The organism is Kocuria sp. CPCC 205235 (assembly GCF_040980905.1).
In the GTDB taxonomy this organism is placed as follows: domain Bacteria; phylum Actinomycetota; class Actinomycetes; order Actinomycetales; family Micrococcaceae; genus Kocuria; species Kocuria carniphila.
In genome coordinates this window covers 1-57,671 of sequence record NZ_JAVKPR010000018.1, presented here as the reverse complement: position 1 = coordinate 57,671, position 57,671 = coordinate 1, and the positions used below count along the sequence as shown (strand labels likewise).

Sequence of the window (57,671 nt, the reverse complement as noted above, 5' to 3'; positions counted from 1 at the left end):
CAGCATGAAACTTATACGTCAGCGCGAGTCCCTTGGTGCCGAGCAGGACTATCGCCGTTCCCTGTCGATTCTCGACGCCGCTCGGTCGTCGAACACCGGACCCGTCCTGCGGATCTACCAACCCCGCCCCACGGTCGCCTTCGGTCGCCGCGACGAGCTCAACCCGGGCTTCACACGCGCTCGAAAGGCCGCGCTCGACGCCGGGTTCGCACCTTTGGTGCGCCGGGTCGGTGGGCGCGCGGCCGCCTATCACGGCGGGTGCCTGATCGTGGATCACGTCGAATCCGATCCTGACCCCAAGACGGGCATCCAGGACCGATACCGCCTGTTCGGCGACATGATCGTGGCCGCACTCGAGCACCTGGACATCCCCGCGGACGTGCGGGAGATCCCCGGCGAATACTGCGCGGGGGAGTACAGCGTGCACGCGCCTCGCACCGCGCAGGATCCCAACCGGCCGGTCAAACTGGCGGGCACCGCCCAACGAGTCGTGGCGGGCGCCTGGTACTTCTCCAGCGTGATCGTGGTGGAGCACTCCGACCCGATCCGTTCGGTCTTGACCGAAGTCTATTCGGCATTGGGCGTGGAGTGGGACCCCGGTACGGCAGGCGCGGTGGACGACGTGCGTCCCGGAACCACGGTGTCTCAGGTTGAAGACGCCTTGATGCAGGTGTACGCCATGTACTCCCAGTACATGGGCTACGGATCCATCCAGAACAGTTAGGGGCACTCCATGTGCGGCCGTTACGTCATTGCCAAGACCCCGGGACAACTCGCGTTGGAATTCGACGCGAACGTGGACGAAACCCTGGCCGGGGACGACGTGCGTGCCAACTGGAACACGGCACCCACCCAGACCGTGCCCATCCTCCTGGAACGCCTGGATGATCAAGGAACCCTGCATCGTGAGCTCCACGCGGCACGCTGGGGCCTGGTGCCCTCATGGGCCAAGGACATCACCGTGGGGTCCAAGATGTTCAACGCGCGGTCGGAAACCGTTCTTGAAAAGCCCTCGTTTCGGTCGGCCATCAAATCCCGGCGCTGCGCGATTCCGGCGGACGGTTACTACGAGTGGCTGGCTCCGGCCGATGGCAGCAAAGGCAAAGGGAAGAAGCAGCCGTACTTCGTGCACCCGCCCGAGGGCCGGATGATCTGGTTCGCGGGCATCTACGAGTGGTGGAAGGTTCCGGAGGGTCAGCTGGAGGGTGCCCGCGAGGGCCAGACTCGCTCCGGCAAAGAGGGCGAAAGCCAGTGGTTGCTGTCGTGCTCGATCCTGACATGCGAGGCACCGGACGCGGACTCCGGCAATGAGCACTTGGCTGCCCTGGGAAACCTCCACAATCGACTGCCCATGGGCATGACCAGTGACTTGGTTCCGGAGTGGATTTCCCCGGACAAGGACCGCACTCGTGACCTGGTGGCTCGGGCGATCTCGGAGGCCTACGACGTGGCCGCCCAATGGCGGATGCATCCGGTCACCAAGGACGTCGGTTCGGTGGCCGTGCAAGGCCCCCATTTGGTGGAACCGCTTAACACTCTGCTCTAAAGGCTCTCGCTGGAGCGCCACCCCGGGTCCCAACGCGCCCGAAGCCTACAGTGGACAGTGTCAGGTACAGGCACAATCCGGTAGGAGACGTCATGGTGGAACTGGGCAAGAACATCTCGGAAGACAGCCGCTGGCTGGTCGACTTCGTACGCCGCGCGGGAGCTGCCGTGATCGCGAGTAACAGCGGGACCGGTTACCCCGAGTCCGCATACGTTCACGTGGCCGCCAGTGACGCCGGCCGCATTATCTTCGGCACGAACGCGCTGTCCCGCAAGTTCACGAACATCACCTCTGATCCCCGCGTGTCGCTGGTGATCGTCAATGACGGCGCCGAGGAAGTGCAGCTCGAGGGCGAGGCAGCAGTCCTCGACGAGACTCAGGTTGCCGCCGCTGCAGAGGTGCTCTCCGCCCAGCACCCGGACTCCGCAGAGACCAGTGACCCCGAGAACATGCGTCTGCTCGAGGTCACCGTTCGTTGGGCCAGCCACACGGATGCGCGAGAAGTTCCTCCCGCGCAGCGTGAGCTGCAGCTCTAACCCGCCGGCTCAGACATCGTCGTTGTACGGAACCCAACGGTTGAAGTCCAACGTGAGGTAGAGCGCCAGGGCTGCGGAGTTGTCTTCTGCAATGCGCAGACTGACTTCTTCGTAGCCCTGGTTGTACAGCTTGGTCATGGCCTCGCGGACCAGCTGTTCCGCCAAACCGCGGCGGCGGTGCGACGACGCCGTGAACAACTCGAACAGGTACGGGGCCTTGGGTAAATCGTCGCCCTTGCGCTGCTCCAACACGATGGCCGCAGCGATAACCTTGCCGTCCTCGTCTTCGATCACGGGGGAGGCATCGGGCAGGAAAGGGCCGAACTCGCCGTCGAACACGCCCTCGATGATTTTCTGAGCGTCATCCTTGGACGTGGCGGCGGACGATGCATCGTAGGCCTGGAAGAATAGTTCCGACAGCGCCGGAATATCCTCGGCGGTCACCTGTCGACTGGGCACCGGGTTAGTGCTGCTGGTCTCCGACGTTTGTGCGATCAGGGTGATGGTTCCACTCATCTTGGCCTCCATATGGGTCAAGGGCCGGTGCGGCCTGTCATTCGTCACACCAGAGTATCGGAGAACCGGGTAGCGGGGATCACTGCCGCAAGGTCGTCACTGAATTGTTGAAGAATCTTTATCTACGTCCGCGTGATTGAGCTGAAGCGGCGGGGCATCGTTAAGGAGTTCGCTGATCCCGTAGTGCTTGGCCCAGTAGGCCAGGGACCACGTTTTGGCCAACTGTAACGCGGCGTCGAACGTGCGGGCATGACCTTCACGGGCGCATGGAGAATTTGGCTCGACGAAGGAGACGAGCCATTTGAGCGTGCGCCAGCGATGAAACGCCACGGCGCGAATATCGACTTGGGGCAGCTCGTCGTGAGGGAAATTGGGGGTGCAATCAGGGGGCAGGGATTTCATGAGGCATGAGACCTTGGGGGATTTGGGGGGAATCTCAAACAACCGTGGCTTGATAGTACTGCCAAGTAGGAAGCAATCGAAATAAGTCTTCCTCATGTCAAATCGTGTCCAGGATATGAACCGCCCCGGCACAGCCTGGCCATGGTTATGGGTCACGGGCTGATGCGGGGACTACCGTTGACGGCAAGCGCACGACATCCGGGGTCCAGCTCCCGGAGGACACCCAGGAGAAGGAGACCTCATGTCGACACCGGAATCCACAGTTGCGGGACAGTCAGCACCGGAACTCGAGACCGCCGACATTTGTCAGAAGTTGATTCGATTCGACACCACCAATTACTCCAGGGGTAACGCCAAGGGCGAGCGAGCCGCCGGTGAGTACGTGGCAGAACTGATCAGTGACGTCGGCCTGGAACCGCAGTACTTCGAATCCGCCCCCGGCCGCGCCAATGTGTTCACCAGGATCGAGGGCACCGACCCCTCTGCGGATGCGCTTCTGGTCCACGGGCATCTGGACGTGGTACCGGCGCTTGCAGAGGACTGGTCCGTTGATCCCTTTGCGGGAGAGGTCAAGGACGGCATGATCTGGGGCCGCGGTGCCGTGGATATGAAGGACATGGACGCCATGATGCTCTCTGTCATGCGCCACATGGCCCGCACCGGAGACCGACCCAAGCGCGACATCGTGTTCGGATTCTTCGCGGATGAGGAAGCTGGCATGAGCTACGGCTCCAAATGGGTCACGCGGAATCACCCGGAACTCTTCGACGGCGTGACCGACGCGCTCAGTGAAGTGGGCGGCTATTCCGCCAATATCGGAGGCCAGCGTGCCTATCTGCTGCAGACCGCCGAGAAGGGCCTGATGTGGCTCAACCTGATTGCCAAGGGCGAGGCCGGCCACGGGTCCGGTCTGCACGAGAACAACGCGGTCACCCGACTGTCACGGGCCATGGCCAATATTGGTGAGTACACGTGGCCGATCGAGTTGACCAAGACCACCCGGGCGTTCCTGGACGAGGTGACCGAACTGACCGGGGTGGAATTCGACCCGGAGAATCCCAAGCGGCTGCTTGACGAACTCGGCCACGTGGCGCGGTTCGTGGGCTCAACGCTGCAGACCACCGCCAATCCCACCATGTTGGACGCCGGTTACAAGACCAACGTGATTCCCGGTTCGGCCCAGGGCACCATTGACGTGCGTTACCTGCCCGAGCAGCGCGATATCGTCATGGAGAAGCTCAAAGAGCTGGCCGGCGAGGGCATCACGTTCGAGGCCGAGTTCGAGGACATCGGCCTGGAAGTACCGTTCTCTGGCAACGTGGTGGACGCCATGGTGGACTCCCTCAAGGCCGAGGATCCGGACGCCGTGGTGCTGCCCTATATGCTCGGCGGCGGAACGGACAACAAGTCGCTGTCGCAGCTCGGTATCACCGGCTACGGCTTTGTGCCGTTGCAGCTGCCGGACGAATTGGATTTCACCGGTATGTTCCACGGCGTGGACGAGCGCGTGCCGGTCGCATCATTGGAGTTCGGCTCGCGTGTCTTGCACCGCTTGCTGACCAATTACTAGGAGCACTTCGTGGGGGAGAATTCCGGAAGCACCAACCCGACAACGGGTGAGGACCGGCGCGGTGGCCTGACCCGGCGCCGGGCAATTATCACGGCCGCCGGCGTGGTGGCCGCGGCCACGGCCGTGGGAGTCGCGACCCAGATTCCCGCATGGCTCGAGGAGGAACCCACGGACGAGGGCCTCGCCGCGGACCGGATTTTCGACGCCAACATCAATGAGCGCGGGCTCGGCGGCTACGCCAAGTTGATTCCGGACGAGAATCGGCAGGGCCTGGGCTACCACTTGGTTCCGGACCCAGTGGGTGGCGGGCGACAGGTGGCGCGTTTCACGTCCGTTCCCGGGCTGACGCTGGGCAATGAATTTCCGCGCTCCATGGTGGAAACCGAGCCGATCATCAAGGCTGACGCGCACGGCAACGACAACGACGTGTACTTCAACGGGTTCTCGGTCTACGTCCTGGACGGCGACTTCGATCAGGACACGTGGATCACGCTGTTCACCGGCGGTTACGGTCCGCCGGCCAACGGTGCGTCCCTGCTCGGTCTCATGTTGGTGCGACACCCCGAGGGCGGGCTCATGTTCCGAATGGGCGATGATCCCGAACTACTCGGCGATCACGTGCGGGTGCCCACCGGACGCTGGGTGGGCGTGATTCAGGCCTATAAATACGCGTACGCGAGCAACGGCGGTTGGGTCGAAATGTGGATCAACACCGGCGGGCAGTGGCAGCAGGTGCAGATCAACGGTGAGAACCAACCCACGCTGGACGTCATGCGCCCCAACGTCACGGACGGCTGGTACCGGGACGCCTCCGTACCGGCCTCGTTCTCGCGCATCGGCGTGTACGGCAACAGGCCCTACGAGGCCTTCTTCGCAACCCACCGCATTGCGCGCAGCTTTGACGCCGCCGATCCACTGCGCTGATCACGACCACTCAATTTTCGACTTGGAGGAGACCAGGTGACCACGATCCAGGACATGCTTCCCGAGGACATGCTCGCAACCTTCCGTGACCGCGCGGCCGGCTACGACGAGCGCAACGAATTCTTCACCGAGGATTTCGAGGATCTTCGCGCCGCTGGTTACTTGCGTCTGCTCGTTCCCGAAGAATTCGGCGGCTTGGGCTTTTCCCTTGCCGACGCCGCTCAGGCCCAGCGCCGCTTGGCCGCCGCGGCGCCGTCGACGGCCTTGGGCGTCAACATGCACCACGTGATCGTGGGCATCGCCCGCACGCTGTGGCAGCGCGGGGACGATCGTGCCCGCGCGATCTTCGACCAGGTCGTGGCGGGCGAGGTGTTCGCGTTCGGGATCTCGGAGGCCGGCAACGATTCCGTCCTGTTCGACGCGACCACGACCGCCGATCCGGTGGCCGACGGGTTGAGCCTGCGCGGCACCAAAATTTTCACGTCGCTCTCGCCCGCGTGGACGCGGCTCCTCGTCCATGCCCGCCGCACCGATCGCGACGACGACGCCCCTGACGCCCTCGTGTTCGGCATCCTCGAGCGCGGCGCCGAGGGCATTGGGATCAAACAGGATTGGGACGCGCTGGGCATGCGCGCCTCGCAATCGTGCACCACGGTGCTCGACGGCGCTGTGCTGGCACCCGGGCGAGTGCTCACCGAAATTCCCGTGGGGCCTTCGCCCGATCCGGTGGTGTGGGGAATTTTCGGGTGCTTCGAACTGCTGCTGGCCTCCGTGTACACGGGGATTGAGGATCGGGCCATCGAGGTGGCCGTGGAGATCGTGAACAAGCGCAGGTCGCACGCGCGCGGGGCCAGTTACGCCACGGACCCGGATATTCGCTGGCACATTGCCGAGGCAGGGATCCTGCGCGACGGTGTGGAACTCCAACTGCGCCAGCTCAGCTCCGACATGGACTCGGTGGGCACCGACCACGAGGTTCAGCACGGTGCCCGCTGGTTCATCCTGTTCTCCGGCCTCAAACACCGGTCCACCGAAACCGCACGGCAGGTCGTCGATCTGGCGCTGCGTTCCAGCGGTGGTTCGCAGTTCCGCCGGGGGAGCGAACTGGAACGGCTCTACCGTGACGTGCTCGCCGGGATGTATCACCCTTCGGACAACGAATCCGTGCACGCAGCCACGGCCAAGTCGCTACTCGGGCCGGTTCAGACCGATTGAGCGCGTGCCTCTTGGGTGAGGTTGCGCGTGGACTGTACCGAGCGGCGTCGTCGAGCAGGATCAGAACGTGCGTTCGACGCGAATGATCCGGCGGCGCATCACGTAACGGCGAGCACCGCCGTAAAGTACAGCCGAACGCGTGAGTTCCCACTTGCCGTACTCGGCGTGCTCCCGGACTCGTGCCCGCGCATCGGCAACGTGTTCCCGCGGGGCCACCGTGAGGGTGAGGTATTCGTACCTGTCGTCCCTGCTGGCCACGGGGTGCGAGCGCGCGGACGTGATCTCGGACAATCGTTGTTCTTTCATTGCTCCCATTCTGCCTCGATAACGACTAACGTCTACCCCATGAGCAATGATCCTCGCGCCGCCCTGCAAACACTGGTCAACGCGTTCGAAGAACACTTGGCCGCCGCCGCAAATCGACGTTCGGACAACGACCCCTCCGTGGACGGGGCGTACCTGTCGATTGCCGATGCCTTCGACGCTTACGAAGAGGCCCTCTACGAGGCCTACGACGAAGTCACCCCCCTCACCGTGTTCGCTGAGGACGAGGACGACTCGGACGATGATGATGATGATGACGACGACGATTACGACGAGGACCTCCTCGAAGACAACGAGATGATGGACGAAGATCTCGTGGACGAGGACGACTACGACGATGATGACGACAATGGTTCGTCGAATTCATCTCGCCGCTAGGACATAGCCGGCGGTTATACCCCACCCTGTGGGCGGAAGAGGGCTCACGTGTTGTAGAACACGTGAGCCCTTTCCTCACCCATTTTTCAGCTCCGGGTGCCGTACAGTTGTCGCGTGAACTGGATCGAAGCAATCATTCTGGGAATTGTCCAGGGCCTGACTGAATTCTTGCCCGTATCCTCATCGGCGCATCTGCGCATCGTGGGCGAGTTCTTGCCCAATAGTGCGGATCCGGGTGCCGCCTTCACGGCGATCACCCAGCTGGGTACGGAAACGGCCGTGGTGATCTTCTTCTGGCGAGACATCGTGCGGATCATCAAGCACTGGTCGTTGTCACTGGTCGGCAAGGTCTCCCGCAAGGACCCCGATGCCCGTATGGGCTGGTTCATCATTCTGGGTTCGTTTCCGATTGCGATCCTCGGTCTCCTGCTCGAGGACTACATCGACAGCCAGTTCCGATCACTGTGGATCACCGCGTCCATGCTCGTGATCTTCGGTTTGTTCCTGGCCATCGCGGATCACGTGGGTAAGCAGGAACGCGTCCTGCAGGACCTCACCGTCAAGCACGCCATCGGCTTCGGTCTGGCGCAGGCGCTGGCCTTGATCCCCGGGGTGTCCCGCTCTGGCGGCACCATCACGGCCGGTCTGCTCATGGGGTACACCCGCGCGGCCGCCGCCCGTTACGCCTTCCTGCTGGCCATTCCCGCGGTCTTCGCCTCCGGTCTGTACAAGCTGTACAAGGCGATGACGGGGCAGGAACCAGAGGGCATCTACACCATGGGCCAGACGCTCGTGGCCACCGGCATCGCCTTTGTGATTGCCTACGTGATCATCGGCTGGTTCATGCGCTACATCTCTGAGCGCAGCTACAACCTGTTCGTCTGGTATCGCATCCTGCTCGGCGCCGGAATCTTCGTGCTGCTGGGCACGGGTGTGATCAGCGCCTGATCGCCGCTTCCACCCCACCGGGGGAATAGGGCGCCGGAGGCGCCCGTTGAACTCTTGAGTGACCGATGTCCGTGAACAAAAGGTGAGTATGAAGTCCTGGTCTGCCCGTCCCGTTCCCGAATTGCCCGGAACAGCCCCCACACCCTCGGTCTACGACTCTCGGCAGCAACGGATGGTCCAGCTGCCCGCTGGATCCGAAGTGGGACTGTACGTCTGCGGCATCACGCCCTACGACGCGACCCACATGGGCCACGCCGCCACTTACGTGTCCTTCGACCTGCTGCACCGCGCCTGGGACGACGCCGCTCAGCACGTCACGTACGTCCAGAACGTCACCGACGTGGACGACCCCCTGCTGGAACGTGCCGAGGCCACGGGTGTCGACTGGCGGGACCTCGCCGAAGAACAGACCGAATTGTTCCGTACGGACATGAGCGCCCTGAACGTCATTCCGCCGGCGCATTATGTGGGCGCCACCGAATCCGTCGAATGGATCGTTCCTGCTGTGGAGGGACTCATCGAGCGTGGCTTGGCCTACCGGGTACCCGGGGGCGTGGACGAGGACGGCGCGGCTCAACCGGCTGGCGACGTGTACTTCGACGTCAACGCCGCCGCGGAGCTGAAAGAAACCGACCCGGATGCCTGGGTGGTCGGTGATGTGTGCGGTCTGACCCGCGAAGAAATGCTGCCGCTGTTCGCCGAACGCGGGGGAGACCCCGAACGCGAAGGTAAGCACGATGTGCTCGACCCCCTGTTGTGGCGCGTCAACCGCCCCGGTGAACCCGCATGGGACGGTGCCTCGCTGGGCGCCGGTCGCCCCGGGTGGCACATCGAATGTTCCCTGATCTCCCTCAAGTACCTGCCCACTCCGTTCACGGTGCAGGGCGGCGGTTCGGACCTTGCCTTCCCGCACCACGACATGGGTGCAGGCCACTCCTACGCGCTGTCGGGCAAGCCCATGGCCGAGCACTTCGTGCACACGTCCATGGTGGGACTCGAGGGCGAGAAGATGTCCAAGTCCAAGGGCAACCTGGTGCTGGTCTCCAAACTGCGCGAACAAGGCGTGGACCCGGCGGCGATCCGCCTGGCAATCCTGGCGAATCATTACCGCACGGACTGGTTCTGGACCGATGACCTGCTCGCGGACGCCAAGCGCCGTCTGGCCTCGTGGCGCGAGGCCGCGGCCAAGCCGGAGACCGCCGGTGCGGAGGACCTGCTCAAGGCCGTCCGCGCCGCCCTCGCCTATGACCTCAATGCGCCGGCCGCGCTGATTGGCGTGGACGCCTGGGCCGCTCGGAACAAGGGCGGTGCTGCCGCCCGCGGCGCCAACGCGTCCGCGGAGGATCGTCAGCTGGCCGTGGATCTCATCGAATCCCGCTTGGGAGTCGTGCTCTAGGCCCCCGATCCACTCGTTCGTCGACACAACACAACGGCGGCGGTTCCCCGGACAGGGAACCGCCGCCGTTGTGTCGTGTCCGGGACGTGACCCGAAGCGCGGGTGACCGTTGCTACCCGCGGTCGTCGCGGCGTCGTAAATAGCGCTCGAACTCGCGGGCAATCGCGTCACCGGTGGCCTCGGGGAGGTCCACGGTGTCCTTGGCCTCTTCCAACTGGCGCACGTAGGCGGCCACCTCCGGGTCCTCTTCGGAAAGTTCATTGACGCCGCGTTCCCAGGCCTCCGAATCCTCCACGATCGGTTCCACGGGCAGTGAAATGCCCAGCAGTTCCTCCAGCTGCCGCAACAGCGCAAGTTCGGCCTTGGGCGACGGGGACTGTGCGACGTAGTGCGGGACGGCAGCCCACATGCTGATCGTGGGGAAGCCGGCGCGCGCAGCCATGTGCGAGAGAACGCCCACGATGCCGGTGGGGCCTTCGTACTGGGGTGCCTCGATATTGAGTTCATCGCGCAGCTCTTCGGTGTCCGAAGTCAGCGTCACCGGAATGGGACGCGTGTGGGGGACATCGGCGAGTAGCGCGCCGATCATGACCACGAAGTCCACGTCCAGAGTGGTCGCCTGTTCGATCAGCTCAGCGGTGAAGGTGCGCCATTTATAGGACGGTTCCCAGCCGTGCAGGAACACCAACTCCAGATTGGTCCCGGGAACCGGTGCCTTGAACAGTTTGGTGGTGGGCCACTGCAGCTTGGGCTCACCGCTCAGACCACGGCGCACAACGGGCCGGGAGTACTGGTAGTCGTAGAAATCGTCCGGGGACACCTCGAAGACTTCGCGCGCACCGTAGTGCTCGCTCATCAACTTGAGGGCGTCGGTCGCGGCATCACCGGCATCGTTCCAGCCCTCGAAGGCCGCGATCATCACGGTGACCTTCTCGGTTTCGTCGCCGTCGCGGACCACGCCGAAGGGGCCGACCTGCGGTTGCGAATTCTTCTCGTCAAACGTACTCACCGTTCCACTGTACGGCGAGCGGGGATGCAGTACCACGAGCGGTGATTCAGCGGCCTCACCGGCTGCCCGCTTAGCATGGGCGCATGCACTTCGAACGCGCCACACACCATGCCCGCCCGACCGAGCGGGCGTTCGGATGAGCGGGGGTACCGCTGCCCGCCGAGGACTCCGTCTGGGCCGCATCGGTGGGGTGGACGTTCACCTGGATCGCTCGTGGTTCGTGATCGCCGTCCTGACCGTGGTGCTCTACGGGCCCATCCTGTGGCGGATCTACCCAGAGCTGGGCTGGATCAATCTGGTCATCGCCTTCGGGTTCGCCGTGGGACTGGCCTTCAGCGTGCTGGTCCACGAGGTAGCCCACGCGCTCGTGGGGCGAGCCGCCGGCTGGCCGGTCGGGCGCATCGTGCTGACGCTGATGGGTGGCCACACCACGTTCGGCGCCGTGCGTGCCTCACCGGGATCCACCGCGTTGGTGTCCTTGGTGGGACCGATGGCCAACATCATCCTGGCGGGCATCGGCACCGCCGTCATGCTCCTGGCCCCCGCCCAGAACGCTGGACCCGGATGGGCGCTGCTGCAACTACTGGTGTTCGCCAACTGGATCCTGGGACTCTTCAACCTGCTGCCCGGGCTGCCACTGGACGGTGGGCGCGTAGTTGAGGCGCTCATCTGGCGGCTCACCGGGTCGGAGAGCAAGGGAACCGCCGTGGCGGCGTGGAGCGGCCGCGGCCTGGCCGCCCTGATCGTGGTGTGGATTGTGTGGCAGCGACTCTGGACTTCGCCCATCACCCTGCTCATCATGCTCATGATCGCGGCGTTCATCTTCATGGGAGCTTCCCAAGCCCTCAAACAGGCCAAGGTGCTGGGGCGGGTCCACCCCTTGCGCGCAGCATCGATTGCGCGACCCGCATTCGAATTCTCACCGGACCTGCCGCTGTCAATGGTGGACACCTCCGTCTTGGCCGCCACGAGCCAGGGCTACAGCGGGTGGACTCCCGACGTCGTGGCGCGCGACGCGGCCTCGGGTCACCTGGGGGTGCTCAGCCCGCAACGAGCCGCCACGGTTCCGGCTGATCTACGCGGTAGTACTCCGGTGGGAAACGTCATGGAATGGGCCCCCGCGGAGGCTTCCGCGCCAGCCGACGAGCGCGGTGACGATCTGTTGCGACACCTGGAGATCAACGGGTTCCCGTGGGTGATCGTGCTCGATCCAGAGCGATCCGTGGTGGGCGTGGTGCACCATCAAGATCTTGCCCGCCACATCATGGGGCGATGAGGGCTCTCACGGTTCACGGTGAGACAATGACAGATAGTGACCGGAGCGCCACGCGCGCCAGCCCCTGATGAACACCACATCGCACCTTTCGTGAAAGCGAGCACATGACCGAGCAGTCGCACGAACGCCCCGAAACCACCCAGAGCGCAGTACCCGTCCGCGGTGCCGCCAACCGGAGGGGTCCCTTGCGCGTGGGCGAACGCGTGCAGCTGACCGATGACAGCGGCCGCATCACCACCATCACGCTGGCCGAGGGCGGCGAGTACCACACCCACCGTGGCGTGCTGGCCCACCAGGAACTGATCGGCGCCCCGGAAGGCACCGTGGTGACCAACTCGGGCGGCATCCAGTTCCAGGCACTGCGCCCGCTGCTCAAGGACTTCGTGCTGTCCATGCCCCGCGGTGCGGCCGTGGTGTATCCCAAGGATGCCGGTCAGATCGTGACCATGGCCGACATCTTCCCCGGAGCCCGCGTGGTCGAGGCCGGCGTGGGTTCCGGTGCACTCTCCATCTCGCTGCTGCGTGCGGTGGGTGATGAAGGCACGGTGCACTCCTTCGAACGACGCGAAGAGTTCGCGGACATCGCTCGCGGCAATATCGAGACCATGTTCGGCGGCCCGCACCCGGCGTGGCAGTTGACGTTGGGCGATCTCGCGGAAGAACTGACCCGGGTCGAAGAAGCCGGTTCCGTGGACCGCGTGGTGCTCGACATGCTGGCCCCGTGGGAATGCCTGGACGCCGTGGCCCACGTACTGGCCCCGGGCGGCGTCGTCATCTGCTATGTCGCGACCGTGACCCAGCTGTCGCGCGTGGCGGAGGCGATGCGCGCGGACGGCCGCTACACCGAACCCGAAGCCTCCGAGACCATGGTGCGCGGCTGGCACGTGGAGGGACTGGCGGTCCGCCCCGACCACCGCATGGTCGCGCACACCGGATTCCTGATCCAGTCCCGCAAGCTCGCCGAAGGTGCCGTGCGCCTGGCACCCAAGCGTCGTGCGTCCAAGAGCGATTACACGGAAGAGGATCTGCAGGCGTGGACGCCCGTGGCCCTGGGCGAGCGGATCGTCTCCGACCGCAAGCTGCGCCGCGCCGGCCGCGACGCCACCAACCTGGCCGAACAGGCCGCCAAGGCCACGGCCCAGATCGATCCCGACTCGCGACGGGAGAACACCCCGCAGAGCACGGAGGACACCAGTCATGAGTGATTCCACCCCCGAGAACCGCGCCACCGACAATTCGCAGCGGCAGATCAACATGCTGCGCGACCAGAAGCGCAACCTGGACAAGCAACTCGCGAGCGTGGGTTCGCAGAACCAGAAACTCGTGCGCCTGCTGGACGCCTCCCGGCAGGAGATCGTCAAGCTCAAGCAGACGCTCGCCGCTGAGGCTGTTCCGCCCATGAGTTTCGGTGTGGTGCAGCAAGTTAATCCCGGCCACCAACCCGTGGGTACGGCCACGGGAGACGGCCCGGTGATCACCGTGGCCAGCCTGGACGTGCTGGTGTCCGGGCGAAAAATGCGCGTGGCCGTGGGCCCGCTCGTGTCGTTGAGCTCTTGCGAACCAGGGATCGGGGTGCTCCTCAACGAGAACTACGTGGTCGCAGCGGTCCTCGACTACGACCGCGTGGGCGAAGTGGCCACCATCAAGGAAATCATCGACCACGACCGCGTACTGACCGTGGGCCGCTCCGATGAGGAACGCGTCATGCTGCTCTCCGGGGCCCTGCGCCGTAATCGCCCCAAACCCGGTGACGCCGTGACCGTGGACCACCGCACCGGCTTCGCCCTGGAGCACGTGGAACGCACGGACGTGGAACAGCTGGTCCTGGAGGAGGTACCGGAGGTCAGCTACGCGGACATCGGTGGTCTGGGCGCCCAGATCGAAGCCATCCGCGACGCCGTGGAACTGCCCTACGTGCACCCGGACATGTACCGCGAACACGGACTGCGCCCGCCCAAGGGCATCCTGCTCTACGGGCCTCCCGGCAACGGCAAGACGCTGATCGCCAAGGCCGTCGCGCGCTCGCTGGCCGAACGCAGCGCCGCCAAGGCCGGACGCGAACGCGCCCTCGGTTACTTCTTGAACATCAAGGGCCCCGAGCTGCTCGACAAGTACGTGGGTGAGACCGAGCGCCAGATCCGCTCGATCTTCGCCAACGCCCGCGAACAAGCCGCCCGCGGCGTGCCCGTGGTCGTGTTCTTCGACGAAATGGACTCGCTGTTCCGCGTGCGCGGTTCGGGCCTGTCCTCGGACGTGGAAACCACCATCGTGCCGCAGCTGCTCACCGAGATCGACGGCGTCGAGAAACTCGACAACGTGATCGTGATCGGCGCGACCAACCGCGAGGACATGATCGACCCCGCCGTGCTGCGCCCCGGCCGCCTGGACGTCAAGATCCGCATCGACCGCCCGGATCGCGACGGCGCTCGCGAAATCTTCAAGCTCTACATCACCCCGGACTTGCCGTTGCGCGAGGCCGACGTCGCCGCGGCGGGTTCCCGGGAGGCCGCCGCCGATCAGCTGATCGACGCCGCGATCGCGCACCTGTACGACCGCACCCCCGCCACGGAATTCCTGACCATCAGCTACCGCGACGGCGGCCAGGAAACCCTGTATTTCGCCGACTACGCCTCGGGCGCGGTGATCCGCAACGTGGTGGACCGCGCCAAGAAGCAGGCCATCAAGACCCTGCTCACCACGGGCGAACGCGGGCTGACCCGCGAACACCTGGTGGATGCCGTGGACGAAGAATTCTACGAACAGCAGGACCTGCCCAACACCGCGGACCCCGAGGACTGGGCGCGCCTGACCGGTCGCCGGGCCAACACGATCCAGGACGTCCGGATGGCGATGCACCGCGGTACCGGATCACTCCCCGAAAGAGAGCGGTCATGAGCGTTCGCAGGGTCATGGGCAGTGAGACCGAATTCGGGGTGTTGGCCGTGGGGGAGCCCCACGCGAATGCCACCGTGCTCTCCACCCGGGTGGTGACCAGTTATGCGCTGCGGGTAGCGCGGGAACTGTCCCGGGAATCTTCTGGAAGGAACGGTTCGGACGGGCAAACGAGCGTGGGCACCGGCTGGGACTACGGTTCCGAGGCCCCACTGTCCGATGCTCGCGGGTACACGATGAGCCGAGAACAGGCCCACCCCTCGCAGTTGACCGATCAGGCCCCGGTGCTCACCGCCGAAGAAATCGCGGCGGAAGCCATCACCGAGTCCGCGATGTACACGGAGGACATGGACTGGCGAAAGGTCATCATGAACACCGTGATCCCCAACGGGGCGCGCGTGTACGTGGACCACTCGCACCCGGAATATTCCTCCCCGGAGGTCACCACCCCGCTGGACGCCCTGACCTGGGATGCCGCGGGGGACGTGGTGGCCGCGCGCGCCGTTGCGGAACTGGCGCGGGGCGCGGAGAAGACCGGGACTCCGGCCGTGAACCTGTACAAGAACAACACGGATAACAAATCAGTGTCTTACGGTGCCCACGAGAACTACATGGTGGACCGCGCGGTGCCGTTCGATCGGATCACCTCAGCACTGCTGCCGTTCTTCGCTACCCGCCAGATCATGTGCGGTGCCGGCCGCGTGGGCCTGGGAGTGGACGGTTCCGAACCGGGCTTCCAACTGAGCCAGCGCGCGGACTTCTTCGAGCGCACCGTGGGCCTGGAAACCACCATCCACCGCCCCATCGTCAACACGCGCGACGAACCCCACGCGGACGACACCAAATACCGCCGGCTGCACGTGATCATCGGTGACGCCAACCTGTCCCACACCGCCACGGTGTTGAAGTTCGGCACCACCTCGCTCGTACTCAACCTGATCGAACATGACCGGGTGCCGGCCCTGGACCTTGCCGATCCCGTGGCCGCCCTGCAGACGGTCAGCCACGACCCGTCCGTGACCGCGACCGTGCCCTTGCGCGACGGACGCGAGCTGAGCGCCGTCGACATCCAGCGCGAGTATTACCGCGCCGCGCTGGAGCTGGAACGCGAACTGGCGCCGGACGGGCTGGACCAGGACACCCGACAGGTACTGGACCTCTGGGACGAAGTCCTGACCGACCTGGCGGACGACCCCTCCCGCTTGGCCGACCGACTCGACTGGGCTGCCAAGTACGCCCTGCTCAACGCGTACCGGCAGCGAGATGGCATGGCGTGGAACGACCCCCGACTGATCGCGATCGACCTGCAGTACGCGGACATTCGCCCCGAAAAGGGGCTCTACCACCGGTTGGCCTCGGCCGGGCGGATCCGCACGCTGGTCGACTCCGAAACCATCGAACGCGCTGCGGACCAGCCCCCCGAGGACACCCGTGCGTGGTTCCGCGGCACCGCCGTGCGCCGCTACCCGTCCGCGATGGTGAGCGTGGGCTGGGACAGCGTGAACGTGGAATTCCCCGGGATCCGAAGGGGCGCGCGCATCGGCATGCCGGAACCGCTGGATCTCAACCGCGAGACAACGCGGGAATGGTTCGACGCCCCGGACGTTGAACAGTGGGTACACCGGGTAGCGGAACAGCGCCCCGGCACGGTCACCGGAACCGGCCTGAACTGAGTACCCGAGACTTGAACCACTGAGAGGTCAGGAGAGACACATGGCACAGGAACGCATTTTCGGCCAGGGCTCGCGTCGCGAGGAAGAAACCGACCTGCCCGACAACGGCACCCCGGCGCCGTCGCAGGGCGCGGGTCAGGCCCAGCGCGACACCCAGGGCACCGATGACCTGCTCGCCGAGATCGACGGCGTACTTGAAACCAACGCTGAGGCCTTCGTGAAGGGCTTCGTCCAGAAGGGCGGCCAGTAAGCTCGTGGACCGCAGAATCTACGGCATCGAAACCGAGTTCGGCATTACCCACAGCGTGTCCCAGGGACACAGCCTGGGTGCCGACGAGACGGCGCGGCGCCTGTTCGCGCCCGTGCTCGCGTGGGGGAGAGCATCCAACGTGTTCCTCCCCAACGGCGGCCGGCTCTACCTCGACGTGGGTTCGCACCCCGAATACGCCAGCGCGGAGACCGCCTCACTCGAGGATGTCGTGGCGCAGGACGTAGCCGGTGAGCTGATCGTGGACGATCTGCGACAGCAGCTCCAACAAGAACTGGACCAGGACGGAACCGGCGGCACGGTGCACTTGTTCAAGAACAACGTGGACTCCGCCGGGAACTCCTACGGCTCCCACGAGAACTACATGATCTCCCGCCGCACCGAGTACGCGCGCCTGGTACAGGTGCTGATCCCGTTCCTGGTCACCCGCCAGATCCTGGTCGGCGCCGGTCGGGTGCACCCCAACGGCCCCGCAGAATTCGGCGGCCTCACCCTGGGCGACGGCAGCCACGGTCCCAGCTATTCCTTCTCGCAGCGCGCGGACCACATTTGGGAAGGTTTCTCCTCGGCCACCACGCGCTCGCGGCCCATGATCAACACGCGCGACGAGCCCCACGCAGATGCCGAGCACTACCGCCGGCTGCACGTGATCAACGGCGACTCGTCCATGTCCCAGACCACCACGGCGCTCAAGATGGGCACCACGGATCTCATGCTGAGGATGATCGAGGCGGGCAAGATCCTGCCGGACCGCACGCTCGCGGATCCCGCGGCCGCGCTGCGCATCATTTCGCACGACCTCACCGGCCGGGCGCAGGTGGAGCTGGCCTCGGGCGAAAAGATGTCCGCCGTGGACCTGCAGCACGAGTACCTTCAGGCCGTCACACACTTCGTGGATCGCCACGGTGCGCACCACGATCGCGTGGACTGGGTACTGGAACTGTGGGAGCGCGGCTTGCGCGCCGTGGCCGAGCAGCGCTTCGACCTGGTGGACACCGAGCTCGACTGGGCCATCAAGAAGAAGCTACTGGACTCCTACGCCGCCGCCCACGGCATGGATTACGCCAACCCGCGGTTGCTGCAGTTGGATTTCGCCTACCACGACACCTCACCCACGCACGGGCTGTTCCGCATGCTCAGTCGCCGCGGCTCGGTTGCCACTTTCATTTCCGACGACGCCGCTCAGGCCGCCGTCACGCAGCCCCCGGCCACGCGGGCGAGCCTGCGCGGCAAGTTCATCCAGGCCGTCCTGGACGCGGGAGAGAACTACACCGTGGACTGGGTGCACCTCAAACTCAACGGTTCGCAGAACCAGCGCACCGTGATGTGCAAGGACCCGTTCGCCACGTCCCAGCCGGATGCGGACGAACTGATTGCCGAGGTCCAGGCCATGTCCAAGAGCTGAAAGTTCACGGGGAACCCCCACGGGCGTGGCACGAGAAGTATCAGCTGATGCTCAACCGTGTCCCATAGATTGGTGGGCGACTTCCCTCAGTGCCCATTCGTGTTGAAAGGTGAATCCTCCTTTGCGAAAGATTGTTCCGGCCGCGGGCACCGCCCTGGCCTTGTCCCTGATGTTGACCGCGTGCGGCGGAGCCGAAATGGATTCGGTGGAATTGGCCAAGGACCCGTCCGAGGGCACCGCGCCGTCGGTCTCGTTCGAAACTCCACTCCAGGTGAGCGAGGCGGAGACCAAGGTGCTGCGCGAAGGTGACGGCGAAGACCTGGACGAGGGCGACAACATCCTCCTGCAGGCGGCTCTGTTCAAGGGTTCCGACGGTTCGTCGTTGGGCGATACGTACAGCCAGGGAGCCGGTCAGGTACTCAAGCTGGACGACCAGCTCAAGGAAGCCATCCCGGAGATGCACGATGCCCTGATCGACGCCCAGGAAGGCGCGATCATCGCCTACAGCTCCCCGGACACCAGTGGTGCCGCCGGTGACGAGTCCACGTCGGTGGAGGTGTACCAGGTGGCCAAGAAGATTCTGGCCCCGCTCAACGAGGACATGAAGGACACCTCGGACAAGATGCCCAACGTCACTCAGGACGATCAAGGCAAACCCACCATTGAGAAGCCTTCGGGTAAGGAACCCAAGGACCTCCAGACCGAAGTCCTCAGCGAGGGCGACGGTGAAGAAGTAGCAGACACGGACACCGTGGTCGCCAACTACGTGGGCGTGCGCTGGGAGGACGGCGAGGTCTTCGATTCCTCCTACGACAAGAATGCGCCCGCATCCTTCCCGCTCGACAACGTGATCGAGGGGTGGAAGGAAGGCCTCAAGGGGCAGAAGGTGGGCTCGCGCGTGCTGCTCGCCGTGCCGACCGATCAGGCCTACGGCACCGAGAAGCAGCTCGGCAAGGACTCGCAGTACCCGTCCGGATCGCTCGTGTTCGTGGTGGACATCCTCGGTGCCGTCCCCACTCCCGAACCCGCACCCAGTGAGTCCGCAGCTCCGTCGGAGAGTGCTGCGCCTCAGCCCTCGGAGGAAGCCGGCGGATCCGAGGCGCCCAAGCCAGCGCCGTCCGAGTCGGAGAAGTAAACTAGTCGATCGGACAGGTCCCCCAGTGGGGACGGTTTCTACGAAAGGCCATGACCGTGTCATTTGGACAGCGCAACCTGGATCGTTCCAAGCCGGAGATCGATTTCCCGCAGGATCCGGTTCCCACCGAACTGCGTATCACTGACGTGATCCCGGGCACCGGCCGCGAGGCCAAGGCCGGCGACAGCATTTCCTGCCACTACGTGGGCGTGACCTACTCGGGTGGCGAAGAATTCGACGCCTCCTGGAACCGCAACCAGCCCTTGGACTTCACCGTGGGCATCGGCCAGGTCATCCAGGGTTGGGACCAGGGTCTGCTGGGCATGAAGGTGGGCGGTCGCCGTCGTCTGGAGATCCCTTCAGAGATGGCCTACGGCAAGCGCGGCGCTCCTGGCGCCATCGGCCCTGACGAAGCACTCATCTTCGTGGTCGATCTGCTCGACGTCCGCTAAATGCCCCCATCTTCAGGTTCGGTATCGGGCCGCTCCACCGCAGCGTCGGCGGAGCGGCTCCTCAACCTGCTCATTGCGCTGCTGGATCGCGAGAGCGGTTACACGCGTGATCAGCTGCGGGAGATCGTTCCCGGGTACCACAAGGCCGGCAGCCACGACGCGTTCGAGCGGATGTTCGAGCGCGACAAATCGCATTTGAGGTCCCTCGGCTATCCGGTCGAGGAAATCCCCGACGACGATCCGTGGGCCTCCGACGCCCAGCTGGCTCCGCGTTATCGCGTGTCCCGCGGCTCGTACCAATTGCCCCAGGTCCAGTTCAGTGCGGAGGAATCGGCCGTCCTCGCGGTTGCCGCGGACGCCTGGAACGACGCCGCTCAGGATCGTTTGGCGCGCCGCGCCCTCGACAAGCTGGAACCTGCGCTGTCTCATGAGGCAGCACCCGGCCGTGACGTCCAGCCCACCGTGGCCGTGGCGGACCCAGCGTTCGAACCGTTGCTGTCCGCGGTGCTGAGCCACCGCACGGTGCGCTTCGACTACGTGGATCGCACGGGTACCTACAGCCGTCGCACGGTTCAACCCTGGGGCGTGGGTTCGCGCTTCGGTGCGTGGTACCTGGCCGGCTGGGACGAGGACCGGCAGGCCGAGCGCACCTTCCGGCTGTCCAGGATCATTTCCGAGGTGGCTGTCACCCGGGACAGTTTCCAACCTCCCGAAGATTTCTCCATGGGTGGGCAGCTCGCGCGCATGGTGTACCCGCCCACGCGCGTGCGGGTAACCGTCTACGTTCGTCAGGGTGCAGCGCAGTTGTTGCGTCAGATCGCCGCGCCGATCGCGGACGAGGATCCGCATCTGCCCGAAGGCTTCGACGCCGTGCTGCTGGCCGTCCCGGACACCGAGGGCGCCGCCGAGCACGTGTGTGCAGCGGGTCCCGATGCTCGGGTTGCCACGGCAGCCGGGGCCGACCTGGGAACTCAGCGTGCCGTGGCCAAGGCGGTCGAACGGCGTCTGTCCGAGGCTCGGAAATTCCAGGAACGCGTGGGTGGCGTGGCTGTTGCCTGGGGCAAGCAGCGCCGCAGCGGCGCCGCGAAGGCCAGTACGGAACAACATCTCGCCCGGCTCTTGCACATCGTGCGCCACGTGTACTCCCACCAGGGGGCTCAGCTGGAAGAAACGGCTCGGCACTTTGGAATCACCGATCAGGAGTTGATCGCGGATCTGCAGACGCTGTTCGTGTGCGGGCGACCGGGTCACATGCCCGATCAGCTCATCGATGCGTCCTGGGACGACGGCCACATCTACCTGGGTAATGCCCAAGAACTTTCGGAACCCGTGCGGCTGACCGTACCCGAGGCCAGCGCCTTGCTGATGGGGCTGCAAACGCTCCAGGCGCTACCGGGCGGCAACAGCGACGTCGTGCGCTCGACCATGCGCAAGGTGGCGACCGCCGCGGACGCGTTGCCGCTCGCGGATGCCCTGGCCGCACCGGACCAACCCGCCGAACCGGTCCCCGAGGACACCGAACTGGTCAGTCGGGTGCGCGAGGCGATTGCGAACAATCGGCGGATCAAGATCCGCTACGTGGTGGCCTCACGGGACGAGGTCACCGAACGTCTCGTGGACCCTGTGCGCATCGTGTCCTCGGACGGACACCAGTACGTGCGCGGTTGGTGCCTCAACGCCAAGGGGCCCAGGACGTTCCGAGCGGACTGCATCCTCAGTTGCGAAGACATTGGAGAGGCCCAGGCGCATCCGCGCATGGACTCCGAAATGCGCACGAGTTTGTACCCGGAGAAACGACGACCCGTTCAGGCGGTGCTCGTGACCGACCGGCGTGGCCGTTGGATCGTGGAGCACTACCACGCCAAGCGTGCCGCCACGGTGGAACTACCCGCCAGCGACGAACCACCGATCACCGTGACTGCGGGACCGGGGAGCTCCAAGGGCCCCAAACAGCTGCCCGAGTACGTGGCCGCCGAGGTGGATTTCCCCACGGTCGAGGCACTGTGTTCGCTCGTGACCAGGCACGCGGGTCACGTGGCGGTGGCGTCACCGCCCGAGGTGGTCCACTCAGTTGAACAGTGGATAAATAACAGTCTCTTCACGGACACAACGCACCAGTAGAGGATTCGCGCGGCCCTATACTGGGGTCCATGCTGTGGTGGATGTGGATTGTGCTGTGGACCGTCCTGGTCCTCGTCAGTCTCGCGTTCATCGTGGGCGCGGTGTGGGGATTGGTCACCAAGAAGGCCTTACCCGCATTACGTGAGGTCGAGGCCTTCGCCGATGACTTCACGGTGCGGTGGAACGCCGCGGCCCAGGGAGCGACACAACCACTGCGCACACCCGCTGAACCTGCCGTGTTCACCCCGGTGAATTCGGCCCGCGCCGCCTATTCAAGCGGTCGCGATCAACGACATACAGCCCGGCTCATCCGCCGCATGAACCGCAAGGACGCCAAGGGCCAGCCCCAACGGCTGTCCGATCTCCGCCGGGCTGAACGGAAAGGAATCCACCATGGGCCGCTTGTTTGACAGCCCCCTCACCATCATCCTCATCCTCGTGGTGATCCTGCTGCTGTTCGGTGCCCCCAAGCTTCCGGGCATGGCCCGCAGCCTGGGCCAGTCCATGCGGATCTTCAAGTCCGAGGTCAAGGAAATGAAGAAGGACGGCGATGACGACAACGTCACCGTGAACGGCCAGCCGGTATCCGACGGCCAGACCATTTCGCAGCCGCAGAATCCCACACAGACCAACACCGTGAACAACGGCCCGGTCGCTCCCGGTCAATCAACGGGCCAGGCCGCCGCGCAGCCGAACAACCAGGTTGATCCCAACCAGCGCCCCAGCGCGTAGGTCACGGGGCACCACTCACTACACAGCGATCGGGCCGGACCTCATGGTTCGGCCCGACGAGCACCCCGGTGCAGCCCCTCTCAACACATAGGTTCGTATGTCTGCCACTGATTCCAAGTCTCTGCGGGATCCTTCGCGCCGTAAGGAGCGTCGGAACCGCAAGAAGAACACCTCGCGCAGGAACAACCCTCAGGCCCAGATGGCCCTGAAGGAGCACCTGCGTGAAATGCGCAACCGATTGATCAAGTCCGCCATCGCGGCCGTGATCGGCGCGGTGGCGGGGTTCATGGTCTACAACCCGTTCATGCAGTACATCACCGAACCGCTGCAGCGTCTGGCGGACTCGGGTCGAACCGCCACCATCAACTACTCGTCGGTGGGCGGTTCCTTCAACATCATGGTCGAGGTGGCCTTGGTGCTGGGTGTCATCTTCGCTTCGCCCGTGTGGCTGTACCAGCTGTGGGCGTTCATCACTCCGGCTCTGCACAAGCACGAGCGCCGCTACGCCATGGGATTCCTGGCGGCGGCCATTCCGCTGTTCATCGGCGGCTGCGTCTTGGCCATCACGGCTTTGCCCGCCGCGGTGTACGCGTTGACCGCGTTCACCCCGGAGGGCGGCGCGAACTTCGTGGAGGCCAATCAGTACCTGCGCTTCTTCCTGCAGTTGATCCTGACCTTCGGTGTTTCTTGCGTGATCCCAGTGTTCCTGGTGGGGCTCAACATGCTGGGGCTGCTTTCCGGTCGCACGATCCTGAAGTCCTGGCGGGTGGTGGTCGTGATCGTGCTGGTCATCTCGGCCATGGCTGCGCCCGGGCCGGACCCGGTGACCATGCTGTACCTGGCCATTCCGTTGTTGGTGCTGTTCTTCGTCGCCGTGGGACTGTGTCTCTTCCTGGACCGTCGCCGGGCCAAGAAGGCTGCCAAGCGCGAAGCAGCAACCGGAGTCACCGCGGACAGCGCGACCTCTGCGGAGGACCTCCGCAAGATGGGCTAGCAGCGGAACCACACCGCGCTGATTTAATCGGTGTCCGCGCTACGCCGTAGGCTGGTGCCATGTCTTCTCACGCCGATCGTTTCATGGCCGCCAAGGCCCGTGCGGCCCACGCGAACACCGAACTCGCGGCGTTTGAACAGCTGCTGGATTTCGAGCTCGATCCTTTTCAGATCGAGGGTTGCAGGGCACTCGAACAAGGGCACGGTGTTCTGGTCGCCGCCCCCACGGGTGCCGGTAAGACGGTCGTGGGGGAGTTCGCGATCCACCTGGCTCTCTCCCGGGGTCGCAAGGCCTTCTACACGACCCCCATCAAGGCGCTGAGCAACCAGAAGTTCCACGAGTTCTCCCGCCGTTGGGGGAGCCATCGTGTGGGTCTGCTGACCGGTGACACCTCGGTCAATTCGGAGGCGGACATCGTGGTCATGACCACCGAGGTCTTGCGCAACATGCTCTACGCGGACTCCTCGACCCTGACCAACCTGGGGTTCGTGATCATGGACGAGGTGCACTACCTCGCGGATCGTTTTCGCGGGGCGGTCTGGGAAGAAGTCATCATCCATTTGCCGGAACACGTGCAGCTCGCGTCCCTGTCCGCCACGGTGTCCAATGCCGAGGAATTCGGTGCGTGGCTTCATCAGGTTCGTGGCCACACGGACGTGGTGGTCTCCGAGCACCGCCCGGTCCCGTTGTGGCAGCACGTTCAGGTGGGCCCGCAGCTGCTGGACCTCTTCGTGGACGACACGGTGGAGCAAGCCGCCGAGCGCCAGGCCGAGCCCGATGCAGACGAGCCAGCGGTCAACCCGGAACTGCTCAGACTGTTCCGTGCCCAGCACCCCCGGGGCGGTCGCGGTGGCGGACGCGGCCCCAATCACCGCGGCCGACGCCGCCGCGGGCCACACCATTCCGAGCCTCGCGTGGCGCGCCTGGAGCGGATTTCCCGTCCGCAGTTACTTCGGCGCCTTGACGCCGAGGCCCTGCTGCCGGCGATTACCTTCATCTTCTCCCGTGCGGGTTGCGACGCAGCCGTGGCCCAGTGCGTGGCCGCGGATCTGTGGCTGACCACCCCGGAAGAACAGAAGACCATTCGCGCCTACGTGGCCGAGGCGACCTCGCACATGACCACCGCGGATCTCGCCGCGTTGAACTACCACGACTGGTACGACGGCCTGGTGCGCGGCATTTCCGCCCACCACGCGGGCATGCTCCCCGTCTTCAAGGAAGTAGTGGAGCAGCTCTTCGCCCAGGGGCTCGTGAAAGCCGTGTTCGCCACCGAAACCCTTGCACTGGGTATCAACATGCCCGCCCGATCCGTCGTGCTCGAACGGCTCGACAAGTTCAACGGTGAATCCAGGGTTGATATCACCCCCGGTGAGTACACGCAGCTCACGGGTCGTGCCGGCCGACGCGGGATCGACGTCGAAGGCCACGCCGTGGTGCTGTGGCGCGACGGGATGAATCCGCAGACCGTGGCCGGTCTGGCCTCCAAACGGACGTACCCGCTGAACTCCAGCTTCAGCCCCACGTACAACATGTCCACGAACCTGATCGCCCGCTACGGTGCCAAGCGGTCACGGTCCATTCTCGAGACCTCATTCGCCCAGTTCCAAGCGGACCGTTCCGTGGTGGGGATCGCCAAACGGGTGCGGTCGCAGGAGAAGACCCTCGAAGCATATCGAGAGGCCATGGCCTGCCACCTGGGCGACTTCACCGAGTACGCGCGTCTGCGCAGAGAGCTCAACGGACTCGAGAAGTCCGCGACCAAGTCCCGCTCCGCCCGGCAACGCAACGACGCCGCGGTGTCGCTCCAGGATCTGCTTCCCGGCGATGTCATCGACATCCCCCAGGGGCGTAACGCGGGTTACGCGGTGGTCGTGAAGGCCGATGAACATCCCTTCGATCCGCGGCCTCACATCCTCACCCTGGACGGCAAACTGCGCCGCGTGGGCGTGAACGACTTGGATGGCTCACTCGAACCGGAGTCCAAGGTCAAGATCCCCAAACGCTATTCGGGGCGTTCCCCGCAGGAACGCAAAGACCTAGCATCCACCGTGCGTGCGGCCCTGCGCGAACACCGGCCCGCACGTGAACGCAGTGGTGGGCACACCATCCGTTTCGATCGGGGCACGTCCGCGAGGGATCGCAAGATCGAGGACCTGCGCCGCGCCCTTCGGTCGCACCCGTGCCACGGCTGTTCCGACCGCGAGCACCACGCACGGTGGGCCGAGCGTGCCTGGAAACTCGAGAAGGAAACCGAGGGTCTGCGCAAGCAGATCGCCGGCCGTACGGGCAGCATCGCCGCAACGTTCGACAGGGTCTGCGCCGTGCTCACGCACTTCGACTACCTGCGCGCGGACGAGTCAGGGAATCTCAAACCCACTCCCGCGGGCCAACAACTGCGTCGGATCTACGGCGAACGAGATCTCCTACTGGCCCTAACCCTGCGTGACGGTTTCCTGGACGGCCTGGACGTGGCCGGCCTGGCGGGCGTCGTGACCGCGTTGGTATATCAACCCCGCCGAGAAGACCAGGGCTCCCGCCCTAAGATGCCCACGGCCCACATGGAGGCCGCAGTGCAGACATTGATCCACAACTGGTCGGTGCTGACCGATGTGGAGTCCCAGCACCGGTTGCCGCAAACGGCACAACCTGAGCTGGGTCTGGTGGACGCCATGTATCGCTGGGCCCGAGGCGCCAGCCTGACCAAGACCCTGTCGGGTACTGATCTGGCGGCCGGGGATTTCGTCCGCTGGGCCAAGCAGACCATTGATCTGCTGGACCAATTGGCCGGGGTCGAGCACCTGGACCCGGCCATCCGCGATGTCGCCCTCGACGCCATCCAGGCTGTGCGCCGCGGTGTGGTGGAGTACAGCGTCTTTGAACAGTGACCAGCAGCATGACTTACCGGAGGACAGAGTGAGCCCACAGACCAAAACCACCGTGATGTATATGAACGCCTCGGTGTATTCGCCGGTGGATCCGTTCGCCACGGCCATCCTGGTGGATGGGCCAACGGTCGCGTGGTTGGGTTCCGACAGCGCAGCTCACGCCATGGCGGGCGAACAGTCCACGGTGGTGGACGTGCACGGCGCGGTGATTACTCCGTCCTTCGTGGCGCACCAGCGTGTCACCCACGGCACACAGATCGTCTCGGCAGCTCAGGGCTATGGTGCCGTGGAGTTGCTTTCCGACAACGCCCGGACCTTGAACGACGCCGCGACCCGTGCCACGGACGCGGGTCTCGTGCCGTTACCCATCCTGATCCATCCCGTGACGGAGGCCTCGGCCATCGCCTCCGCCGGTGCACCGCGGCCGTGCCTCGGTATCGAGATCGACCCCGCCCAGGACCCCGCCGCTCTGCTGGAGGACGTAACCTCCCACTTGGTGGCGTGCTCCGAGGCCCGCTACCAGGCCGTGGTCGTGTGCGAGGCCCGCCCCGAGGCCACCGTGGAGGGAGCGCCGTCGGCCGTTATCGACGTGATTCTCGAGGCCGCGCAGCAGGCCACCGACACGGTGGGGGAGCGTGCGTTCAGGTCGCGCGGGCACCGGCTCGTGGGCGTGGGCGAACTCAGCGAGGAACAAAGTGAATCGCTCGCCCGCCACGCTCTGTCCGTGACGTCGCGTCCCGGCGCCGCACCGCTGACGGCGCTGGCGCGCGCGGGTGTGCCCGTGACTCTCACGACCGACGCGGAGAACCCGTGGCAGGCCGTCAAGGACGCCCTTGAGGCGAAGGAACCGAGTCATCGGACCTCGGCTCGTGCGGCGTTCCTGGCCCTGACCCGTGGCGTGTGGCGGGCCCAGCGTGACGCTCAGCCGCTGGCCGGCCAACTCGCCCCCGGAGCAGAGGCCAGCCTGACGATGTGGGATGCTGAGTCGCTCATGGTGCAGCAGGCGCAGGGCACCGGAGCATCCTGGAGCACGGATCCCCGCGCCCGCACGCCAGCCCTTCCCGCCCTCGACGACCCGCGGCTGCCCGTGTGCGAACGCACTGTGGTGGGCGGAAACGTGATCTTCGAGTGATTGACAATCGGCCATCTTGGTGCTGACCAGAATTGCCGGTTAGACTGAATTCTTACTGCCGGGTGGGTTCATCCGTCCTTAGAAAACAGTGCTGCGGAGCAATTCGCGCCTGGTCCGAAGGCGGGTGGGCCTGCCCTGTGGTGTGTTCGGGGCGTTTTTCCCCGTCCCCAGTGGCTTGAAAGGACGCCCGGTGCGAGTTCTCACGATCATCCCCACCTATAACGAACGCGAATCGCTGCCCACGGTGGTGACCCGGTTGCGGGCGGCCGTTCCCGATGCGCACGTGCTGATCACGGACGATAACAGCCCGGACGGCACCGGCCGCATGGCCGACGAGATGTCCGCCGCGGATGATCACATCCACGTGCTCCACCGCGCCAAGAAGGAGGGTCTCGGCCCGGCCTACATTGCCGGTTTCCGCTGGGGCCTCGACAACGGCTACGACGTGCTGGTCGAGATGGACGCGGATTGCTCCCACCAGCCCGAGCAGCTGCCCTTGCTCCTGGACGCCATTGAGAACGGCGCGGATCTGGCCATCGGCTCCCGCTATGTACCGGGTGGCCGCACGGAGAACTGGCCCCTGGACCGCCAGCTGATCTCCCGCGGTGGCAATCTTTATTCGCGTGTTCTGCTGGGCACCGCCGTTCACGACATCACCGGCGGGTACCGCGCCTTCAAGCGCGGCACTCTCGAGGCCATTGATCTGGCCTCCGTGCGCTCGCGCGGTTACTGCTTCCAGATCGACCTCGCATGGCGTACCGAACGCCTGGGCCTGAAGATCACGGAAGTTCCCATCACCTTCGTGGAACGCGAAGAGGGCGTGTCGAAGATGAGCAAGGATGTCACCGTGGAGGCCGCGACCAACGTGGCGAAGTGGGGGCTGACCGCACGCGCTCAGACTCTGGCCGGAAAGCTGGGCCTGCGCAAGTAGACCTTCCGGGGCGAACCCCGACCACTACTTAAACGCCGACGCCGCGTACCAGACTTGGTACGCGGCGTCGGCGTTCGTCCGTGGTCACTCACCGGCCGCGCGACCGCGGGCGCGCGGCCGGGAATGGCGGGACTCAGAGCGCGTGGCGCTCCTTGTAGAAGTCGAGGCGCTGCTGCAGGATCTCTTCGAGCTCTTCCGAGCTGCGACGCTCCATGAGCATGTCCCAGTGGGTACGCACGTGCTTCTCATTGGGGTTCTCGGGCTTCTCACCGTTGACCAGGATGGCCTCGTGACCGGTCTTGGTGGTCCACACCGGGGGAATCTCCGCCTCCGCCGCAAACATCACGCTCACCGACTCACCATCTTTGGTGCGGTACTCCACGCGTTGGCGCGGTGCCGGCTCAACACCGGTCTCGGTTTCCATCGACTGGGAACCCAAGCGCATTCCACGCAGGCTGCGATCGCTCACTGGACGGTCCTTCCTGAAGTCCTACTGGTACAAAGGGCGATATCCCGGGGCCTGAACTGGATGTTCGAGACCCAGAGATCCGCATCAACCGGGTACAACCACGAACTAGCGCGATTCATTCCCGGCGCTGCTGGAACCGTGGTCCCCGGCAGCCGGATCGGCAAAGGGAGGCTCCGGCATCTCGAAATCATTGGGGTCGGTGAGCGTCAAATCCGGCTCGAGATCCTTCTCGGTGACCTTGACGGTCTCCGATTCCACGATCGGTTCCGAGTAACCGGTGGTCGCGGGCTCTTCTTCCGGATCATCCCAGGACGAGTCGTGGGGGCCTTCGCCCCCGCCACCCGGAGTCGCGAGGAAATTGCCGACTCCGCGCAGTGCGGTGCTGAGCTCAGCGGGGATCATCCACACCTTGTTGGCGGAACCCTCTGCCACCTTGGGTAGGGTCTGGATGTACTGGTAGGCCAGCAGCTTCTGGGTGGGCTTGGCGCGGTGAATCGAATCGAAGACCTTGGCAATGGCTTGGGCCTCACCGTCGGCACGCAGGATTGCAGCCTTGGCGTCACCTTCCGCGGAGAGCACGGCGGCCTGCCGTTCACCCTCGGCGGTCAGAATCTGGGACTGCTTCTCACCCTCAGCCGTGAGGATGGTTGCACGACGGTCTCGCTCGGCGCGCATCTGCTTCTCCATGGAGTCCTGAATAGACGGCGGGGGCGTGATCTCCTTGATGTCCACGCGGGAAATGCGAATGCCCCAGCGTCCGGTGGTGGAGTCCAGGACACCGCGCAATTCGGCGTTGATCTTGTCGCGCGAGGTCAGCGTCTCTTCAAGATTCAAACCACCCACCACGTTACGCAGGGTCGCACTCGTGAGCTCATCCACGGCCTGGATGTAGTTGGTGATTTCGTAGGTAGCGGCGCGGGGGTCGGTGACCTGGAAATAGACCACGGTGTCGATGCCAACCACCAGGTTGTCCTCGGTGATCACGGACTGGGCCGGGAACGGCACCACTTGCTCACGCAGGTCGATGAGGGGGAGAAGTCGATCCACGAAGGGGATCAGAAAGTGCAGGCCGGGGTTCAGGGTGGATTGGTACTTGCCAAGTCGTTCCACGATGCCGGCGCGCGACTGCGGAATGATGCGAACGGCCTTGATCAAGGCGATTGCCGCTGCCAGCACCACCACTACGAGCAGTACTGTGATGACGATTTCCATGGGGTCCTCTCACATGGGTGGAGTGCGGGCCGGACGGCCCTACTGATGTTCTAGTACCCGGGTTGGGAAGCGGGGGAGTCGGAGAAGTCGGTGGTTGCCGGGGCGGTACCGGACACCACGGCCGTGGCACCGTCGATCCGGTAGACATAGGCCTTGGTCCCGACCTCGAGCGTGCCGTGTTCGGCAGATCGCGCGGTCCAGATATCGCCTTCGAGACGGACCAGGCCGGTGTTCTCACTGACGGGTTCCAGCACGGTGCAGGACAGTCCCACCAGTCGTTCGGCGTTGGAACGCGTGCTCGGAGTGGACCTGTTGATCCGATTGAGGGCCACCGGCCGCAAGAGGAAAATGAGAAGTACAGCGACTACCGCAAATGTGACCACTTGTAAGGGGATGCTATGGGTGAAGAAACTCACCACCCCGGCGCACAGCGCGGCCACGGACATCATAAGGAACAAGAAATCCAGGGTGAGCATCTCGATTCCGGCCAAGATCAACATGATGATCAGCCAAATGATCCAGGGGTTATTGACCAGTGCGTCCCACACGTGAGGCTCCAGACATGATTGAAGTGTCGGAAGTGGCCGCCTCCGCAGGATGCGCAGCCCGCCACCTGTCGGCTCCCTTCCCATTGTGCCCTACCCCACGCCTCGAGGCCGGAATGGCCCATTCCTAGGCGGGCCCCACGCTCGGTACTAGCGGGTCACTAATGGATAAACCTTGGCCGGGGAAGTGTCCCACGGTCATTTCACCCGAGAGAGAAAATCTATTGTCAGGCAACTGAACATCAGTAAGCTGGGCGGCAAGCTAGATCACAATGCCATCGTGCAGAGTGATGGCTCGCAGGGCACAAACCGTGCTTTGACGAACGCAATAAACTTGAAGGAGTTCTTGCGATGACCACTTTCGATGTGAATGCGATTCTCTCCAGCACTGCCTACGATGCTGACGGCGACAAGGTCGGCAAGGTGGAGCAGGTTTTCCTCGACGACAACTCGGGTGAGCCCACGTTCCTGACCGTGAACACCGGTCTCTTCGGAGCGAAGGAGAGCTTCGTTCCGGTGAAGGACGCTCGCCAGGACGGCGACCGCGTTGTGCTGCCTTACCAGAAGGATGTCATCAAGGATGCTCCGAAGGTCGATGCAGACCAGCACCTTTCCCCTCAGGAAGAGGAAGAGCTCTACCGCTACTACGAGCTGAACTACGACAACGGTCGTGGCGCAGATCGTGATCGCGACCTCACCGACCGTGACCGCGACTTGAACGATCGCGACCGTAACGCTGCTGCCGGTACCGCTGGCACCGCCGGTGTTGCAGGTGCAGCCGCAGGCCGCGATGGCGACCGTGATCGCGACCTCACCGACCGTGACCGCGGCCTGGTGGACCAGGACCGCCGCGACGTCGCTGACCGCGACCGCGACCTGACTGACCGCGACGACGCATCCGTGGTTCGCCACGAGGAGCAGCTCAAGGTTGGCACCCAGGAGCGCGAGACCGGCCGTGCACGTCTGCGCAAGTACGTGGTCACCGATCACGAGACCGTTGACGTTCCCGTCGAGCGCGAAGAGGTCTCCGTCGAGCGCACCCCGATCCGCGATGGCCAGGCCCGCACCGGCACCATCGGTGAGGAAGAGGTCGAGGTTTCCCTCCACGAAGAGCGCCCCGTGGTCGAGAAGGAAGTCGTGGCTGTCGAGGAGGTCGGCCTGAACAAGGAGACCGTCCGCGACACCCAGCGCGTCGAAGCCGATGTTCGCAAGGAACAGGTCGATGTCGAGACCGGCAATGATCGCAACCTGACCGATCGTGACCGCGACCTTGATGGCCGTGACCGCGATCTGGACGGCCGTGACGGCCTGGGCGGCAACGCTCCCCGTCGCTGAAACTGATCCGCAACGCTGAGGCGTTGAATCGGTAATCGCTGCACCCCGGGCCTTTGGGCCCGGGGTGCAGCTGATTTCGGGCCGCTTCCCGGCCCGTCAACTGTGTCCGCTCCCGGTCGGAGCGGTAGCATCATCTGCGTCCCCGTTGCACCGAAAGGTCCGCGGGTCCCGCGCGTCCCCGGTATGGACGCGCGTCACACGAACATTCAAGGAGTAACTCATGTCTGATGCCGCTCAATTACAGCTGACCGTGGACAGCGCCCCGCGCACCGAGATCCAAGGAACCACGGCGGCTGATCTGTACGCGGATCAGCGTGAGGTGGTGGTGGCCCACATCAACGGTGAGCTCAAGGATCTGAGCACCGAGCTCTCCGACGGTGATGTCGTGGAGCGCGTGCTCGTGAGTGACCCCGAAGGCCTGGAGGTGCTGCGTCACTCCACGGCCCACGTCATGGCCCAGGCCGTGCAGCAGTTGCGCCCGGACGCCAAGTTGGGCATCGGCCCGTACATCACGGACGGTTTCTACTTCGATTTCGACGTCGACGAGCCGTTCACGCCGGAGGATCTGAAGAAGATCGAGAAGTCCATGCTCAAGATCGTGAACAAGTCGCAGCTGTTCCAGCGGCGCTCGGTCGACGAGGACGAGGCCCGCCAGGAGATGGCGGACGAGCCCTACAAGCTCGAACTCATCGACCTGGCCAACGGCCCGGGTTCAGGTTCCATGGAAGAATCCGCGGAAGGCGCTTCCGTTGAAGTGGGCGCCGGGGAGATCACCATTTACGACAACGTGGACCGACAGAGTCACGAGATCGTGTGGCGGGACCTGTGCCGCGGTCCCCATGTACCCAACACCAAGCTGATCGGCAACGGGTTTGCCCTGATGCGTTCGGCGGCTGCCTACTGGCGCGGTAACGAGAAGAACAAGCAGTTGCAGCGCATCTACGGAACGGCTTGGCCCTCGAAGGACGAGCTCAAGGCCTACAAGGAGCGTTTGGCTGAGGCCGAACGTCGCGATCACCGCAAGCTGGGTTCCGAACTGGACCTGTTCTCCTTCCCGGACGAGCTGGGTTCCGGTCTGCCGGTGTTCCACCCCAAGGGCGGCATCATCCGCAAGGAGATGGAGGACTACTCGCGCCAGCGCCACACCGAGGCCGGCTACGAGTTCGTCTACTCCCCGCACATCACCAAGGGCCACCTGTACGAGGTCTCCGGCCACCTGGACTGGTACCGGGACGGCATGTTCCCTCCCATGCACGTGGACGAGGAGCGCAACCCGGAAACGGGTGAGCTCACCAAGCCGGGCCAGGACTACTACCTCAAGCCCATGAACTGCCCCATGCACAACTTGATTTACCGCTCACGCGGCCGCTCATACCGTGAGCTGCCCCTGCGGTTGTTCGAGTTCGGCGCGGTATACCGGTATGAGAAGTCCGGCGTGATCCACGGTCTGACCCGTGTGCGAGGCATGACCCAGGACGACGCACACATTTACTGCACTCGCGAGCAGATGAAGGATGAGCTGACGGCCACCCTGAACTTCGTGTTGTCCCTGCTCAAGGACTACGGCCTGGACGACTTCTACTTGGAACTCTCCACCAAGGACCCCGAGAAGTTCGTGGGCTCGGACGAGATCTGGGACGAGGCCACCCGCACGCTGCAGGAGGTGGCCGAGGATTCCGGTCTGCAGCTGGTCCCTGATCCCGGGGGAGCAGCCTTCTACGGCCCCAAGATTTCCGTGCAGGCCAAGGACGCGATCGGGCGTACGTGGCAGATGTCCACGATCCAGTTGGACTTCAACCTGCCCGAGCGCTTCGATCTCGAATACCAGGCCGCGGACGGCACGCGTCAGCGTCCCGTGATGATCCACCGCGCCCTGTTCGGTTCCGTGGAACGCTTCATGGGCGTACTGACCGAGCACTACGCCGGAGCGTTCCCGGCATGGCTGGCCCCGGTTCAGGTGCGCGCCATTCCGGTGGCCGAGGCGTTCAACGACTACCTGGACGAATTCGCGGCCAAGCTGCGGGTCCAGGGCATTCGGGTGGAGGTGGATACGTCTTCGGACCGCTTCCCCAAGAAGATTCGCACGGCCTCCAAGGACAAGATCCCGTTCGTGGTCATCGCCGGCGGCGACGACGCCGACGCCGGTGCCGTCTCCTTCCGCTACCGCGACGGATCGCAGTACAACGCGGTGCCCGTGGACGATGCCGTGGAGATGATCGTGCGGCACGTGCGCGACCGCGTGAACGAGGACCCTTCGGCGCCGTCGAACGTGGAGGTCACGGAAATCGTTGCGGAGCAGTCGTGACGGACGACAACGCGGAGACCAAGAACGAGAATCAACACTGGGTGGCTCAGGACGAGTTCGAGCTGCCCGGTGTACCGGATAGTTTCCAACGATTGTGGACACCCCACCGGCTCGCGTACGTGCGCGGTGAGGACACCTCGATCAAGGAAACTCCGGGTTGCCCGTTCTGCACCGGTCCGGACCGTACGGACGATGACGCATTGATCGTGCACCGCGGTGAGCACTGTTTCGTGGTGCTCAACCTGTTCCCGTACAATCCCGGTCACTTGCTCGTGTGTCCGTATCGTCACGTCGCGGACATCACCGAACTCACGGACGACGAGTTGTGGGAGCTGAACGTGTTGACCCGCACGGCGGTCGCCACCATTCGTGAGGTGGCTCAGCCGGCCGCGTTCAACGTGGGACTGAATCTGGGTTCGGCCGCGGGCGGCTCATTGTCCGCGCACCTGCACCAGCACGTGGTGCCGCGCTGGGACGGGGACGCCAATTTCATGCCGGTGATTGCCCAGACCAAGCCCCTGATTCAGACCCTGGGTGCCAACCGCGACGACATCGCCGCTGCCTGGCCCCGTTCCTGAACCTCCCCGCGCGCGAGCGTCGCTTTCGAGTGGCCGCGTGCGGCGGTACACCTGTCACTAGGATGGAATCCATGTCTCGACCACTCGTACGTCTACTCGGCCAGGGAGTTCGCTGGGCCTCGAGCCTGCGTGGGGGCGGGTCCGCCTTCCCCGGCCTGGTCATGGAAAAGCTGCACCCGGCCTTCGTCGCGGAAGAACTCGCCAAGCTGCCCCACGGCGTGGTGGTCATCAGCGGCACCAACGGCAAAACGACAACCACCAAAATGGCCGTGCAGTTGCTGCGTTCGCAGGGGCTGCGCGTGTTCACGAACCGCACGGGATCGAATTTCGTCCGGGGCGTCGCGGCGTCGTTGTTGGCCGAGATGAATGCGTTCGGCCGCCTCGACGCGGACGTCGCGGTGCTGGAACTCGATGAGGCGCACGCCGTGCACTTCGTCAAGCAGGTCAAGCCCCGCTACGCGCTACTACTCAACGTGATGCGCGATCAGCTCGACCGTTTCGGTGAGATCGACACGACCCGCCGCATGCTCAGCCAGGTCGCCAAGGCGACCACCGGTACCGTGGTCCTCAACCGCGAGGACCCGCGCATCGCCAGTCTCGCGGACGACGTCGCCGCTGACGCCACCGTTGAATGGTTCGGCCTGTCGGACGCGCTGCGGCCCATGTTCCCCTCCGACGACGACATGCGTGACGTGCTGCGCCAGACCGAGAACGTCGAGCTGGATTCGGCGCAACCATCCGTGGCCCGACCGGCCGCTGACGTGGTGCTCAACGCCGTCAAAGCCAACAGTGTGGATCTGGACGTGCACGGCCAGGAGCACACGGCCACGATCGATCTCTACGGTGTGTACAACCAGTACAACGCCGCGGCGGCCCTCGCCTTGGCCTTGCAAGTGCTCGGCGACAGTGCGGACGTGGCGTCGCTGGTGGACGAACTGTCCCGTGTAACACCTGCCTTCGGTCGAGGCGAAACCGTGACGGTGGAGGGCAAGCCCCTCCAGTTGTTGCTCGTGAAGAACCCCGCCGGATTCCGGTTGTCGCTGGCGTCGGCCTCGGCCGACGACTACGCGACCATGATCGCGATCAACGACGCCTACGCGGACGGTCGGGACGTGTCGTGGTTGTGGGACGTCGATTTCGACAGTCTGCGTGCCGGAGGCGTGGACATTGTCTCGGGTGTGCGGGCGTGGGACATGGCGCTACGGCTGGACTACGACCTGGTGGAGGTCGGATCCGTGGAAACGGGCCTCGAGTCCGCACTGAAGCAATTCATTGCAGGGGCGGGGGACCGACCCATGCGTATCTTCTGCACCTACACCGCCATGCTGTCGCTGCGGAAGATCCTGGGCGGCATGACCCACGTGGACACGATCTGAGGAGCCGATCATGAATCAGGAAAAAGCGGGTTCCCTGGACATCGTCCAGCTGTATCCGCGAGACATGAACATCTACGGGGACTGGGGCAACACCCTGACCCTCAAACGCAGGGCCGAGCGCTACGGCTACGAGGTACGGGTGCACGACTACAACCCGGGTGACCCGTGGCCCGACTACGCGGACCTCTTCGTGGGTGGCGGTGGTCAGGACTCGGGCCAGTTCCGAGTGGCCGAGGATCTCGCTCGCGTGGCTCCCAAACTGCACGAGGCTGCGTCGGCGGGTACGCCCATGTTGGTCATCTGCGGGCTCTACCAGTTGTTCGGCCGGGAGTTCCGAACCGGCGGGGGAGAGACCCTGAGGGGCATTGAGATGTTCGATCTGGAAACGGTCGGTGGACCGGAGCGTTTGATCGGCAATATCGTGACGGAGTCCCCGGAATTCGGCACGATCATCGGCTACGAGAACCACTCCGGACTGACCACGCTGGGACCGGACCAGGCAGCGATGGCAACCGTGGTCAGCGGGGCCGGTAACAACGGGGAGGACGGTACCGAGGGCGCGCGCACGCACAACGTGCTGGGCAGTTACCTGCACGGATCGTTGCTGCCCAAGAACCCTGCCGTGGCCGATTTCCTGTTGCGGACCGCGGTGGAAACGCGCGGGGACCGCTTCCCGGAGGCGTCTCTGGACGACACGTATGCGGAACACGCGCGCGGCGTCGCCCAGACGAGACCCCGTTAGCGACGCGGGGCAGCCTTCGAGGCGCCCTGACGAATCGCTAAAATAATTGACAAATCGTAGACCCGGCGCTGTGAGGCCGGGCGCACAGACTTTCTAGGAGGAACTCGATGTCAGGTCACTCCAAATGGGCCACGACCAAGCACAAGAAGGCCGCGATCGACGCCAAGCGCGCCAAAGCTTTCGCCAAGTACATCAAGGGCATTGAGGTTGCCGCCCGCATGGGTGGCGCGGACACCGCCGGTAACCCGGCACTGGACCTGGCCGTGTCCAAGGCCAAGAAGAACTCCGTGCCCAATGACAACATCGATCGTGCGATCAAGCGTGGCGCCGGCCTGACCGGCGAAACCATCGATTACTCGGAGATCCTCTACGAAGCCCGCGGCCCCCAGGGCACCGCGCTGTACATCGAATGTCTGACGGACAACAAGAACCGCGCGGCCTCCGAGGTGCGTGTGGCCGTGACCCGCCACGGCGGCACCATGGCGGACTCCGGTTCCGTGGCCTACCTCTTCGAGCGCAAGGGCGTGGCCGAGGTGACCAAGACCGACGGTCTGACCGAGGATGACGTCCTGATGGCCGTACTCGATGCCGGCGCGGACGAGGTCATCGAGGAGTCCGAGGTCTTCGAGGTCGTCAGTGAGGCCACCGACCTTCCCGAGATCCGTAAGGCGTTGGAGGAGTCCGGACTGGACTACAACAACGACGATCCCCAGTTCCGCCCCACCATGAAGGTGGACCTGGATGCCGAAGGCGCCAAGAAGTTCCTCAAGCTTGCGGACGCCGTCGAAGAACTCGACGACGTACAGAACGTCTACTCGAACGCGAACATCCCCGAATCCGTGCTGGCGGAACTCGAGGACGAGGACTGAGCACTCCGTGGCACACAGTTCTGACGGCGGACCGGCCCCGGGACAGCGCATTCTTGCGGTGGACCCGGGGCTGACCCGTTGTGGCTTCGCGGTCGTGGACATGGCTGCCAATCGCACCGGAACGTTCGTGCACGTGGAGGTCAACGGCACCAAGGCACACGAGGCGCTCGAACACCGTGTGCTGGCCATCATGGACGCGGCCGAGACACTCATGGACCGGTTCTCACCGGACGTCGTGGCGGTAGAGCGCGTGTTCGCCCAGAACAATGCGCCCACTGTGGTGGGAACCGCCCAAGCGACCGGCGTGGTCATTGCGGCGGCCGCGCGGCGGCAGATCCCGGTCGCGTGGCACACCCCGTCCGAGGTCAAGGCCGCGGTCACGGGAGACGGTGGCGCGGACAAGGAGTCCGTCAACCGCATGGTGGTCCGGATCCTGCGGCTGGACGCACCACCGCGCCCCGCCGACGCCGCCGACGCCCTCGCCTTGGCCGTGTGCCACGGCTGGCGCGGCGGCATGGCGGGCATGAACGCGGCGGCAAAGACCTCTACACACTCTGGTTCTCAGCCCTCATCCGTGCGAGCCTCCGGGCTCACTCCCGCGCAGCAGGCGTGGAAACAAGCCGAAGCGGCCTCTCGTCAACCGAAGGCTCCCAGGGCCGCCCGACTGCCGCGCCGCTGAACCTGGCGGTTCCACGGTTGGCGCAGCGCGTTCGAGCGATGACACGGCCCGGTCGACCGTTGCGCGCGGTCCATGGGAGGGTGCGCGCTGTGCGAGTCGGTGTGAGTTGTTAGAGTGATGCCGTGTTGCAGTTCGTATACGTGTTCGAATTTATGGCGGGATCACCCCGCGTGACGGGAGCCGCCCAGTGATTGCATCGGTGACCGGTGAGGTGCGCTTCGTGGGTGCCACCCAGGCGGTGGTCGAAGTCTCGGGATTCGGGATCGAGGTCCAGGCCAGCCCGCATACTCTGGCGGGTCTGCGCACGGGATCCACGGTGCACCTTCACACCGCCTACATTGCCCGCAAGGACGAGGCCCCCTTGCTGTTCGGCTTCGCAGGGGCGGACGAGAAGGAAGTCTTCACCGTGATGCTCGGTGTCTCCGGCGTGGGACCGCGCACCGCGTTGGCCGCGGTCTCCGTGCTCGGACCGGAGGAGACGCGGCGCGCCATTGCCACCGGAGACGACAAGGCCTTCACCGCCGTGCCGGGAATCGGCCCCAAATCCGCCCGTCGCATCGTGCTGGAACTGGCCGACAAGCTCGTGCTTCCGGAACCCAAGGAGAGCCCGGCCACGCAGCCGCAGATGCAGGTGTGGCGCGAACAGGTCATGGACGCGCTCAGGGGTCTGGGATGGAGCGAAAAGGACGCCACCCGTGGCATCGACGACGCCCTGGAGACTCAACCGGAGCTTGCGGATTCCGGCAACGTGGCAGAGGTCCTGCGCGCCGTGTTGTCCTGGCTGGGTACGGCCAAGGGCACGAGTCACGCGCGTAGCCGAGGACGGTCCTGATGGCATTCGAAGAACGCGGTTCTGTGCAGGGGGAGCAACGACTGGTCGGTGCCGAGGGCGATCTGGACGATCAGCAGCTCGAGGCGAGTCTGCGCCCGGCTACCCTCGACGATTTCGTGGGGCAGAAGCGGGTGCGTGCCCAGCTCTCACTCGTCCTGGAAGCCTCCAAACTGCGCGGACGCACCGCGGACCACGTGCTGCTTTCGGGCCCTCCCGGCCTGGGTAAGACCACACTGGCCATGATCATCGCCCAGGAACTGGACGTACCCCTGCGGATCTCGTCCGGTCCTGCGATTCAACACGCGGGTGACCTGGCGGCCATCCTGTCCTCGTTGACCCATGGTGAAGTGCTGTTCCTGGACGAGATCCACCGCATGTCCCGCCCGGCCGAGGAAATGCTCTACATGGCCATGGAGGACTTCCGCGTGGACATCGTGGTCGGCAAGGGTGCCGGTGCCACGTCCATCCCGCTGGACCTACCTCCCTTCACCTTGGTGGGTGCCACCACGCGCGCGGGCCTGTTGCCCGGACCGCTGCGTGATCGCTTCGGCTTCACTGGCCACCTGGAGTTCTACTCGGTTCCCGAGCTCGAACTCGTCCTGCGCCGATCGGCAGGTCTGTTGGACCTGAACATGACGTCCGAGGGGTTCTACGAAGTGGCCTCACGTTCGCGCGGTACTCCACGAATTGCCAACCGACTGTTGCGGCGCGTCCGGGACTGGGCCCTGGTGCACGGGGTGCACAGGATTGATGCCCGCACCGCCGGGGCTGCGCTGGACATGTACGAAGTGGACGTCAGGGGACTGGACCGACTGGACCGCAATGTCCTCTCCGCCCTGGTCACCAAGTTCAACGGGGGCCCCGTTGGGCTTTCCACCTTGGCCATTGCCGTGGGCGAGGAAACCGAGACGGTCGAGACGGTCGCCGAACCATTCCTCGTGCGCGAGGGATTGTTGGGACGCACCCCTCGCGGTCGCATTGCTATGGCCGCGGCGTGGGAGCACCTGGGGCTCAACGTGCCCGATCACGCGGCCTTCAAGGACCCCGCACTGCGGACCGCGTTGGCCACGGATCCGCCCGAAGAAGAGCAGCCCACGGCATTTTGAGCGGGTGCCCCGGGGAGCAAGACCACGGGGGTCCCCGGCCAGGAACGGCCGAGTCAATCAGACGTACGCCAGGGTGCCGCGGTGCCGTTATGGCCCCGGCGTCGCTGTTCAGCGCGTGGCCAGCTACATCCCCTACACTTGAGCGGATCCCTGTGATGACTCCCGCGTGCACTCGTGGCCGCGCTGGTCACCGCAGACGTCAGCATCGTCTACAGAACGGAACTCCGTGATTCTCTCCGCCCAACTTCTTGCACAGGCCCAGCAGTCAGGTGGCGGCGGAACCGCATGGTTCTTGCCCGTCATGCTCGTGGTCATGGTGTTGCTGCTGTGGCTGCCCATGCGCCGACAGAAGAAGGCGCAGGCTCAGATCAAAGCCAAGCAGGCGACCATGGAGCCCGGTACCCGCGTCATGACGAGCTTCGGTCTCTACGGAACCGTCCTGTCGATCGACCGTGATGAGAACAAGGCTGTGCTGGAAGTGGCTCCGGGAACTTCGGTCACCGTGCACACCCAGACCGTGACGACCATCCTCGATGAACCCACCACCGAGAACGCCGCCCAGAATGCGGCTATTGCTCAAGACGGTGCAGTGGACGGAGAGGGCTCCACGGCTGCAGGTGGTGCACGGGAATCTATCCGTGACCGCGAGCACGATCTGCCCGGTGACAATGTCCCCGGTGACACGGCAACCGGTGAGAACCTGCCGGGTGATGATTCCTCGCGCGGAACCTGGCGTGACAACCGCCGCGATAACGACACCAACTAAAGAAGTGCGTGAGACACGGGCCGAGAGCATCGGCCCGTTTCTCATGACCGGACCCGGTGCGGCGAGTTGGCTGGCCGCGCTCACCGTGCGTTGTTGAAGGACAGACATGGCATCAGACAAGGACACCTCGGGCCGTTCGGGCGCCGATGAGTCGAAGACATCCCCCTCGAAAGCGGCGTCCCGTGCGCCTCGTACGGTGCGCTCGGGATCCCAGGCGGCCGTGAGTACGGCCAAGCGCGGACTCGTGGCGCTCGCCGTGCTGACCATCGCCCTGGCGGGCATCCTGATTTACGGTGTCACCACCGATCGGACCGGGTGGGATCCCAAGCTGGCCTTGGATCTAGAGGGCGGCACGCAAATGGTGCTGTCCCCGGAGCTCCAGGAGGCCCAGGACGGTCAGGAGATCACGCAGGAACAGCTGGACCAGGCTGTGGAGATCATCCGCCAGCGCGTGGACGGTACCGGTGTCTCGGAGGCCGAGATCAGCACCCAGTCGGGTTCGAACATCGTGGTGTCCATGCCCGGTGTTCCTTCCTCCGAGACCCGTGATCTGATTCAGACTTCGGCGCAGATGGCGTTCCGCCCCGTGATCACCACCGCTGAGGGCACACCCACGCCCGAGGAACAACGCACCCCGGTCGAAGATATTCCGGAACCGGATGCAGAGCCCACCGACTCCTCGGATCCAAACTGGGTCACCCCGGAACTTGTCAAGGAGTTCGAGTCCCTGGACTGCGCCGCGCAGCGACCCCAGGAAGAGCGCAAGGCACAGGACCCCGAGAAGGCCGTCGTGGCCTGCGATCCGGCCAACAACGCCAAGTACATCCTGGGCCCGCTCGAGATCCCCGGTACGGACATCGACGACGCCTCCTACGGAATGGCGAACAATCAGCAGGGCATGTCCACGGGGCAATACGCCGTGAACCTGCAGTTCAACTCAGAGGGAACCGAGACGTTCAAGGAACTCTCCGAGCGCCTGTACCAGATCGGTCAGGCACAGCAGGGCGACCCCCGGTCCCAGTTCGCCATCCTTTTGGATGGCACCGTGATTTCGGCGCCCTCCATGAACGCCGTGATCAACGACGGCAGCGCCCAGATCACCGGTTCCTTCACGGAGGAGGATGCGCGCTTCCTCTCCGAGCAGCTCAAGTACGGTGCCCTTCCCGTGAGCTTCAGCATCGAGTCCGAGCAGCAGATCTCTGCGACTCTCGGTAGCAACCAGCTGCGCATGGGCATCATCGCGGGCCTGGTGGGGCTGGCGCTGGTGTGCGTGTACTCGATGTTCCAGTACCGCTGGTTGGGTCTAGTGACCATCTCGTCCTTGTTGGTGGCGGGCCTGATCACCTACTTCGCGATCACCCTGCTGGGGTGGAGCGCCAACTATCGCCTGTCACTGGCCGGTGTGGCCGGTCTGATCGTGGCCATCGGCCAGACCGCCGACTCGTTCATCGTGTACTTCGAACGCATCAGGGACGAGATTCGCGCGGGCAGAAGCATCCCCGCCGCGGTGGATCACGGCTGGAAACGCGCACGGCAAACCGTGATCGCCGCCAAGGCCGTGAACCTCCTCGCGGCAGTCGTGCTGTACTTCGTGGCCGTGGGCAACGTGCGAGGATTCGCATTCACCCTGGGCCTGACGGCGATCGCCGACTTGCTCGTGGTCTTCCTGTTCACCCACCCGGTCATGGTGCTGCTGACTCGCACCAAGTACTTCGGCGGGGGTGCCAAGAACTCGGGTCTCGATCCCGAGGCGCTCGACGCCGTGCCGTTCTACCGCGGCGCGGGACGCGTTCGTAGCCCCGAGGGCAGCGACGGACTCACGATCGCCGAGCGGCGTCGTCGTCAGAAGGCCGCCGAAACCCAGGGCGACGGCGCCGCGGACGGAGCAGACGTATCCGGCGGTTCCAGCGCGGTGGACCAGACCGAACAGACCGAGGGGAGCACCCGATGAGCAACCGACTTGCACGCTTCGGTAACGACCTGCACAGCGGTCGTAAGTCCTACCCGTTCGTTGAGAAGCGCCGGTTGTGGCTCTCTTTGACCGTGGCACTCGTAGTGCTGTCCCTGCTGATCCCGGTGGTCAAGGGCGGCTTCAATCTGGGCATTGATTTCACGGGCGGCTCGGAATTCACGGTGTCCGGTATCGAGAACACGGATGTCCAGACCGGCGAGCAGGCCGTGGCGGAATCCTCTGACGCCAGCGGCGTGACCGTGACCAACATTGCGCCCGGCACGGTGCGCGTGCAGACCGAACAGCTCGACGACGACCAGACTCTGGCCGTCAAGGACTCCCTGCAAGAGGCGTACGGCGCCTCGGACGACCAGGTGACCTCGAACTTCGTGGGCCCCACATGGGGGCAGGGAGTGACCCAACAGGCCCTGTGGGGGCTGTTGATCTTCGTCCTGCTGGCCACGGTGCTCATGGCGCTCTACTTCCGCACGTGGAAAATGTCCGTGTCGGCGGTTGCCGCGATGATGGCCACGATCGTGATCACCGCCGGCGTGTATTCGCTGGTTGATTTCGAGGTCACCCCGTCCGCCGTGATCGGCTTCCTGACCGTGCTGTCCTACTCGCTGTACGACTCCGTGGTGGTCTTCGACAAGGTGCGTGAGAACACCAAGGGGTTGTTGAGCGGCGCGGCACCGGAAGAGCGGGCCAAACGGACGTTCTCGGAACAGATCAACCTGGCGGTCAACCAGACCTTGGTCCGTTCGATCAACACCTCCATCGTGGGAATCCTGCCCGTGGGTGCCATTCTGTTCATCGGTGCCTATCTGCTCGGCGCGGGAACGCTGAAGGACCTGTCGTTGTCGCTGTTCGTGGGCATCATCGTGGGTACGATCGCCACCATGTTCGTGGCCGCGCCCCTGTACTCCTGGCTGCGCGGACTCGAACCGGCCGTGCGTGACCAGGAACGCAAGGTTCTGGACGCCCGCCAGACCGACGGCGCTCCGGTGACCGCGGATCCGGTCCAGGCCGGGCCGCGCGAATAACGCGCCGCACCTCCGTTACACTCGCCCCCGTACCGTAAGGTGCGGGGGCGTGCTATTAGACTTGGCTACTTAGCGCACCGGGCGCAGAGATCCCGTCCCGGCCAGCGGTGATCCGTGAGGAGGCTGTGGACCCATGACGACAGAGTCAGACGCTCAGAGTGCAAAGAATTCCGTGCCGCCCAACCCACAGGACCCCCCGGCGCTGCCTGCCAATTCGAGAATCGAGACCGCGGGAACCCATTTTGTGTTGCCCGCCTCCCGTCCGGTCTTCGGACGCGCGGTGTTCCCCGGTCGCAGCGAACGCACCCGCTCGACACTGTCCGTGCTCTCCGGTGAATCGGTGCCCCGATCGCCCGTTCTGGTGCCACTGTTACGCACGGTGAGTGCGACGCACCCTGACGAAGATCTGGACGTCCTGCAACGCGCTTTTGCCGTAGCGGACTCGTACCACGAAGGGCAGAAGCGCAAGTCCGGTGACCCCTACATCACCCACCCGGTGGCCGTGACCACGATTCTCGCGGAGCTGGGCATGACCGGCGCCACCCTTGTCGCTGGGCTCCTGCACGACACCGTGGAGGACACCGACTACTCGCTCGAACAGCTCACTAAGGACTTCGGTGAAGAGGTCGCCACGCTCGTGGACGGAGTGACCAAACTCGACAAGATCCACTACGGCGAGAACGCCCAGGCAGAGACGGTTCGCAAGATGATCGTGGCCATGGCCAAGGACATTCGCGTGCTGGTCATCAAGTTGGCCGACCGGCTGCACAACGCACGCACGTGGCGGTTCGTCTCATCCTCGTCGTCGTCCAAGAAGGCCCGCGAAACCCTTGAGATTTTCGCCCCGTTGGCCCACCGACTGGGTATGAACACCATCAAATGGGAACTCGAGGATCTCTCCTTCTCCGCGCTGTACCCCAAGGTCTACGACGAGATCGTTCGCATGGTGGGGGAGCGCACGCCGGAGCGCGAACGCAACCTAGCCACGATCCGCGGTCTGATCGCGGCGGAGCTGGACAAGTCCGGCATCGACGCCACGATCACCGGTCGGCCCAAGCACTATTACTCGATTTACCAGAAGATGATCGTGCGGGGTAAGGATTTCGACGAGATCCATGATCTGCAAGCCGCGCGCGTGCTCGTGAACTCGGTGCGTGAGTGCTATGCCGCCCTCGGTGTGCTGCACGCGAAGTGGAGCCCGTTGCCGGGCCGCTTCAAGGACTACATCGCGATGCCCAAGTTCAACATGTACCAGTCGCTGCACACCACGGTGATCGGTCCCAACGGGCGGCCGGTGGAGATCCAGATCCGCACCCACGAGATGCACCACCGTGCCGAGTACGGTGTGGCCGCTCACTGGAAGTACAAGAACCAGGTCAACCAGGCCAATTCTGCCACACCCAAGGCCAAGGAAGGCGAGCTCAACTGGCTCAGCTCGTTGGTCTCGTGGCAGGAAGAAGCCAAGGACTCCTCGGACTTCTTGGATTCGTTGCGGTACCAGATCAACACGGCCGAGGTGTACGTCTTTACGCCCAAGGGTGAGGTCATGGCGCTGCCCACCGGGTCCACCCCGGTGGACTTCGCCTACGCCGTGCACACTGAGGTGGGTAACCACACGATCGGCGCCCGGGTCAACGGCAAATTGGTGCCGCTGTCCTCCAAACTCCAGCACGGTGATCGTGTGGAGATCCTGACGTCCAAGTCCGAGTCGGCATCGCCGTCGCAGGACTGGCTCAAGTTCGTGGGTTCGCCGCGGGCGCGCACCAAGATCCGCCAGTGGCATTCGAAGGAACGCCGCGAGGAAGCCATTGAGCGCGGGAAGGACCTGCTCACCAAGGCGCTGCGCAAGCACCACTTGCCGCTGCAGCGCACGGTGACGCACGAGTCTCTCGTATCGGTCGCACAGGACTTCAACCGGTCTGACGTCGCCGCGCTGTACGAGGCGCTCGGAAACGACGCGGTCAACGCTCAGCAGGTCGTCGAGAAGCTCATCGAGCACCACGGTGGCGCGGAGGGCACCGAGGAGGACTTCGCCGAGACCACCAAGGTCACCGCTCCGGCCCGGGCCACGGTGTCCGATTCGGGTGTGGTGGTCCAGGGCATGTCGGACGTGTACGTGAAACTGGCACGTTGCTGCACCCCGGTTCCGCCGGACGAGATCGTGGGCTTCGTGACCCGTGGTGCCGGCATTTCCGTGCACCGCAAGGACTGCAACAACATGAAGTCCCTGCTGTCCTCAGATGATCCGCGGGTCAAGGAAGTCAGTTGGGCGCCCACGCAGTCCTCGCTGTTCCTCGTGGAGATCCAGGTGGAGGCCCTCGACCGACACTCCCTGTTGCTCGATGTGACCCGCGTACTGTCCGAGAACCACGTGAACATCCTGTCCGCGCAGGTGCACACCTCGCGGTCACGATTGGCGATCTCCCGTTTCGCCTTCGAAATGGGAGACACCCGCTACCTGGACCACGTGCTTAACCAGGTCCGCCGGATCGATGGCGTGTACGACGTCTACCGCACCTCGGGTCAACGTCCGGTGGCTTCGTAACCGCGTTCCACGGCTCGGCCCACTTTCCGCACCCTGGCCAGAGCCTGGCGGCGGCCCGGTTTCTTGCCGACGGCCTCGAGTGCGGCCAGGACCAATTCGGGTGGGCAGTGCAGGTGCGGGGAGGCCATGAGCCAGTGCAGGGCCCCGGTGCCCTCGGAACCGGGCACGTGAAGCGCCACATCAACCGCGGTGCGCAGCGGACTGGTCACCGCCAGATCCTCGTGAACGACCCGGTCGAAGGGATTGAACGCGGTCTGATGCAGGCTGAACCCGCGGGGGAGTGTCGTGGTGGTTCGCGCGTCCTTGGCGACGAGGATGGGCAGGGGTTCAGGTACTTCCGCGCAATCGTAGAACCATGCGGCGCCGAGCCGTCCGAGCACCCCGCGACGTTGCAAATGGGCGGGAATCACCGCGCGTAGGACATGCAACTTGCTGACTCGAGTGAGCGCAGTTCCCACGGGTACGTGGGCGTCGAGCAGGATTCGGTTGAGAATCCCGTCCGAAACCATCGCGGAGAGCTCAGGACCGCTGAACGGGTGCCCGGGTCGCAAGACCGGTGTCAGCTTCGCACCGCTTCGGGGCGGTAGCGAGTGAACGGAGTCGGTGGGTTGCGGCTGCGGCGGTGTCATGACCCCATCTGAACCGATGCCGGCGGGAAAGAAAACGGGGACCGCCCCGGTTGTGGACAACCGGAACGGTCCCCGTTCGCTGTGCAGTGCGCTCAGCTCACATCAGTTCAACTCTGAAGCCGAAGCCTGCAGCGTGGCCAACCACTGCTCGCTCGTGGCCAGATCCTTCTCGAGGGTGGCGGCCTTCTTCTCGTTGCCGGAGGCACGGGCGGCCTCGATGGCGGTCTTCTGATCCGCAATCTTGTTCTCGAGCTGGGTCAACATGGAGTTGGAGCGTGCCTTGGTCTCGGGATCCGTGCGGCGCCACTGGTCGTCCTCGGCCTTCTTGACGGCGTCCTCGACGGCGCGCAGTTCGTTCTCCACGCGACGCATGTGGGCACGCGGGACCTTACCGGCTTCCTCCCAACGAGCCTGTACGGCTGCGAGCTCTTTCTTCGCCTGATCCAAATTCTTGACGGGAAGGATCTTCTTGGCCTCTGCGAGCAGCTCCTCCTTGACCACCAGGTTCGCCTCGAACTCCTGATCGATCTGTTCATTGGCGGCCTTGCGGGCGTCGAAGAACACATCCTGGGCCGCGCGGAACCGCGACCACAGGGCGTCGTCGTCCTTGCGGGACGCCCGGGGCGAGGCCTTCCAACGATCCATGAGGTCGCGGTACTTGGAGGCGGTGGGGCCCCAATCTGTCGAATTCGACAGGGACTCGGCCTCAGCGATCAGCGCTTCCTTGGCCCGCTTTGCCTTGGCGTTGGTCTCGTCCAGCTTGGAGAAGAACGCCTTGCGGTGCCGGTCGAACGTTGTGCGGGCCTTGCGGAAGCGCTTCCACAGGGATTCCTCATCAGACTTGGACAGCCGCACGCCCGAACGCTGGTGCGCCTTCCACTGATCGAAGAGTTCGCCCATGCGCTCCGACGAGTGCTTCCACTGGGTCTTCTCAGGGTCCTGACCGGCAACCTTTTCCGCGGCCTCCACGATGGCCGTGCGGTGAGCCAGCTGCTCGGCCTTGGCCTTCTGCTGCTCTTCCTTTTCACGGGTCTCGGCCTCGCCAATGGCGACATCTAGGGCATCGAGTCGCGTGGAAAGTCCGGCCAGATCGCCCACCATTCCGCGGGCGGCGACCTGCTCACGCACGTGTTCCACCGTTTTGCGCATGTCCGTGGTCGGAGCCTTGGCCGCGAGACGCTGCTCGAGCAGGTCAACCTGGGCCTCGGCATCGTCGAACTTGCGCGCGAAGTAGGCGATCGCCTCGTCCTCGGTCGCGTTCGGGAACTGGCCGCACTCGTGTTCCTCACCGTCCACGGTCACGTACACAGTGCCGTTCTCGTCCGCGCGGCCGTGCTGCTTGGCACGCGCCACGGATTCCGGAGTGGCCAGGGCGGGCTTGGCCGCTTCCTGGGCCGGCGCGGTCTGGGTCGGCGCTGACTGGGCCGGCTGAGCGGGAGCGACCACGGGTGCCGACGGCGCCGGGCCGGCAGGCGCGGGCACGGCACCCTCGGTGGCCTGGGGGACGACGTTCGCGGGCGTTGCAGGGGTGGCGGGTTTCGACGGCGCTGCAGCGGGCGGCGTCGGCGTGGGTGCTGCGGCCGGGGCAGCAGGCTTGGCAGGTTTCGCCGGGGGAGTTGGCACGGGGGCCGACTCGGGGGTCTGGGGCCGGTCGTCGGATTCAGGACGTTCTGTCACCGCTATAACTCTCTCTCCACGTCCACGACCGCGCTACGAGCCCCACAAAAGCGGGCATTCGTCACACGACGCGTGGAATCGGTCATCGATACGGCCATCCTATCGACCGCGGCGTCCTAGAATGGCAGCACACACCACGACGCCGCTCGGGGCCTTTCTATGACCAGGTCCAGGATCGCGCGCCGGGACCCCGCATTCGCACCAAGGAGAACTCACCCATGGCCCGCACCACCTCCCTGTCCGGTTTCCCCGAATGGCTTCCGGAAGAGCGGATCGTGGAGCAACACGTCCTGGACGAACTGCGGCGCACCTTTGAGCTCCACGGCTTCTCGTCCATCGAGACCCGTGCCGTAGAGACGGTCGAACAATTGCTGCGCAAGGGCGAGATCGACAAAGAGGTCTACGGCGTGTCCCGGCTGCAGCAGGACGAGGACGAGAAGTCGCCCAAGGAGGGCGCGCTCGCACTGCACTTCGACCTCACGGTTCCGTTCGCCCGCTACGTGGTGGAGAACAACGGCTACCTGACGTTCCCGTTCCGCCGTTACCAGATCCAGAAGGTGTGGCGCGGTGAGCGTCCGCAGGAGGGTCGCGCCCGCGAGTTCACCCAGGCCGATATCGACGTGGTGGGTGACGGCACCCTGGCCTTCCGCTACGACGTGGAACTGGCCCTGGTCATGATCGAAGCACTGTCACGGCTGCCCATCCCGCCGTTCGTGCTGCGCGTGAACAACCGCAAGCTCGCCGAGGGGTTCTACCGCGGCATCGGCCTGGACGACGCCCCCGCCGTGCTGCGCGAGATCGACAAGCTCGAGAAGATCGGCCGTGACGCCGTGATCGCCAATCTGCAGGCGAACGTGGGAGCAACCGCCGAGCAGGCGGCGTCGGCCCTGGATCTTGCGAGCATCCGCACCGAGGACACGTCCTTCGTGAAGCAGGTGCGCGCACTGGGCGTGAGCAACGACCTGCTCGAGGAGGGCTTGACCGAGCTCGCGGAGGTCGTGGGCGAGGCCGCCCGTCGCGCTCCCGGCAAGGTCAACGCGGACCTCTCCATCGCCCGAGGCCTCGATTACTACACCGGCACCGTGTACGAAACCGTGCTCGTGGGCCACGAACAACTGGGCTCGGTGTGCTCGGGCGGGCGCTACGAATCTCTGGCGACCACGGGCAAGAAGAACTTCCCGGGTGTGGGTCTCTCCATCGGCGTGACCCGCCTGGTCACCCGCATTCTGTCCCAGAACATGGCCAAGGCCTCGCGCGCCGTGCCCTCCGCCGTGCTCGTGGCCCTCAACGACGACGAGTCCTGGTCCGCCGCCCAGGACGTGGCCGGGCAACTGCGTGCCCGTGGCATCGCGACCGAAGTGGCGGCGTCGCCCCAGAAGTTCGGCAAGCAGATCCGCTACGCCGAACGCCGCGGCATTCCGTTCGTGTGGTTCTCGACCGTTCAGGAGGACGGCACCGTGACCCACGAGGTCAAGGACATCCGCTCCGGCGAGCAGGTCACCGCGGATCCCACGGCTTGGCAGCCCCCGCACGAGGACCTGCACCCCACGGTCGAGGCGCCCGAGACCGCCTGAGACTTGTAGACTTTCAACCAGACTGACCTGGCCACCGAGCCGCGCCCAGCCCACCGGCTGGCGAACGCACCGGTCGAGCCAACACCCCAGACATGAAAAGGTGGATATTTCTTGCTGCGAACGCACGAACTCGGATCATTGAGCGCCCAGAACATCGGCGAAACGGTCACGCTGGCCGGTTGGGTCGACCGCCGTCGTGACCACGGTGGCGTGGCGTTCGTGGATCTGCGCGACGCTTCCGGTGTGGCACAGATCGTGGTGCGCGACGAAGCAGAGTTCCACCAGCTCCGCAACGAATTCGTCCTACAGGTCACCGGCAAGGTCGAGCGCCGCCCCGAGGGCAATGAGAACCCCAACCTGCCTTCCGGTGAGGTCGAGGTCATGGTCGACGAACTGACCGTGCTCAACACCTCCGCCGCGCTGCCCTTCCAGATCGACGAGCACGTGGAGGTCGGTGAGGAAGCGCGCCTCAAGTACCGCTACCTGGACCTGCGCCGCCCCGAGCCCGCCCGCATCATGCGCTTGCGCTCCGAGGTCAACCGCGTGGCCCGCAACCTGCTTCACGACCAGGGTTTCCTGGAGGTCGAGACCCCCACGCTGACCCGTTCCACCCCCGAGGGTGCCCGTGACTTCGTGGTTCCGGCCCGTCTCTCGCCGGGCTCGTGGTACGCGCTGCCGCAGTCCCCGCAGTTGTTCAAGCAGCTGCTGCAGGTGGGCGGCATCGAAAAATACTTCCAGATCGCCCGCTGCTACCGCGACGAGGACTTCCGCGCGGACCGCCAGCCCGAGTTCACCCAGCTGGACGTCGAGGCTTCCTTCGTGGAAGAGGACGACATCATCGCCCTGGGTGAGTCGATCGTGAAGGCCCTGTGGTCGCTGATCGACGTGGACATCCCCACGCCCATCCAGCGCATGACCTACGCGCAGGCCATGGCCGACTACGGCACGGACAAGCCGGACCTGCGCTTCGATCTCAAGCTCACCGACCTGACCGAGTACTTCAAGGACACCCCGTTCCGCGTCTTCCAGGCTCCCTACGTGGGTGCCGTGGTCATGCCCGGTGGTGCCTCCCAGCCGCGCCGCCAGCTCGATGCCTGGCAGGAATGGGCCAAGCAGCGCGGCGCACGGGGCCTGGCGTACATGCTGTTCAAGGAAGATGGCGAGATCACCGGTCCCGTGGCCAAGAACATCTCCGACGAGGAGAAGGCCGGACTGGCCGAGGCCGTGGGTGCCAAGGAAGGCGACTGCGTCTTCTTCGCCGCCGGCGAGGCCAAGCCCTCCCGCGCACTGCTCGGTGCCGCGCGTGTCGAGATCGGTCACCGCACCGGCCTGATCGACGACGAGGCCTGGGCCTTCGTCTGGATCGTGGACGCCCCGCTGTTCGAACCCGCCGCTGACGCCGTGGAATCCGGTGACGTGGCCGTGGGCTCCGGTGCCTGGACCGCGGTGCACCACGCGTTCACCTCGCCCAAGCCCGAGTTCCTCGATACCTTCGACACCAACCCCGGTGACGCCCTGGCCTACGCGTACGACATCGTGTGCAACGGCAACGAGATCGGTGGCGGTTCCATCCGTATCCACCGCCGCGACGTGCAGGACCGCGTGTTCCGCGTGATGGGTTTGTCGCAGGAAGAGGCCCAGGAGAAGTTCGGCTTCCTGCTGGACGCCTTCCAGTTCGGCGCGCCCCCGCACGGTGGAATCGCTTTCGGCTGGGACCGCGTGGTGGCCCTGCTGGCCGGCACCGATTCCATTCGCGACGTCATTGCGTTCCCCAAGACCGGTAACGGCTACGACCCGCTGACCGCCGCTCCCGCGCCCATCACCGCGCAGCAGCGCAAGGAAGCCGGCGTGGACGCCAAGCCCGAGCCCAGGGGCCAGAAGGCCGATAAGGCTGCGGACAAGGCCGAGACCGATCAGGCTCAGGCCGGCGTAAAGGACGATTCCAAGTAGCACGCACGCGTCACAGTAACTTTGCCGGCCGGGGTTTGATTGCCCTGGCCGGCATTGTGCTGTCCGCCTTCTCCTTACGGCTCGCCGTGTCAGGGGTGTCACCCGTGCTGGATCGAGTGCGCGAGGACGTTGCCTTGGACGCGGCCTCCACCGGTCTGCTGGCCATGCTGCCGACCCTCGGCTTCGCTCTCACAGGTTTCTTGACTGCGGCCGCCATGCGTCGGATCAGCTTGGAGGCGTTATTGACGATTGCCAGCGCACTCGCGGCCGCGGGGCTGATTGCCCGCGCGGCCAGTTCCTCGTCCGGTCCCTTTCTGGCCTTCTCACTGTTGATTATGATTGGGCTGGGCATCGGCAACGTGACCCTGCCACCCATCATCAAGAAGTACTTCCGCGAGCACATTGCCCCGCTCACCGCGATCTATTCGATGCTCCTGGGGCTGTCCACCGCGGCCGCCCCGTTCTTCGCGGTGCCCCTCGCCGACGCCGCCGGGTGGCGTTTCTCGGTCGGGTCCTGGGCGGTTTTCTCGCTGGCAGCTTTGATCCCGTGGTTGCTCATGTGGGTGAGCGTGCGTCGGGAGGGTGCGCGAGCGGCGTCGTCGGTCGCGCCGGATCCGGCACAGGCCACGGTGAGGCCGTGGCGATCGCCGATCGGCTGGGGGCTGGTGCTGCTGTTCGTGGGAACCTCGTCCAACACGTTTTCAATGTTCACCTGGTTGCCGCGCGTGATCACGAGCTACGGATTCTCCGAGCATCAGGCTGGGCTCATGCTCGCCTATTACGCAATTTTGGGGATTCCAGTGAGCCTGGTGGTGCCGCTGTTGGTGCGTCGCCTTTCCCGGACCACCGGTCTGGGGCTCACGGCCGTGGCTCTGTACGCGCTGGGCTACCTGGGGCTGTTGTTGTGGCCGACCACGCAATGGGGGCCGCTGGATGCCGTGTGGGTGTGGATCACGATCTTCGGACTGGCGCAGGCCTCCTTCCCGCTGGCCCTGACGCTCATCAACGCGCGCACGCGCAGCACGGCCGGGGCGGGTGCACTGTCGGGATTCGGCCAGGGCGTGGGATACCTGGCCGGGTGCGTGGGACCGCTGATCTTCGGTCTGCTGTTCACATGGGGTGGCTCATGGTGGACCTCGTTCGGTTACCTGTGGCTCATGCTGATCGCCTTGACCGCGGGTGTGCTGCTGACCGGGCGCCGTCGTTTTCTGGAGGATCGCGTGGCGACCGACCGCACGGTGCAGGAGTAGGCTCGAGAACACGCTCACCGCGCGAATCACCTCCGGGGAGGTTGCCGTGTGCAGACTGTTCGGGCTCCACACCGGAGCGCAGCCGCAAACCTGCTCGTTCTGGCTGTTGAACGCCTCCGATTCACTGTCCGAGCAGAGTCGACGGCAGCCCGACGGCGCCGGGATCGGCACCTTCGATCCGAACGGCAAGCCGCATCTCGTCAGATCAGCACTCGCCGCCTACCTCGATCCCGAATTTGCGATAGCCGCGCAGGCCCTGACCGGCACGAGCTTTGTGGCCCACGTGAGATTTGCGACCGAGGGCGAGCTGAGCGTAGCCAACACGCACCCGTTCGAACAGGAAGGGCGCATGTTCGCGCACAACGGGGTGATTCGGTCTCTCAATGTGCTGGATCGGGAGCTGGACCGGCGTGACGCGACCTCTTTGGTTCTTGGCACCACCGACAGCGAGCGCTACTTCGCGCTGCTGACCTCATATCTACGGGAATTCTCGGGCGATGTTGTTCAGGCGCTCCGTGCATGTCTGACGTGGTTGGCGCAGAACGTGTCGCTGTACTGCCTGAATTGTGTCCTGGCGACACCGCAGGAGGTGTGGGCGGTACGTTACCCGGACACGAATCCGCTGTGGTACCTCAGCGGGCCCGCCGGAACGGGTTCACACCCGGCGCCGACGGGTCAGTCACCAGTACGTTTCACCTCAAGGTACTGGGCCGTGGCCGGTCTGGATCCCACGATCAATACGGTCACCGTGGTGGCCAGTGAACGCATGACGGACGATGCTCAATGGGCGATGATCTCACCGGGTTGGGCGCTGCACGCTGGTCCGGGTGATGCCTTCGAGCTGCTCGACCTGGGCTTGGGCCGGCCGCGGCGTCAGATCGGTCACGACGAGCTCGGTCACGCGGCAACGGCGCAGGGTGCAGATTGAGGCCGAGGACATCGCTCTCGCGTGTCGCGCCGCGCTCTCGCGAGAGGGGTCCTACTGATGCCAGGATGTGGCACGACTCCGCATCCATGCTGGTCTACCGGGTGTGATGAACTGAGCCCATGAGGATTGTGTTGCAAACGGTGTCCAAGGCGTCCGTCACGGTTGAGGGTTCGGTGACCGGGGAGATCACCGGGCCAGGACTGCTGGCTCTGGTGGGCGTCACCCACGACGACACCCCGGAGACCGCGAAGAAACTCGCTGAGAAAATCGCGACGCTCCGGATTCTTCCGGGGGAGAAGTCGTGTGTGGACCTGTCCGCACCCGTGCTGGCCGTCAGCCAGTTCACCCTGTACGCGGATGTGCGGAAGGGACGGCGGCCTTCGTGGTCAGCGGCGGCGCCCGGGGACGTCAGCGAGCCGATCTTCGATCAGTTCGTGGAATCCTTGCGTGGGGCCGGTTTGGACGTTGGCACCGGTGTCTTCGGCGCTCATATGCAGGTCGAGCTGATCAATGACGGGCCCGTCACCATCATCGTCGACTCCGACGAGCTGGACCGCCCGCGGAGGCAGTGAACCCTGAGCCTTCACGCGTGCCTTTGAGAAAGCGGACGGGCGGCGCAGTCTCAGGTGAGGAAAATGATGCTTGGCGGCCCCAGGGGAGGGAAAAGCGTAAAAGTAGCCGCGGATGTGCACGTTCCTCACCCCAGGCCGTACCGCTGCAGTTTCCTCACATGACACTTCTACCTTCCGTACGGATGCATGTCGGAACCTCCCGTTAGGGTCGGTGCTGTGAGCAATCCGCTGTTTGACCTGCCCGACCCGGACGAGCCCGACCGGGAAGACGATCCTGCGCCAACCCGTGGCCGTGGTCGAGCGCCTTTGGCCGTGCGGATGCGCCCGCGCACGCTGGACGAAGTGGTTGGACAGAAACATCTTTTGCGTGCCGGATCACCGTTGCGCGTATTGGCCGGAACTGATGCGGGTCCGGCCGGTCCGAACTCCATCATCTTGTGGGGACCGCCGGGAACCGGAAAAACCACCATCGCGCACGTCATTGCGCGCGGCCACGGGACCAAGTTCGTGGAACTGTCGGCGATCACAGCAGGCGTCAAGGACGTCCGCCGAGTCATGGACGAAGCGCTCACCGACCGCGATCTGCACGGGCGCAGCACCGTGCTGTTCCTGGACGAGATCCATCGTTTCACCAAGGCCCAGCAGGACGCGTTGCTTCCCGGAGTCGAGAACGGCTGGGTCATTCTGGTGGCCGCGACCACGGAGAATCCGTCCTTCTCGGTGATCTCACCGCTGTTGTCCCGCTCGTTGATGCTCACCTTGCAGCCACTTGAACGCTCCGACATCCACGAACTGCTCGATCGCGCCGTGACCGACCGGCGCGGCCTCAACGGTGAGGTCACACTCGACGACGACGCCAGGAACCACCTGCTCGACATGGCCGGCGGTGACGCTCGCAAGGCACTGACATCGTTGGACGCCTCCGCGGGAGTGGCCTTCTCTCACACCCGAAATGCCGCAGCTGCCGAAGGGGAGTCCGATGGCGGTGGGGCGCCCCTCGACAGCGGGGACGCCAAGGAAGGCGCGGTGACCAACGAAGACTCGGGACCGAGCGCCGTCGGCCCCGTGACCATCACCCTGGAGCACGCGGAGGAAGCGCTCAATCGCGCTGCCGTGCGGTACGACAAGCAGGGCGATCAGCACTATGACGTGATCAGCGCGTTCATCAAATCCATCCGTGGCTCAGATGTGGATGCTGCCATGCACTACCTGGCGCGCATGATCGAAGCGGGGGAGGACCCACGATTCATCGCCCGGCGACTGATCATTTCTGCTTCCGAGGACATCGGCATGGCGGACCCGACAGCGCTGCAAACCGCGGTCGCAGCGGCACAAGCGGTGCAGCTGATCGGCATGCCCGAAGGGCGTATCCCGCTGGCTCAGGCGGTCACGCATTTGGCTACATCGCCCAAGTCCAATGCCTCATACATGGCCATCAATGAGGCCATCGCGGATGTTCGCGCGGGCAAGGCCGGGCCGGTTCCGATGCATCTCAGGGACGGCCACTACAAGGGTGCGGCCACCCTGGGACACGGGGACGGCTACCTGTACGCCCACGACCAGCCCAATGCCGTGGCCTCGCAGCAGTACCCGCCGGACGAGCTGGTGGGCCGAGACTACTACCGGCCCACGCCGTACGGTCACGAGAAACAACTTGCACACCGAGTAGAGATCCTGCGCGGCATGGTCCGTGATGAATAGCTTTCAACTTCAGATGAATACAGAGAATCCTTGAGCACAGGGAAGAAGCGGTAGGCACTTGAAGGCCCAGCTTAAAAGGCTGGTAATTGTCGATTTTATATGCACAATTAATTTATGACTCGCATGAATCAAGAGATCCTTCGCCCCATTGTGGTGGGTGCTTACGCGGCCATTCCATCGGATCAGAAGAACCAGGAAATGTTTTATGACCTGCTCGCACGACATGGAAAGGCCACGGCACTAGAGATTCCGTTCCGGGACGGATTTGTGGACCCAATTGAATGGTTGGCCCGGCAGATGAAAAGGGGCTCTTCAGGATCCAGGGTGTAGTCGCGGCCTGAACCCGCCGGTCTCCAGGAGCGATCTGGCGATGTAGT

53 protein-coding genes are annotated in these 57,671 nt (G+C 64.7%); 44 read left to right on the top strand and 9 right to left on the bottom strand.

Annotated elements, in window-relative coordinates:
* Window positions 1–4 precede the first annotated feature (4 nt).
* From RF638_RS12195 to RF638_RS12185, 3 genes are all read left to right on the top strand, one after another.
* On the top strand, window positions 5–724 hold the full coding sequence (locus RF638_RS12195) for a biotin/lipoate A/B protein ligase family protein (protein ID WP_368842131.1): 720 nt from the start codon (window positions 5–7) through the stop codon (window positions 722–724).
* A gap of 9 nt (window positions 725–733) precedes the next feature.
* The gene (locus RF638_RS12190) at window positions 734–1,546 is read left to right on the top strand and encodes an SOS response-associated peptidase (protein ID WP_259917452.1); all 813 of its coding nucleotides are present in this window, start codon (window positions 734–736) and stop codon (window positions 1,544–1,546) included.
* A gap of 92 nt (window positions 1,547–1,638) precedes the next feature.
* The gene (locus RF638_RS12185; RefSeq protein ID WP_095798078.1) at window positions 1,639–2,082 is read left to right on the top strand and encodes a pyridoxamine 5'-phosphate oxidase family protein; all 444 of its coding nucleotides are present in this window, start codon (window positions 1,639–1,641) and stop codon (window positions 2,080–2,082) included.
* A 9-nt stretch (window positions 2,083–2,091) separates the two neighbouring features.
* On the opposite strand, the gene RF638_RS12180 is transcribed toward RF638_RS12185, so the two are convergent.
* Window positions 2,092–2,598 carry a GNAT family N-acetyltransferase gene (locus tag RF638_RS12180; protein ID WP_238663225.1) on the bottom strand — a complete coding sequence of 169 codons (507 nt, stop codon included), beginning with the start codon at window positions 2,596–2,598 and terminating at the stop codon, window positions 2,092–2,094.
* A gap of 96 nt (window positions 2,599–2,694) precedes the next feature.
* Window positions 2,695–3,000 (bottom strand): hypothetical protein, encoded by a 306-nt coding sequence (locus RF638_RS12175; protein WP_129701654.1) that lies wholly within the window; start codon window positions 2,998–3,000, stop codon window positions 2,695–2,697.
* 241 nt (window positions 3,001–3,241) lie between these two features.
* On the opposite strand from RF638_RS12175, the gene RF638_RS12170 reads away from it, so the two are divergent.
* Genes RF638_RS12170 through RF638_RS12160 form a run of 3 tightly spaced genes read left to right on the top strand, consistent with a single transcriptional unit; the run spans window position 3,242 to window position 6,709 of the window.
* Window positions 3,242–4,570, top strand: coding sequence for a M20/M25/M40 family metallo-hydrolase (locus RF638_RS12170; RefSeq protein WP_368628941.1), 1,329 nt, complete (start codon window positions 3,242–3,244; stop codon window positions 4,568–4,570).
* Window positions 4,571–4,579: 9 nt separating this feature from the next.
* On the top strand, window positions 4,580–5,494 hold the full coding sequence (locus tag RF638_RS12165) for a hypothetical protein (RefSeq protein WP_095798074.1): 915 nt from the start codon (window positions 4,580–4,582) through the stop codon (window positions 5,492–5,494).
* A gap of 36 nt (window positions 5,495–5,530) precedes the next feature.
* Window positions 5,531–6,709: an acyl-CoA dehydrogenase family protein gene (locus RF638_RS12160; protein WP_368842130.1), complete on the top strand. Its 1,179-nt coding sequence runs from the start codon at window positions 5,531–5,533 to the stop codon at window positions 6,707–6,709.
* Between the two features lie 60 nt (window positions 6,710–6,769).
* Here RF638_RS12160 and RF638_RS12155 read toward each other — a convergent pair whose 3' ends face one another.
* Window positions 6,770–7,015, bottom strand: coding sequence for a DUF5703 family protein (locus RF638_RS12155; RefSeq protein WP_095798073.1), 246 nt, complete (start codon window positions 7,013–7,015; stop codon window positions 6,770–6,772).
* A 39-nt stretch (window positions 7,016–7,054) separates the two neighbouring features.
* Here RF638_RS12155 and RF638_RS12150 point away from each other — a divergent pair, with 39 nt between their 5' ends.
* The 3 genes from RF638_RS12150 to mshC all read left to right on the top strand — a co-directional run bounded on the left by RF638_RS12150 (window position 7,055) and on the right by mshC (window position 9,755).
* Complete coding sequence (locus RF638_RS12150) at window positions 7,055–7,411, top strand: primosomal protein (RefSeq protein WP_368842129.1); 357 nt, start codon at window positions 7,055–7,057, stop codon at window positions 7,409–7,411.
* Window positions 7,412–7,525: 114 nt separating this feature from the next.
* Entirely contained in the window at window positions 7,526–8,359 is an 834-nt protein-coding gene (locus RF638_RS12145) for an undecaprenyl-diphosphate phosphatase (protein ID WP_095798071.1), read from the top strand.
* Window positions 8,360–8,447: 88 nt separating this feature from the next.
* On the top strand, window positions 8,448–9,755 hold the full coding sequence (gene mshC / locus RF638_RS12140) for a cysteine--1-D-myo-inosityl 2-amino-2-deoxy-alpha-D-glucopyranoside ligase (protein ID WP_368842128.1): 1,308 nt from the start codon (window positions 8,448–8,450) through the stop codon (window positions 9,753–9,755).
* Window positions 9,756–9,867: 112 nt separating this feature from the next.
* Here mshC and RF638_RS12135 read toward each other — a convergent pair whose 3' ends face one another.
* Window positions 9,868–10,764 (bottom strand): PAC2 family protein, encoded by an 897-nt coding sequence (locus tag RF638_RS12135; protein ID WP_095798069.1) that lies wholly within the window; start codon window positions 10,762–10,764, stop codon window positions 9,868–9,870.
* A 136-nt stretch (window positions 10,765–10,900) separates the two neighbouring features.
* Between RF638_RS12135 and RF638_RS12130 the strand changes: the two genes are divergently transcribed.
* From RF638_RS12130 to RF638_RS12060, 15 genes are all read left to right on the top strand, one after another.
* Entirely contained in the window at window positions 10,901–12,040 is a 1,140-nt protein-coding gene (locus tag RF638_RS12130) for a site-2 protease family protein (protein WP_095798068.1), read from the top strand.
* A gap of 104 nt (window positions 12,041–12,144) precedes the next feature.
* The gene (locus tag RF638_RS12125) at window positions 12,145–13,245 is read left to right on the top strand and encodes a tRNA (adenine-N1)-methyltransferase (protein ID WP_095798067.1); all 1,101 of its coding nucleotides are present in this window, start codon (window positions 12,145–12,147) and stop codon (window positions 13,243–13,245) included.
* Window positions 13,238–14,935: a proteasome ATPase gene (arc, locus tag RF638_RS12120; RefSeq protein ID WP_368842127.1), complete on the top strand. Its 1,698-nt coding sequence runs from the start codon at window positions 13,238–13,240 to the stop codon at window positions 14,933–14,935. The genes RF638_RS12125 and arc overlap by 8 nt, the downstream gene beginning before the upstream one ends.
* Complete coding sequence (dop, locus tag RF638_RS12115) at window positions 14,932–16,605, top strand: depupylase/deamidase Dop (protein WP_173674306.1); 1,674 nt, start codon at window positions 14,932–14,934, stop codon at window positions 16,603–16,605. The genes arc and dop overlap by 4 nt, the downstream gene beginning before the upstream one ends.
* 40 nt (window positions 16,606–16,645) lie before the next feature.
* On the top strand, window positions 16,646–16,855 hold the full coding sequence (locus tag RF638_RS12110; RefSeq protein WP_016996385.1) for a ubiquitin-like protein Pup: 210 nt from the start codon (window positions 16,646–16,648) through the stop codon (window positions 16,853–16,855).
* A 4-nt stretch (window positions 16,856–16,859) separates the two neighbouring features.
* On the top strand, window positions 16,860–18,278 hold the full coding sequence (gene pafA, locus RF638_RS12105) for a Pup--protein ligase (protein ID WP_368842126.1): 1,419 nt from the start codon (window positions 16,860–16,862) through the stop codon (window positions 18,276–18,278).
* 121 nt (window positions 18,279–18,399) lie between these two features.
* Complete coding sequence (locus RF638_RS12100; protein WP_259913284.1) at window positions 18,400–19,413, top strand: FKBP-type peptidyl-prolyl cis-trans isomerase; 1,014 nt, start codon at window positions 18,400–18,402, stop codon at window positions 19,411–19,413.
* Between the two features lie 56 nt (window positions 19,414–19,469).
* Window positions 19,470–19,865 carry an FKBP-type peptidyl-prolyl cis-trans isomerase gene (locus tag RF638_RS12095; RefSeq protein WP_095798116.1) on the top strand — a complete coding sequence of 132 codons (396 nt, stop codon included), beginning with the start codon at window positions 19,470–19,472 and terminating at the stop codon, window positions 19,863–19,865.
* The gene (locus RF638_RS12090) at window positions 19,866–21,986 is read left to right on the top strand and encodes a WYL domain-containing protein (RefSeq protein ID WP_095798062.1); all 2,121 of its coding nucleotides are present in this window, start codon (window positions 19,866–19,868) and stop codon (window positions 21,984–21,986) included. It abuts the gene before it with no gap.
* A 29-nt stretch (window positions 21,987–22,015) separates the two neighbouring features.
* Window positions 22,016–22,396 (top strand): hypothetical protein, encoded by a 381-nt coding sequence (locus tag RF638_RS12085; RefSeq protein WP_095798061.1) that lies wholly within the window; start codon window positions 22,016–22,018, stop codon window positions 22,394–22,396.
* On the top strand, window positions 22,380–22,718 hold the full coding sequence (gene tatA / locus RF638_RS12080; protein ID WP_095798060.1) for a Sec-independent protein translocase subunit TatA: 339 nt from the start codon (window positions 22,380–22,382) through the stop codon (window positions 22,716–22,718). The genes RF638_RS12085 and tatA overlap by 17 nt, the downstream gene beginning before the upstream one ends.
* 97 nt (window positions 22,719–22,815) lie before the next feature.
* Entirely contained in the window at window positions 22,816–23,712 is an 897-nt protein-coding gene (gene tatC / locus RF638_RS12075; protein WP_368842124.1) for a twin-arginine translocase subunit TatC, read from the top strand.
* Window positions 23,713–23,771: 59 nt separating this feature from the next.
* On the top strand, window positions 23,772–26,597 hold the full coding sequence (locus tag RF638_RS12070) for a DEAD/DEAH box helicase (RefSeq protein WP_368842123.1): 2,826 nt from the start codon (window positions 23,772–23,774) through the stop codon (window positions 26,595–26,597).
* Between the two features lie 28 nt (window positions 26,598–26,625).
* Complete coding sequence (locus RF638_RS12065; RefSeq protein ID WP_254049372.1) at window positions 26,626–27,729, top strand: amidohydrolase family protein; 1,104 nt, start codon at window positions 26,626–26,628, stop codon at window positions 27,727–27,729.
* 190 nt (window positions 27,730–27,919) lie between these two features.
* A complete protein-coding gene (locus tag RF638_RS12060; protein ID WP_095798057.1) occupies window positions 27,920–28,660 on the top strand; it encodes a polyprenol monophosphomannose synthase in 741 nt (246 codons plus the stop codon).
* Between the two features lie 133 nt (window positions 28,661–28,793).
* On the opposite strand, the gene RF638_RS12055 is transcribed toward RF638_RS12060, so the two are convergent.
* The 3 genes from RF638_RS12055 to RF638_RS12045 form a co-directional block, all read right to left on the bottom strand.
* Window positions 28,794–29,129 carry an RNA polymerase-binding protein RbpA gene (locus RF638_RS12055; protein WP_095798056.1) on the bottom strand — a complete coding sequence of 112 codons (336 nt, stop codon included), beginning with the start codon at window positions 29,127–29,129 and terminating at the stop codon, window positions 28,794–28,796.
* Window positions 29,130–29,234: 105 nt separating this feature from the next.
* Complete coding sequence (locus RF638_RS12050) at window positions 29,235–30,341, bottom strand: SPFH domain-containing protein (RefSeq protein ID WP_095798055.1); 1,107 nt, start codon at window positions 30,339–30,341, stop codon at window positions 29,235–29,237.
* A 50-nt stretch (window positions 30,342–30,391) separates the two neighbouring features.
* On the bottom strand, window positions 30,392–30,889 hold the full coding sequence (locus RF638_RS12045; protein WP_095798054.1) for an NfeD family protein: 498 nt from the start codon (window positions 30,887–30,889) through the stop codon (window positions 30,392–30,394).
* 348 nt (window positions 30,890–31,237) lie between these two features.
* On the opposite strand from RF638_RS12045, the gene RF638_RS12040 reads away from it, so the two are divergent.
* The 13 genes from RF638_RS12040 (at window position 31,238) to RF638_RS11980 (ending at window position 47,013) form a co-directional block, all read left to right on the top strand.
* Window positions 31,238–32,221: a DUF2382 domain-containing protein gene (locus RF638_RS12040; protein ID WP_368628936.1), complete on the top strand. Its 984-nt coding sequence runs from the start codon at window positions 31,238–31,240 to the stop codon at window positions 32,219–32,221.
* 220 nt (window positions 32,222–32,441) lie between these two features.
* The gene (thrS, locus tag RF638_RS12035) at window positions 32,442–34,526 is read left to right on the top strand and encodes a threonine--tRNA ligase (RefSeq protein WP_368628935.1); all 2,085 of its coding nucleotides are present in this window, start codon (window positions 32,442–32,444) and stop codon (window positions 34,524–34,526) included.
* On the top strand, window positions 34,523–35,104 hold the full coding sequence (locus RF638_RS12030; protein WP_368628934.1) for an HIT domain-containing protein: 582 nt from the start codon (window positions 34,523–34,525) through the stop codon (window positions 35,102–35,104). The genes thrS and RF638_RS12030 overlap by 4 nt, the downstream gene beginning before the upstream one ends.
* 62 nt (window positions 35,105–35,166) lie before the next feature.
* The gene (locus RF638_RS12025; RefSeq protein ID WP_259913265.1) at window positions 35,167–36,480 is read left to right on the top strand and encodes a Mur ligase family protein; all 1,314 of its coding nucleotides are present in this window, start codon (window positions 35,167–35,169) and stop codon (window positions 36,478–36,480) included.
* A 10-nt stretch (window positions 36,481–36,490) separates the two neighbouring features.
* A complete protein-coding gene (locus RF638_RS12020) occupies window positions 36,491–37,222 on the top strand; it encodes a type 1 glutamine amidotransferase (RefSeq protein WP_259913264.1) in 732 nt (243 codons plus the stop codon).
* A gap of 107 nt (window positions 37,223–37,329) precedes the next feature.
* Entirely contained in the window at window positions 37,330–38,091 is a 762-nt protein-coding gene (locus tag RF638_RS12015) for a YebC/PmpR family DNA-binding transcriptional regulator (RefSeq protein WP_095798049.1), read from the top strand.
* Between the two features lie 7 nt (window positions 38,092–38,098).
* Window positions 38,099–38,770: a crossover junction endodeoxyribonuclease RuvC gene (gene ruvC, locus RF638_RS12010; protein WP_259913262.1), complete on the top strand. Its 672-nt coding sequence runs from the start codon at window positions 38,099–38,101 to the stop codon at window positions 38,768–38,770.
* A 187-nt stretch (window positions 38,771–38,957) separates the two neighbouring features.
* Window positions 38,958–39,602: a Holliday junction branch migration protein RuvA gene (ruvA, locus tag RF638_RS12005; RefSeq protein ID WP_259913260.1), complete on the top strand. Its 645-nt coding sequence runs from the start codon at window positions 38,958–38,960 to the stop codon at window positions 39,600–39,602.
* A complete protein-coding gene (gene ruvB / locus RF638_RS12000) occupies window positions 39,602–40,708 on the top strand; it encodes a Holliday junction branch migration DNA helicase RuvB (RefSeq protein ID WP_368628932.1) in 1,107 nt (368 codons plus the stop codon). The genes ruvA and ruvB overlap by 1 nt, the downstream gene beginning before the upstream one ends.
* A 226-nt stretch (window positions 40,709–40,934) precedes the next feature.
* Window positions 40,935–41,474, top strand: coding sequence for a preprotein translocase subunit YajC (yajC, locus tag RF638_RS11995; RefSeq protein WP_259913256.1), 540 nt, complete (start codon window positions 40,935–40,937; stop codon window positions 41,472–41,474).
* A gap of 106 nt (window positions 41,475–41,580) precedes the next feature.
* Window positions 41,581–43,425 carry a protein translocase subunit SecD gene (gene secD, locus RF638_RS11990; RefSeq protein WP_368842122.1) on the top strand — a complete coding sequence of 615 codons (1,845 nt, stop codon included), beginning with the start codon at window positions 41,581–41,583 and terminating at the stop codon, window positions 43,423–43,425.
* Complete coding sequence (gene secF, locus RF638_RS11985) at window positions 43,422–44,468, top strand: protein translocase subunit SecF (protein ID WP_129701626.1); 1,047 nt, start codon at window positions 43,422–43,424, stop codon at window positions 44,466–44,468. Before secD ends, secF begins: the two co-directional genes overlap by 4 nt.
* A 133-nt stretch (window positions 44,469–44,601) precedes the next feature.
* A complete protein-coding gene (locus RF638_RS11980; protein ID WP_095798043.1) occupies window positions 44,602–47,013 on the top strand; it encodes a bifunctional (p)ppGpp synthetase/guanosine-3',5'-bis(diphosphate) 3'-pyrophosphohydrolase in 2,412 nt (803 codons plus the stop codon).
* On the opposite strand, the gene RF638_RS11975 is transcribed toward RF638_RS11980, so the two are convergent.
* Together RF638_RS11975 and RF638_RS11970 are read right to left on the bottom strand one after the other, a co-directional pair.
* On the bottom strand, window positions 46,992–47,642 hold the full coding sequence (locus RF638_RS11975) for a hypothetical protein (protein WP_129701624.1): 651 nt from the start codon (window positions 47,640–47,642) through the stop codon (window positions 46,992–46,994). The two genes, RF638_RS11980 and RF638_RS11975, sit on opposite strands and share 22 nt — an antisense overlap.
* A gap of 102 nt (window positions 47,643–47,744) precedes the next feature.
* Window positions 47,745–49,319 carry a DUF349 domain-containing protein gene (locus RF638_RS11970; RefSeq protein ID WP_315276627.1) on the bottom strand — a complete coding sequence of 525 codons (1,575 nt, stop codon included), beginning with the start codon at window positions 49,317–49,319 and terminating at the stop codon, window positions 47,745–47,747.
* 218 nt (window positions 49,320–49,537) lie between these two features.
* Between RF638_RS11970 and hisS the strand changes: the two genes are divergently transcribed.
* From hisS to RF638_RS11935, 7 genes are all read left to right on the top strand, one after another.
* Window positions 49,538–50,893 carry a histidine--tRNA ligase gene (gene hisS / locus RF638_RS11965; protein WP_129701622.1) on the top strand — a complete coding sequence of 452 codons (1,356 nt, stop codon included), beginning with the start codon at window positions 49,538–49,540 and terminating at the stop codon, window positions 50,891–50,893.
* Between the two features lie 111 nt (window positions 50,894–51,004).
* Window positions 51,005–52,843, top strand: a complete 1,839-nt coding sequence (aspS, locus tag RF638_RS11960) for an aspartate--tRNA ligase (RefSeq protein WP_368628930.1) — start codon at window positions 51,005–51,007, stop codon at window positions 52,841–52,843.
* A 56-nt stretch (window positions 52,844–52,899) separates the two neighbouring features.
* Entirely contained in the window at window positions 52,900–54,093 is a 1,194-nt protein-coding gene (locus RF638_RS11955; RefSeq protein WP_368842132.1) for an MFS transporter, read from the top strand.
* Between the two features lie 46 nt (window positions 54,094–54,139).
* A complete protein-coding gene (locus RF638_RS11950) occupies window positions 54,140–55,021 on the top strand; it encodes a class II glutamine amidotransferase (protein ID WP_368630472.1) in 882 nt (293 codons plus the stop codon).
* Between the two features lie 119 nt (window positions 55,022–55,140).
* Entirely contained in the window at window positions 55,141–55,593 is a 453-nt protein-coding gene (dtd, locus tag RF638_RS11945; protein WP_368842121.1) for a D-aminoacyl-tRNA deacylase, read from the top strand.
* A gap of 237 nt (window positions 55,594–55,830) precedes the next feature.
* On the top strand, window positions 55,831–57,294 hold the full coding sequence (locus RF638_RS11940) for a replication-associated recombination protein A (RefSeq protein ID WP_238663231.1): 1,464 nt from the start codon (window positions 55,831–55,833) through the stop codon (window positions 57,292–57,294).
* Between the two features lie 114 nt (window positions 57,295–57,408).
* Window positions 57,409–57,624 carry a DUF4862 family protein gene (locus RF638_RS11935; protein ID WP_368842120.1) on the top strand — a complete coding sequence of 72 codons (216 nt, stop codon included), beginning with the start codon at window positions 57,409–57,411 and terminating at the stop codon, window positions 57,622–57,624.
* The last annotated feature ends 47 nt before the right edge of the window (window positions 57,625–57,671 follow it).

Bases quoted from the DNA above. Each gene is read 5' to 3' on its own strand.
- RF638_RS12195 (WP_368842131.1), top strand. From the start codon at position 5: ATGAAACTTATACGTCAGCGCGAGTCCCTTGGTGCCGAGCAGGACTAT.
- RF638_RS12190 (WP_259917452.1), top strand. From the start codon at position 734: ATGTGCGGCCGTTACGTCATTGCCAAGACCCCGGGACAACTCGCGTTG.
- RF638_RS12185 (WP_095798078.1), top strand. From the start codon at position 1,639: ATGGTGGAACTGGGCAAGAACATCTCGGAAGACAGCCGCTGGCTGGTC.
- RF638_RS12180 (WP_238663225.1), bottom strand. From the start codon at position 2,598: ATGAGTGGAACCATCACCCTGATCGCACAAACGTCGGAGACCAGCAGC.
- RF638_RS12175 (WP_129701654.1), bottom strand. From the start codon at position 3,000: ATGAAATCCCTGCCCCCTGATTGCACCCCCAATTTCCCTCACGACGAG.
- RF638_RS12170 (WP_368628941.1), top strand. From the start codon at position 3,242: ATGTCGACACCGGAATCCACAGTTGCGGGACAGTCAGCACCGGAACTC.
- RF638_RS12155 (WP_095798073.1), bottom strand. From the start codon at position 7,015: ATGAAAGAACAACGATTGTCCGAGATCACGTCCGCGCGCTCGCACCCC.
- RF638_RS12150 (WP_368842129.1), top strand. From the start codon at position 7,055: ATGAGCAATGATCCTCGCGCCGCCCTGCAAACACTGGTCAACGCGTTC.
- mshC (WP_368842128.1), top strand. From the start codon at position 8,448: ATGAAGTCCTGGTCTGCCCGTCCCGTTCCCGAATTGCCCGGAACAGCC.
- RF638_RS12130 (WP_095798068.1), top strand. From the start codon at position 10,901: ATGAGCGGGGGTACCGCTGCCCGCCGAGGACTCCGTCTGGGCCGCATC.
- RF638_RS12125 (WP_095798067.1), top strand. From the start codon at position 12,145: ATGACCGAGCAGTCGCACGAACGCCCCGAAACCACCCAGAGCGCAGTA.
- arc (WP_368842127.1), top strand. From the start codon at position 13,238: ATGAGTGATTCCACCCCCGAGAACCGCGCCACCGACAATTCGCAGCGG.
- dop (WP_173674306.1), top strand. From the start codon at position 14,932: ATGAGCGTTCGCAGGGTCATGGGCAGTGAGACCGAATTCGGGGTGTTG.
- RF638_RS12110 (WP_016996385.1), top strand. From the start codon at position 16,646: ATGGCACAGGAACGCATTTTCGGCCAGGGCTCGCGTCGCGAGGAAGAA.
- RF638_RS12090 (WP_095798062.1), top strand. From the start codon at position 19,866: ATGCCCCCATCTTCAGGTTCGGTATCGGGCCGCTCCACCGCAGCGTCG.
- RF638_RS12085 (WP_095798061.1), top strand. From the start codon at position 22,016: ATGCTGTGGTGGATGTGGATTGTGCTGTGGACCGTCCTGGTCCTCGTC.
- tatA (WP_095798060.1), top strand. From the start codon at position 22,380: ATGGGCCGCTTGTTTGACAGCCCCCTCACCATCATCCTCATCCTCGTG.
- tatC (WP_368842124.1), top strand. From the start codon at position 22,816: ATGTCTGCCACTGATTCCAAGTCTCTGCGGGATCCTTCGCGCCGTAAG.
- RF638_RS12070 (WP_368842123.1), top strand. From the start codon at position 23,772: ATGTCTTCTCACGCCGATCGTTTCATGGCCGCCAAGGCCCGTGCGGCC.
- RF638_RS12050 (WP_095798055.1), bottom strand. From the start codon at position 30,341: ATGGAAATCGTCATCACAGTACTGCTCGTAGTGGTGGTGCTGGCAGCG.
- RF638_RS12040 (WP_368628936.1), top strand. From the start codon at position 31,238: ATGACCACTTTCGATGTGAATGCGATTCTCTCCAGCACTGCCTACGAT.
- thrS (WP_368628935.1), top strand. From the start codon at position 32,442: ATGTCTGATGCCGCTCAATTACAGCTGACCGTGGACAGCGCCCCGCGC.
- RF638_RS12025 (WP_259913265.1), top strand. From the start codon at position 35,167: ATGGAATCCATGTCTCGACCACTCGTACGTCTACTCGGCCAGGGAGTT.
- RF638_RS12020 (WP_259913264.1), top strand. From the start codon at position 36,491: ATGAATCAGGAAAAAGCGGGTTCCCTGGACATCGTCCAGCTGTATCCG.
- RF638_RS12015 (WP_095798049.1), top strand. From the start codon at position 37,330: ATGTCAGGTCACTCCAAATGGGCCACGACCAAGCACAAGAAGGCCGCG.
- ruvB (WP_368628932.1), top strand. From the start codon at position 39,602: ATGGCATTCGAAGAACGCGGTTCTGTGCAGGGGGAGCAACGACTGGTC.
- secD (WP_368842122.1), top strand. From the start codon at position 41,581: ATGGCATCAGACAAGGACACCTCGGGCCGTTCGGGCGCCGATGAGTCG.
- secF (WP_129701626.1), top strand. From the start codon at position 43,422: ATGAGCAACCGACTTGCACGCTTCGGTAACGACCTGCACAGCGGTCGT.
- RF638_RS11980 (WP_095798043.1), top strand. From the start codon at position 44,602: ATGACGACAGAGTCAGACGCTCAGAGTGCAAAGAATTCCGTGCCGCCC.
- RF638_RS11975 (WP_129701624.1), bottom strand. From the start codon at position 47,642: ATGACACCGCCGCAGCCGCAACCCACCGACTCCGTTCACTCGCTACCG.
- hisS (WP_129701622.1), top strand. From the start codon at position 49,538: ATGGCCCGCACCACCTCCCTGTCCGGTTTCCCCGAATGGCTTCCGGAA.
- dtd (WP_368842121.1), top strand. From the start codon at position 55,141: ATGAGGATTGTGTTGCAAACGGTGTCCAAGGCGTCCGTCACGGTTGAG.
- RF638_RS11935 (WP_368842120.1), top strand. From the start codon at position 57,409: ATGACTCGCATGAATCAAGAGATCCTTCGCCCCATTGTGGTGGGTGCT.